A 57,671-nucleotide genomic window follows, 5' to 3' on the forward strand; every position below is an offset into this window, starting at 1 on the left:
AGAAATAATAATACCCAACGGAGCTTTATCTAACGGGAACATAATTAATTTTTCTTCGGAAGGAACTCGAAGAGTAGACTTAACTTTTGGAGTTTCTTATGACGCAGACATTAAACAAACCAAAGATGTTTTAATGAATGTTTTAACAGCACATCCTAAAGTTTTAAAAGATCCAACTCCAACAGTAAATGTTTCTGAATTGGCAGATAGTTCTGTAAACTTTGCCGTAAGACCTTGGTGTAAAACAGAAGACTATTGGACAGTTTATTTTGATGTTACTGAAAACACAAAAATAGCACTAGATAAGGCTGGAATAGAAATCCCTTACCCACATGCAGTGGAAATTCAAAAAGAAGGTTAGACTTTCTTCTTTTCTGGAATTGCAATAAAATCTTTTAAATAAAAAGGCTCAAAATAAGCGACATCTTCGATGTCGTTTTTTTTGTATTTAGTAAATGATAATTCAGCCATTTCTTTTGCTGAAGGAAATTTATCTTCAATAAAAAAAGCATTATTATGTGTAATTACTGTTTTACATTTTTCTGCTCCATCTCCTAAAAAATAAACTTTCCCTTTTGTTAATTCATCTTGAAAAGAATTCTCATCAATAATTTGTGCTTGTATTTCTCTAATTTTACTATAATTAGAATCATATACTGCAGAATATACTTCCATTCTTCTAGCATCAATCATTGGTACAATTAAACCATCTTCTATTTTGGTTGCATGTGCTAAAGAAGTTAATGTCTCTATAGAAATTAAAGGCTTATCAAAAGAAAAAGCCAATCCTTTAGCTGCAGAAACTCCAATTCTTAATCCGGTATAAGAACCTGGACCTTTACTTACTGCAACAGCATCAATTTTATCTGTAGAACTATTTACCTGTTCTAAAATTTCAACAATAAAAGGATGCAGCTTTTCTGCATGAGAATAATTTCCATTATTCATTTCCTTTATTGCAATAATTTCTCCGTCTTTTGCTAAGCTAACTGAGCAATTTTTGGTTGCTGTTTCTATGTTAAGTATAAGTGCCAAAATCTAAAAATTTGAGCAAAGATAGGTTTTAAAAACAAAAAACTCATCAACTTTTAAGCTGATGAGTTTTCAATATATATTAAAATAGTTTTTAGTCTTGTAGAATATTTTCTCCGTAGTAAAACTTTAAAACTTTGGTTGTAAACACATAGTTATATTTTGCTCTTATCATTGCTCCTTCAGCATTTACTAAACGATTTCTAACTTGATCAAAATCAAACAATGTCATAGCGCCATAATTATAACTTTCTTGAGCATTTTTAAATGCTTCTGTTTGTGCTGCTAAAGATATTTCTGCTGCTTCAAACGCTTTTGCTGCTGCTTTAGCATCTTGAAAAGCCTGCTCAATTGTTTGTTGTAATTGAAGTTTCTGATTTTCTAATCTAGTTTCTGTTATTAGTTTACTAATCTTAGAACGCTCTACACTTGCATCCGTTTTAAAACCATTAAAAATTGGTATGTTAACATTAAAACCTAAACCGTAACCTAAATTATTATCTAGTTGGTTAAAGAAATTTGTATTAGAAAAACCTGCTGGTAAGTCTAAATTATAACCATAGTTAGTACCAACACTTCCAGAAGCTGTAACTGAAGGCATGTAAGCAGACTTTGCAATTTCTATTGAAAGATCTGAGTTTTCTATGTTTAATTGCGCTCTTTTAATCTCTGGTCTATTCGTTAATGCTTTTTTATAAACTTCTTCTGAAGTACTATATAACATTGCTGCTGAAGGAGAATCCACTTCAATTTTGGCAACATCAAAACCTTCAAAAGGAACTTGTAGCATTTGAGAGATATTAAGTAATGCTAAATTTAATGCGTTTTCTTGAGAAACAACATTTTGTTTATCATTTGCTGCTGTAGATTGCACGTTTAACAAATCTCCTTTTGGAATTGTTCCTGCATCGAATTGCGCCTTAGCTCTATCAATTTGTTTTTCACTAATTTCTGCTTGAACTTTAGCTACGGTTAAATTTTCTTTAGCAAACAACGCATTTAAATAAGTGTTTACAACACGTAAAGCAATATCGTTTTCAATTACTTCTAAATCTAATTTACTTCCTTCTACACCAAGCTTTGCTTGATTATACGTATTTAAAACTCTATAACCATTAAATACTGTTATACCTGTAGAAACTCCAAAAGAACCTCCAAAGTTACTTGTAGAAACTCTATCATTTGTAACAGGATCAAAACCAGAACCAAATCTTAAATTACCTCCTGTTGATGCACTTAAAGATGGTAATTTATTTCCTTTAGCACTTTTAACATCAGATTCTGCGATGTCTATATTCAGTTTATTTTGCTTTATGGTAATATTATTTTCTAATGCATAATCTACACATTCTTTAAGCGTCCATTTTTTTTGGGAAAACGCTGAAATTGATACAATTACAGCAGCAAAAAATATAAGTTTAGTTTTCAACACGATATTTTTTAAGATTATTAAGTTGACTTTTTACTAATAGTTCTAATAAGACGTTTAAAAATAAAATTTGTTACACTAATTCTTATTTATTAAAGTGTTAAATTTTATCCTTCTGCTTATGCTTGTATAAAAAATAGAATAAAGCGCCGACTAATATGTATGGAAACACCATTAAATAGGTAATTCCATCATTTACGCCTTCACCCATAGATTCGTTACCATTTTCTACAACAGCTTTACACATTGCACATTGTGCCGAAGAAATTTCAACTATAAATAGCATTAAAATAATTAATACACTTTTTTTCATCTTTAAATATAATAAGGTGAAATCATTAAATACACTACAACACCAGTTATTGCAACATATAACCATAATGGAAATGTAATTTTCGCTATCTTTTTATGCTCTGGAAAATTACCCAATTTTGCTCTCATAAAGGTAATTAATACAAAAGGTATAATAATGATAGATAATAAAATATGTGTAAATAATATAAAGTAGTAAATATATTTAACAGCTCCATCTCCACCAAATTTTGTGGAATCAGAAGTCATATGATACGCAACGTATAAAACCAAAAACAATACAGAACATATAATTGCTGTTGTGTTTAATTGTTCATGCAACTTTTTATTTCCTTTTTTTATGGCTACAACTGCTGCAATTAATAAAACGGCAGTTAATGCATTTATTGATGCATAAATTGGCGGTAAAAAACGTAAAGGTTCTACATTAGGAATTTTAATAACAAATAATGCGGCAACAGCTAAAGGAATAGCAACTGATAAAATTGTTATTATTTTTTTATACTTCTTTTCTTGTAATTCGTTATTCATTTAACAACAGTTTAATGTCTTTTTTTAATTCTGAAATTTGATTGGGAAATGTTTGTTCTGGTAATGCTCTATAATACATTATTGGGTTTCCATGTTCATCATAACGAGAGCGAATATAACCGTCTTTATCTACCAAAGCGAATAAACCAGAGTGTTCAAATCCACCATGATCTTCTTCTCCTTTTCCTGCATATAATTTAAAACCATGATTAGATAATTTATACACATCTGCTTCTGGTTTACCTGTTAACAAGTGCCAGTTTTTATGTGTAATTCCCATTCTATCTGCATACTCTTTTAATACTTTAGGAGTATCTATTTCTGGTGTAATTGAAATTGATGCTATTCCAAATTCTGGATTGCCAAAAAATTCATTTTGTATAGTAAGCATTTGCTCATTCATAATTGGGCAAATAGTTGGACATGTAGAAAAGAAAAACTCAACAACGAATACTTTTCCTTGGTAATCTTTATTGGTTATGGTTTTTCCTTCTTGATTTGTAAACTCAAAAGCAGGCACTTTAGTAAAAGTATGCAAATCTGCCTTCTGAAAATGTTTTACAATTTTTGGAATTGAGTAAATTCCGAAGAGTAAAACAATAAATGAAATACCTATATATGAGTGTTTTTTATTCATTTCTTTAAGCTTTAAACTACATGCTTTAAGCGTAATGCTTAAAAACTCATAGCTTTTATATTTCTCTATCTGCGTTATTCTTCTTTAACGCTAATCTATATTCTGCAAGTACAACTTTTACATCGTCTTTCATCTTATTATTTAACTCTGCAACAGAATGCATATTGTACCCGTACAGTTTTCCGTCTACAGATTCTTTATCGTCTACTCTACCTCTTAACTTACCTTCTTTATCTATTATAAATGCTTTGTTTACATATAAACTAGTAAGAGAATCATTAGTAGAAAAACTTTCATAAACTGCTTCTATTTCTGCAGCTGAAGCTCCGATAAATTTCCATTTAACTAAATCAGTAAATTTTCCTATTTCTTGTTTTAATTTTAAAACATCTTCTTTTTTATCATTAGGATAAACAGCAACTAATTGAAAGTCTTTAAAACCGTAAAAAGGTTTGTATATTTTTTGATTCAAATTAAAGAAACCTCCTTTTACACTTTCTATATCTTCACCTAAAAAAACAACAATAGAAATATTTCTTTTAAAGGTTGTAGTTTTTGCGCTATCAATTTCTGAAACATCAATTACATTTTCTGAAAGAATTGGTAATCTTCCAAAGTTATTAACACCTGATGAGATAAATATATACAGCAATAATGGTAATAGGAATAATGCTGATAATACGAATGTTTTTTTTACTTTATTTGTCATAAAAATTAGTCATAAAAAAAGGTGGTTAAAACCACCTTTTTTTATTTTTTAAAAATTACCATTTTACAAGTGGAGCTAACGTGTCATACAGATAACCACCTTCTATTAATAATAGGGTAACTAAATACGCTATTAAAAAGACTGATGCCCAAACTACCGAGCGTCTTAACCATTTTTTCTCGCCGTCCATGTGCATAAATGCCCAGGTAATGTAGTAAGCTTTTACTAATGTTAAGATAATAAATATCCAGTTTAAAGGACTTGTTCCTAAAAAGCTAGTAAGATGAAAAGCATCTGGTTTTATAATTCCAAAAATTACTTCAACAATAGTTATAAGAGATAATAATCCAAAAACTATCCAGATTTTCTTTGTGTTTGATTCGTGTGCGTGTGCCATTTTTGTATGCTTTTATAATTAAACTAAGTAGAAGAAGGTAAATACAAATACCCAAACTAAATCTACAAAGTGCCAATATAATCCTACTTTTTCTACCATTTCATAATGTCCTCTTCGTTCGTAAGTTCCTAAGATTACATTAAAGAAAATGATGATATTTATCAATACTCCAGTAAATACGTGGAAACCGTGAAAACCTGTAATAAAGAAAAAGAAATCGGCAAAAATTGTATTACCATATTCATTTACTTTTAAGTTTGCTCCTTCTACCACTAATTTAGCTTTAGCAAGTTCTACTAAACCTTTTTCTCTTGATAAGATTATTTTTTGTTTTGTTGCTGGATCTATTAACTCTGAACGAATAGCTATATCTGGATTTGATGCAAATGCTTTTTGAACTTGAGCAACAGAATACTGAGACATAGTTCCTTCTCCTTCAAACCATAAACCGTTTGTAGGCGTTTGTTGGATACGTTCATCCATTCTATCTCCAGTTACAAAATCTGCAAGTGCAATTTGATGACCATCTTTTACAAATTGTAAAACTTTACCATCTGTAGTTTTAACAGCTCCATAAGAACCATTAATAAAGTTTTTCCACTCCCAAGCTTGTGAACCTAAGAATATAATTCCTCCAATAATAGTTAAAAACATATAGAAAGTAACTTTCTTTTTTTTCATTTGATGACCAGCATCTACGGCTAACACCATTGTTACCGAAGAAAATATTAAAATAAAGGTCATTAAAGCCACATAATACATTGGTGCGTGCACACCATGTAAAAATGGAAAGTGAGTAAACACTTCATCGGCAATTGGCCAAGAGTCAATAAATTTAAAACGAGTTAAACCGTAAGCGGCTAAAAAACCAGAAAAGGTTAATGCATCAGATACGATGAAAAACCACATCATCATTTTACCATAACTAGCTCCAAAAGGTTTTACTCCGCCTCCGCCCCAAGTTTCTTTGCTGTCAGAAGGTATAGCAACATTTGCTTCCATATATATTTCAGTTTGTTATTTTTTTCTTAATAGTTTGCCAAAATTAATCATTTTCTATCATCTAATAAAATAGAAAAAGAAAAATAGATAAATCCATAGTACATCTACAAAATGCCAAAAGATTGCACCTAGCTCAAAACCAAGTGTTTCCGTGGCATTATACTTGTTTTTAAAATGATTATAAATAACAACTAATAACACAATTACACCTGCAATTAGGTGTAAAACGTGCATTAAAGTTATTCCAATGATAAAAGAAGTAGACACTGTGCTTCCTGGACCGGTGAAATAAAGTCCAGAACTTTTTAGTTGATCAAAGCCTACATATTGATACCAAATAAATCCAATTCCTAAAATTAGTGTAATTATTAGAAATATTCTTGATGTTGGTACATTATCTTTTTTTAATAATTTTTGCGATATAAATAATGTTATACTGCTTAAAACAATTAATGCTGTACTTATATAAAATGCTTGAGGTAAATCAAAAGTTACCCAATCATCACGTTTCATGCTAATAACATATGCACTTGTTAAACCTGCAAAAAACATAACCATACTAATCATTGAAACCCATAACATAGGTTTTGCAGATTTTCTTCTAGCTACAGTTAATTCTTTATCTACTTGTTCTCTATTATTCATTTAATGTAAAAATTTATCTACAACATAAATTATTTGCACTAGTGTTATATATAAAACACTCGATAACATTAATTTACGTGCATCAATATTACTTTCAGATTTGTGTAACTTTATTCCAAAATACAACATAACTGCACCTAATAGCGCTATAATTATTGCTGTCATTGGATATATATAGAAGTTTCCTGACATTTTTAAAACTGGTGCAACGGAAACTAAAATCATTATAATTGTGTAAAAAATAATTTGCTTTACAGCACTTTTATCTTTTTTATTCATTGGTAACATACCAAATCCAGCTTTTTTATATTCTTCAAACTGTAACCATCCAATTGCCCAAAAGTGAGGGAATTGCCAAAAAAACTGAATCATAAAAAGCATTCCTGCTTCTATACCAAATTGATTTGTTGCTGCAACCCAACCTAACATAAAAGGAATTGCTCCTGGAATTGCTCCCACAAAAACAGTTAATGGTGTTACTGCTTTTAATGGCGTATAAGCACAAGCATATAAAAATATTGAAACAGCCCCAAATAAAGCCGTTTTAGGGTTTATGTAATATAAAATTGAAAGACCAACAATTGTAAACAGAATTGCTATTGTTAAAGCTGTATTTACACTCATTCTACCTGTTGGTAAAGGTCTGTCTTTAGTTCTTTGCATTAAAGCATCGGTATCTTTCTCTATTACTTGATTAAATGCATTTGAAGCACCAACCATTAAGAAACCACCAATTGTAAGTAAAATTAAGGTAGTATAATTTATAGTTTCTGCTGCCAATAAATAACCTGCAACCGAAGAAAAAACAACACTTAAAGACAAGCCTACTTTGGTAAGTTGTTTAAAGTCTGAAATGAGCGTTTTCACAGATGTTTTATTGTTTAAAATAATGGTAGAATTCATCGAAAATAATTCGAATGCAAAGATATTCTATAAATATGGATTTACCATAATTTTCATAGCTAATTATAGGAAAATAAGATTGCTTATCTAAAAATCAAAATACCAGTTAAACAAATCTGCACGTAAGCCAACTGTAAACCAAATATTGGTATCTGCTTTAAATGTTGCAGTTGGAGTTTCTGGAGAAAATTTTCTAAAAGATAAACCTGCAAATAAGCTTAATTTGTTTGATGGATTCAACAAATAATTACCCTGAGCATCAAACATAAAAATTGTGGCTGTGTTTCCTTGCCCTATTGAATTGTTTGTATCACTTACTCTAATATCATAAGATTGATAAATGTTACCACCATAACTAACAGTTCCATCTTTATCGAAACCTCTTTTTCCTAAAATAAGTTTTCCATAACCACTCCAACGATCTTTCTTATAACGAGCAATACCAATCATCTCCCAGAAATTTGCTCCCCATAAATGCCCAATTGGTTGGCTATAATGCCCATAATTTAACACTGGATTTTGATGTGCGAATGTATAAGGCCTTGCATAATTAAATTCTCCTTGTAGAAAAAGATTTTTCACATTTAATGCATCAAACCATTTTGCCCCAAGTTGTAATCCAAACTTATTTCTCCAATCACTTAAATTTGTTAAGTTTCCGAAAGAAAATTCATCTATTATCAATTGAGAATATCCCATAAACTTATCTGAAAATTTATATTTCGAAGTTATACCTATTAAAGCATTACCTACATCTTCACCTCTATTAAATTCCACAGAACGGTAAAACATTAACGGGTTAAAGAAAGACATATCTATTCCATTTTCTCCTGCAGAAACAGCTGCCTCAAAGAAACCTAAGTTAAATTTATCTGTTACATTAATACTTAAATAATGCATTGCAATGTATTTACGCAAATGTGCTCTACCATTTTCATTTGCAGCAAATTCCCTTACATCTTGCGCCCACATCCAAATGTTAGTATATTTAAATTTCCAAAAACTAACATCCATTTTTAAATAAGTAGCGGGTGATGATACGTCTGAAAGTAAAAAAGAACGGTAACCATCTCCAATAAAATTTTTCCCATGACCTAATTGAACATTAAGAAACTTATTAGGTGTATAAGACATGTAACCTTCTGCCACTGGATAATCATAACCAGTCCCAAATTCTTTAGCCTTACCACGTCCAGGAACTAATCCTTCTGAACTTACAGGCTTAAAGGTTTCTTTATCAGGATTGCTTGCAAACAAGTTTATATATTCCGCAAACCTTCCTTGACTTTCATATATTGTAGTAGAAAACGAAAACTTATCACCTAAGCCTCCATCTATTTTCATTAAACGTGTATTATTATACGTGTATTTTTGACTATCAGAATTATCTTTTCCTAATTGAACATCAACTAAAAAATCTAATGTTAACCAATAATCTTCCTTTTTTACTTGAAGTAAATGTTCATTCCAAAGTTTACGCCCAAACCAAGATTTTTTTTCTGGCTTTAAAAAAGGTGTTTTCTCTTTTTCAAAATCATAAACCTGGTTAATTTCATTATAAATATAAGGTTTTGAAGCAGTATGCATCCCTTTATTTTTATGTAACGCATATTCATAATCCACATAACTTTGATGCGTAAAAGGAATATTTAACTGACTATTATGTTCTAAAAAAGTGCTATCCGCTAGTTTTTGCTGAGCAACTACAACATTAATATCTAGTTTAGGTTCTTCATGTATTTTAATTTCTGAAGGATTATTTGAAAGCGGAAAAGTTATTGGTAGTACAAAGCGCATTTCTACAGTATGATTATTGTAGGTCGCTGCTTTAACTGAAGGCATTTTAGCAAAAACACGATTAACTTCCGTTTTTAATTCTTTATATGGCGAATTAACCAATAAACTATTAAACGCACCTTTTTCATCAACATAAAAAAGAACATTAATTGTTTTATTGAAGTTCTCTTTTTCTAATACCTCAGGGACTTTAAACTCTTTAAAGAAATATGTATTTGCTTGTTGATAAAAACATTTTTCTTGATTTTCAACAGATTCATTTTCGCATTCTTTAAACATTGGATAACGTTCAGAAGTCTGTGAAAAAATTAATGTTGGAATAGTAAGAAGTAAAACAAGTATAAATTTCTTCATTATATATTAAAGTTTCGTAACTCTTTTTTCTTTTAATTGATATTTTTCTAAACTCTCTGAGCAAGTTGCCAATCCGTTTTCATCAAAATTAAGACGATGACCATATTCACTAACCCAACCAATATGTTTTGAAGGATTACCAACAACTAAAGAATACGGCAACACTTCTTTTACAACAACTGCTCCAGCACCAATAAAAGCAAACTCACCAATATCATTTCCGCAAACTATTGTTGCATTTGCGCCGATACTAGCACCTTTTTTTACGGTAGTTTTTAGGTATTCGTTTTTGCGATTTACAGCACTTCTTGGGTTTATAACATTGGTAAAAACCATTGAGGGACCAAGAAAAACATCATCCTCACAAGTTACACCTGTATAAATTGAAACATTATTCTGAACTTTAACATTGTTACCCAAAATTACTTCTGGTGAAACCACTACATTTTGACCAATATTACAACCATCTCCAATTGTACAATTAGGCATTATATGACTAAAATGCCAAATTTTTGTGCCATTCCCAATTATACATCCGCTGTCTATTACAGCAGTTTCATGTGCAAAAAAATCATTCATAATTAATAGTTTGTTTCTGTTTTTAAATTTAAAATAATTTGTTTTGCTGAAGAAGTTCCAATTCTATCCACTCCAATAGAAATCATTTTTTTAGCTTGTTCAAAAGTTTTAAGACCTCCAGCAGCTTTTATTTTTAATGGTGAAGCATTTTCTACTATTAATTTCATAGCTTCAAAAGTTGCTCCACTTGGTTTATTATTTCCAGTTTGAAAGAATCCTGTTGATGATTTTACAAAAACATTCTCAAAACTTGATTCCTCAAAATTACTGATAACTGTATTTTTAATCAATTGTGAAAGTACAATTATTTCTTCATTTGATAATGCAGCAATTTCTATGATCCACTTTATAGCTTTATTATTTTCCAAACAAAGCTTAGTACAGCTTAGAATTTCAGATTTTATCAATGCTAGATTTCCTTTTTTAAATGCTTTGTAATTGACAACAAAATCGAGTTCGTCTGCGCCTAATGCAATTGCGCTTTTTGCGTCGGAAATCTTACATTCAACTGAAGAATTTCCTTCAGGAAAATCTATGACAGTTCCAATTAAAACCTCTGAGTTATTTTTAGCAATCAGTTCTTTAGCAATAGTAATATAGTTGCTACGAAGCATTACCAATTTCATCTTATATTGAATCGCATCTTCAATAAGCGCAATATTTTTTTGAGTAGTTTCATTAACAGAAATATTGGCCTGTTCAGCAGTTTTAAGATATGTGCTATCTAAATAATTATTAACTTTCATTAGTAGCAAAAATAAAAAAACTCAGCAATAAAGCTGAGTTTTAAAATTTTATTCTACATGAAATGTAATAGGTAAAGTATATTTTACTTTAACAGGTTTCCCTTGCTGTTTCCCTGGTGTAAATTGTGGAATTTTATCTACAATTCTTTGCACTTCTTTTTCTAATCGTTTATGAGGTGCTTTTATTTTTACCTGTGTAACATTTCCTATTTTATCTATTACAAACAATGCGTACATTTTCTTTTTACCTGAAGACAATCCTAAATCTTGACCTAAACCACTATTAAAATGTTTTTGTACATGCTTAGATATTTTTCTAACAAAACACTTTTTATTTTCTTCTTTAGGCAAACCTTCACAACCTCTATAAATTGGAACTTCTTCTAAAAAAACAAAACTTTTGGGATCATCATTATCGTCAATATGTTCTTCCTCTTTAATAACTGGAACTTTATTAAAATCGATAGGTTGTGTTTTATCTTCAGAAGGCAAATTAATTACTTTTGATACTGTTTCATCATTAGTTTTATTAATTACACTTAAAATAGTTGTTGTTTTTGGCTTAACTGGCTCATGAAATTTGGGCTTAGGTATATCTTTTATAAATGCCATTGGAGGAGTTTCATTAATTACATAGGTGTTTTCTCCTGGATCATAATCTTCAACTAAATTTTTCTTTTCTACTGTTTCAAACTCTAAAACTGCATAGACTGTAAATAAGGTTAATACCAAACCTAGTTGCATAAATACTGTTGAAAATTTTTCTAATTGTTTTCTTGGCTTTTTCTTTAAGTTGCTCATAATAAGATAGTTTTAATGTTAAGACTATGTTAAGACAAGAAACATGCCATTACAATGTTAATTAAAATTTTAACATTTAAAACAACAAAAAACGCAACTCAAATGAGTTGCGTTTTTTAAAATATAAAAATATTTTTATCTATTCTACATTAAAAGTAATTGGTAGTGTATAACCTACACGAACCGCTTTACCTCTTTGTCTACCTGGTTTCATTTTAGGTAACTTTTTTGCTATACGAATAGCTTCTTTCTTTAATCTTGGGTGTGGTGCTCTTGCATTAATAGCAGTAATACTTCCATCTTTATCAATTTTAAATTGAACATAGATTTTTTTCTTACCTGGCGCTAAACCTAACTCATTAGCTAACTCAGCATCAAAGTTTCTTTGTACGTGCTTACGCATCTTTTTATTTAAACAATCTTTCTTTTGTGCTTTTGTTCCTGTACAACCTGGAAAAACTGGTACTTCTTCAATAATTGAAAAAGGAACGTCTTCTACAACTTCTTCTTCCTCTTCTACCTCAACAATTTCCTCTACTTCTACAGCTTCAGTTTCATCTGTTTCTGTAGTTTCAATTACTGTTTCTTCCACCTCTTTATCATCTTCTACCACTTCAATCTTTTCTGGAGTTGGTGGTGGTGGAGTTTTTGGTGGTGGTGGTGGTGGCGTATTTTGAATAATAATTGTTTCTTCTTCAATTTCATTTGCCATGTTAGCATCTGCTAAAGAAGACACAGACTTATCATACGTCTTTTGCTCAATTGCTACATACGTTACAAATAACGCTAAAACCAAACCTAGTTGCATAAACAACTTGCTGTAATTCTCTAAATTTGATTTTGGATTTTTCTTAATTTCCATCCTAAATAGTTTTTAATAGTTCGCTAATTTACTTAATTTTTTATGACTTATACAAGCCTAAACGTTAAATAGCTCGTTTTTTTTCAATTTTCTTATTAAAAATTAACATTGCTATGATTGCTCCTAATGTGTTTGCAAGCATATCTAAATAACTTGCTTCCCGGTAATCGGTTATTGTTCCTTGTAAAACCTCAATAATTATGCCGTAAAGAATACAACCAATAACTACTGAGTATTTAATTTTATTTTTTGATAGAGTTGCTCTAACTGCAAACAACCAACTTAAAGTTAAAACTAAATAAGCAATTAAATGTTCAATTTTATCAATATTAGAAATTGCAACAACAGGCTGATTACCTAATTTTATTAAACTCAAAACAGCAATTACAACAGTTATTGCAATTGCTATAAAAAAAATATTATCCTTTAATAAGTTCTTGATATGCTTCAGCATTTAGTAAGTCTTTAATTTGACTTTCATCTTCAATTTTAAGCTTAATCATCCAACCTTCTCCATATGGATCTGAATTTACCAATTCTGGCTCATCTTCTAAAGCTTCATTAAATTCAATTACTTCGCCTTTTAAAGGCATAAATAAATCTGATACAGTTTTTACTGCTTCAACAGATCCAAAAACTTCGTCTTTTTCTACTGTTTCATCTAATGTATCTACATCTACATAAACGATGTCTCCAAGTTCTCCTTGTGCAAAATCGGTAATACCAATTGTTGCTGTATCACCATCAATTTTAATCCATTCATGGTCTTTTGTGTAACTTAAATCTGTAGGTATGTTCATTGTAATTTTATTTTATAGTTTATCGTGTTAAATTATATATTATGTTTATTCCGGCGTTTATAGCTTGTCTTGGGAATGTTGTTGATATTGCGTATTTATACGTTTGATGATTGTAATAAAAAGAAGCGGTAAGGTTTTTATTTAAATTATAATCTGCTATAAACTTAAAGCTAAATAATTTTTCTCCTCCAGTAATCTGATTATTTCCTTCATCAATTGCTCTAATTTGAGTTATGTTGTCTCTCATTGAAACATCTGCTCTTAGGTTTATGTCTCCTTTTAATACTTCTTTTTTACCTGCAAAACGTGTATTAAATTTCACATCTCTAATTCTGTACCCAAATCCAACCACATATTCAGTTCCCTTAATATCTGTTAATGTGTTATTATTAAAGTTAAGTGTTAATGCTCTATCCTTTCTTATTTCACCTTTAAATGAAAAAGAATTTCTCATTCTAAAATCTACTTTAATTAAGGGTGAAAACTCGTCTATTAATGTTGCTGAAGATATTAATAATTGAGATTGATAGTTTCCTGCAGAATTTTTTACTGGTAAATTTGAAGAACTAATTGGCTGATCAGCATTAACTCCTTCATATAATAAATTATTTGTGTATCCACCAATTGTATATGAAGAATTATAACCATGAGAAACCGAAAATGCAGCAAAGTTTTTCTTAAACCATTTGTACTTCATTAAACCATTATAACGCAAGGTCCAATTAGGAATTGGAATATTTTTAAAGATTCCTGTATCTACAGAATTAGGATCTTTCCCTGAATATGCTGCCATAAATGCTGGCAACAATACCTCTTGATTAGAATTTGTATAACCATCTACAGGAAAACCATTTTCAACAGAAAGTCTATTAGCAACATCTGTTCTAAAATCTAAGAAATTTTGAAACAACACATCTGCATCTGTAAAAGCAGTTCCTAACATAAAATAACTTGAACTAAAGTTACCTGTTTCAAAAGTTTTAAGTGCCGTATTTTGTTCGTATCCTCCATTTCCATCAGGAATTACATCTAATTGCTGATTTAAACTATTCGTTTTAATTCTATTCCCTCGAACATCAATAATAAGATCTCTAAATGGTTTTACAGAAACGGTATAATCTAACTTCTTTAAATTATTTCTTCCGTAGGTTTTGTTATAATATTCTTCGTTTGCTTCTCTTGTAACTAACCAATTATTTTCGATTGCTCTGTTTAATATTTCTGTTTGGCTTCCAAAAACAAATCCGAAAGTTGGTGCTAAACCTCCACCAACATTATCTCTTCCTAAAAACCCAACTGTTGGCGTATAACCTTGCAACATTGTTTGGTTTGTTTCAGAATAACTGATTTTTGCTTTTTTAACGGAAGTAATTACATCATAGAAACCTTTTAACACCTTTTGTCCTGTAGATGCATTTTTCTTTAAATTTCTTGTAGGTGTTGGTTTTGATAAATTACCTAGAGTAGGACCGCCTTTAGCTACTCTTTTAGATTGATTTTTATTCCCTTTTATAAATAATTTATCTAGTTTAATATTTTTATAAAAACGACTAAAATCAATGGTACTACTTATATTATGACTGTTGGCATTCTGTATCATATTACCAACCTTATCTACATAACTTTGTGATGCTGCTTGCCAATCAAAATCTGCTGTATAGCCATAATCTGCATTTATAAAGTTTAGAGCAGGTATTTTTTTCAACGGTATTTGATAGGTTGCGTTTAATTTTTGATGATAATGATCTGGACGACCTATTGCAAAGAATTTATCGAACACATCTAATTGCTCGTTTTGATTGTCGTAAATGTAATTATTAGTAGCATTAAAGTTTAACGCTAACGATTTTGTTAAATCGAAACCAATAGTATAATCCCAATTAAACAAAAACCTTCTTTGTGTTAATGTTGGTTGAGATGGTAAAGGATTTAACGGATCGTTTAATAAATTTCTTGACTGTTGTTCTGTGTAATTCCTGTTAATATTAGAATTTATTGCTAATGTTTTAGGAACTGGATTTATATTAATATCTCGAATAACTTGCCACCATTTCCCTTTTAAAAACTCAGATTTTTTAAACGGTTCTATAACCCAAGGTTGAAAGCCAAAATTATAATTTGCACCAGCAAGCACATTTTTATTTGTATAACTTTCTATGTTATAATCTTTATGAAACTCTTCGTTATAAGCATACGAAATTGAGAAATTTTCTGCATCGTAAAACTTAGGTTTCTTTTTACTTTCTGGATTTCTATTCTTTTTTACATTGATAAAACTAATACTCTTTCTTCTTGTATAATCTTGTGCATTTTTACTATTGGGATTTACTTCTAAAGCATCTGCAAGTTCTACATCCTGATACTGAGGATCGTATTTTGGATCACGAAATTCTTCACCATACGTATAACTCATTGGTATTTGCATGTTCCATTTTTTAGGCATCATTTTACCTACCTGAACGGTTGTTGCAACATCATATTGTTTTACTTCCTCTATACTACGTTGTTGTACTCTATCTTCTACATTACCAAAACCAATAGTACTCATTCTTCCCGCTAAAGAAACATCTGCAACATCTGCAAAATTTGCATCAGCATTAACAACAGCTGCCCAACCTCCTTTATTATCGAAACCAACTGCACGCAATTCATTAAACCAAACCTCTGCACTTTTCTCTGTAACAGAACTATTTTTAACCCCTAACATTACAGTTCTAACCTGTGCTAAAGTTGGATTACCTTTTACTCTAATTACCAAACCATCTTCATCTGCCACTGCTACAGCAGGATATAGTTCATTTATTGCTAAACCTGCTCCATCTCTTTCTACCTTTAACTTACCTAACCTATCTAAAGCTAAATCTAAATTATTTGCTTCTGGCCATGCTTCTAAAGCTGTAGGATTTGCTAAAACTGTTGATAGTTTTAAAGGCATTTCAATTTGATAAAAATTATCATTTAAATCAGTTCCTAAACGTATAACTGCAACAACATCATCATCTTCTGTTAAATTAGTAGATTTAGCGTCTTCTAAATGAATAAACATTTTAAGGTTTTCGTATCTACGTAAATCAATGCTAATGTTTTTATAAATAGCTCTAATCTTTTCTTGTTCTAAATTTTTCACTTTTAAAGAAACAGATTGCTCATTTTGACGCTGAATAGTATTTGTTCCTTGTAATTGTTCTCTTAATATTCCTGGAGGTAAAACGTAACGTTCTTCATTTTGTTCAATATTTACAACACCTACCTCAAAGTTGTTTAATTCTGGATTGGTAAGGTTTTGTTGTGGTAATGTAGCCGGATCTAACGTTTTAGTATATCGACGCCAATCTCCACGAACCAATTCTAATTCTCCCATACGTAAAACTACAGGCATCTTAAATTTTGTAAGATACATACGCATAAAACGAATGCTGTTAAAATCTGTAATTCCACCTATTTTTTGATCATCAGTTATATTACGTAATGGAATTCTAAATTGGTACCAGGTTGTACTTCTAGATGCTCCATTTGCTAAAGTAACGGTAGTTGTTTTTGTATCAACAATATTATTTTGCCCTAATTCTAAATCACTTTTATTTAATGAAACTCTATATTCAAAATAACTTTCTACAGAGTTCATTGTTTGATCCTTATTTATATCTTCTACATCTGGATATGTTGTAGATGATGTTGGATACGATTCTGTAGATTGATTTATCGTTGGCGAGTTTCCTTCAGTATTATTATATAACTTATAACGAGATAGAACAGAAGCATTTTGATTATCTAAATTACTTCCTCTAAAAAATTGGAAATTGTCTCCCGCAGGATCTTCTAAAGAAGAAAACGCTGGAAATTTAATTCGTTCTTCTTCATCTGACAAACCGTCTAAACCTAAATCTTGATTAACTCTTGCCGCTTCTTCTGCATCAAAAGAATATAATATAGATTGATTAAAAGGTACATCTCCCCAAGTTGTTGCAATTGTATTACTTGGTGTTTTTATTCCATCTGCTGGTAAACCATTTTCATATTGTTTACGATTATCTTTTAAAATATCTTCTGATATATTACCTAAGTTTACATATAAATCTCCAACTTGGTTTATAGGATTGGATGGATCAACTCCAACAGGCAAACCTTCTTCAGTAGTTATCGAATAATTATCATACGGGTCTTGTAACCAAAACTGAAGATATTCTACGTTTGATTGTTCAAAATTATTTGTGGTAGTTAAAGCTCGCATAATTCCTCCCCAACGATCTTCTGGGTCAGAAAATGTTCCATCTGCATTAACAGTAGAACTTGTGTCAAAATTATAAGTTCCTCTTTCACTTGGAAAGTATGCTAAATCTAAAGTTCTAACAAAGTTAAGCTGCGTTATATCTAAATCTGTATTTGGAAATAATTCCGAATAACGAATTTGACGTACTTCTTCTCTCGATAATTCTTCGTTATTAATATTATTTGGTCTGTTACCACTATCACTATAAAAAAGCTGATCTATAGTATACCAAGACATACGAGCTCTTTTATTATTATATTGTAAATCGTTACTTAAATCTCCTCTAAAAGCTGGAAATGTTGGTGTATTTGGTGTACTTGCTGTAAACCATTGTAAAGGAGAACTTAAATCTATTGGAATTTGAGAAGCTTCAAAGTCATCTACATAAGATGTTGCTTGCCCGTCAACGTCAATTCCACTTGGAGAACCAGGAAGTAAATATGCCATATCTGCTCTTACAGATAAGTTTGAAGGCACATCTGTATCTACAAAAGGTAACTTATTTGCTAATTTTGTAAACAATGGAACTTCCGTAGAATAATCTACATTAAACCCTAACATTATATTATCTATAGGTTCTGCTCCAAAATTTACTTTTGGTGTAATTGGAGATTCATTTACATTTAAAAATGTACCACCAATAACAAAATTTTCAGAAAAACGGTGTTCAACATCAACTCCAAAGAATGTTTTTCTTTGTTGATTAAAAAACTGCTGATTTTCTACTCGTGCAGTAATAGGAATACCTGATGCTTCTAAACCTGGATCTAAAATTTGCACACGTCCTAATTGATAATCTACTACATAATCGACTCCTTCAACTAATGCACGTCCACCAGCGGTAACTCTAACAGATCCACGTGGAATATTAAAAGCTCCTAATGAAATTCCTCTTGCTGTTTCTGACTTAAAATATCCTTTTAAAAAGAATTTATCTTTATTCTGATATTCGTTTTGCGCTTGTGCTTTGGTTGTTAAATAAAGCTCATTAAATGTATATCTATTTTGATCACTTACTAACGAAAGTCTCGCCTCTAGATCTTTCCCAAAAGGTTCTGGCTCTGGAAATATAACATATCCTCGCTGAGAGTTTATAGTAATTCCTTCTACAAAATCGAAAAAACCATCTCCATCTGGCACCGAAAACTGACTTTGATCTAATTTATCTAAATCTAAAAAGTTTAATAATGGTTTATTTTGTATTGCTGTATCATCAGCATTTTGTAAAGTATTTTGCAAAATTCCTGTTTCGTCATCTCTATACAGTAATTCAAATCTAAATCCGTCTTGTGTTAACGGAAATGCACCTAAAGCATAGACATTTTTCATCATTAACCTCCACGTAGGAAAAGCAACATCTGGCGATCCATTTGTTATGGTTCTTAAAATTTCGCTACGCAATAATTTTACTGCAATATTTGCTGGTGCCGCAACTCCATCATTAGAAAACTCTCCAACTCTAAAAACACTTTCTCCATTGGATGCTCCAACAACCGTATATTCAAAAGCAACACCTAATACTTCACCATCATTTAATCTTCTATTTAAAGAAATAAAACCTAATTGTGGATGCAATGTAAACTCATTAGGCTGTAATCTTCTTGCATTTTGTAAATAGGAATAATCTGTTCCTTGTTCTGCACTAGCAACTTCAGATCTAATAGCAGAATCTACTGTAGAAACATCTCTAATTCCACCTGTTTGCACTAATAAATTTGAAATATTATTTACTTCGTTATACGGTAAATTTACTCCCATTCCCCCAACATTTACAGTTGCTGGGGAATTTGGCGTAACGTTACTGTTAACCAAGTTTTCCGGGCTAGATTCACCAATATCTGCAAAACCAACTATACTTCTATAATCTTGTGTGTTTGCATTTCTATTAGTTACCCAAACCTCAACTCTTGTAATATTTACAGGACTAGTAATTAATGGATAATTAGATAATGCGTTTTTATAAGTATCTCTAAAGTATTGTGATAAAAAGAAGTGACGATCATTATCGTAATCTGTTGCTCTTAACTCAAAAGGCTCAATGGTTGCACCACCTTCTGCAACTACTGTTTTACTTTCTGAATTTTGCTGAGAAAACGCTGCAGTAACATATGTTTTACCGAATTGCAATTCAGTTTTTACACCAAATAAAGATTGTGCACCATTAATTAGAGAATTTTTAATTGGCATGCTAATATTACCAGCTTCAATATTTCTTATAATATCGTCATCAGTTGGTGTGTATTCTAATTTAATTTGGTCTTGAAAACCAAAAGTTGCTTGTGTATCGTAATTTGCAGTAACTTTTAAACGCTCTCCAACTTTTGCTAAAATACTTGCACTAATTTGTTGGTCAAAATCAAATGTAAAACTACTTTGATTATCTATAGAAACCTGTGGATTCTCGTTATTTTGATATATACCTCCAAGTTTCAGATTTATTTGTCCGCTTGGAATAACCTCAACTGTTGTTCCGCCGAATACACTTTCAAAAAACTTTGAATTTACATAATACTTAGGTAATAAATTCTTTTGCGCTTGTTGATTTCCTTTTCTTTTTGAATTTGTAGCAGCTACTTTTTCTTTAAAATAATCTTTCATATCGTTCTTTAAACGATATTTTTCATATTCTTCTGGTGTTAAAAATATTGGTGTGCTTACATAAAAATCACCAACTTTTTCTACAATAACAAACTTGTTTAATTTTGCATCGTAACTAACAATTGTTTCCGACGGATTGTTTAAAAACAAACCTCCGTTTTGGCTGTTATTAAAGTTATATTTTAATGGAGCAACACTATCTCTTGGCGTAGTTTGAGAAAACACAAAAACACTTACAAATATTGCAAGTGTCGTTAAAAGTATATCTAAAAATCTTTTTTTCAATTTCAATTATAAATTTTTTAATGCCTGTTTTATTAGTGTTTCTACACTTGCTGTTGGCATTTCTTTTAAAACGTTATTTACTACTTTATCGGCTTGTTTTTTATTAAACCCTAAAACCTCTAATGCAGATAACGCTTCTTCTTTGTTTGTATTGCTTTCTACTACTGAAACTTCATCAATAGCAAACGTTTTTAAAATTTTGTCTTTTAAATCTATAATTACACGTTGTGCTGTTTTTGCGCCAATTCCTTTTACAGATTGAATAACAGTAACGTTTTCACTAGCAATTGCATGCTGAACTTCTTCTGAAGTCATCGATGACAACATGGTTCTTGCAATACTTGCACCAACTCCAGAAACTGAGATTAACAACCTAAAAACCTCTCGTTCTGTTTTATTTACGAAACCAAAAAGCGTATGAGCATCTTCTCTAACCGCTAAATGTGTATAAAACAAAACAGCTTCTCCTTCAGGAATTGCAGAAAAAGTATTTAAAGAAATGTGCAACAAATACCCAACACCATTACAATCTACTACAACGTACGTTGGATTTTTCTCTACTAATTTTCCTTTTATTTGTGTAATCATTGAATGCTTTTTACAAGGCTTCTAAAGTAGGTAAATTATTTGTTTTGAAAAACTGATTTTTAGTTCTTTAATTTCGCCTTATTTTCTTTGTTTTGTGCGTCCACAACTGCTACTGCAGCCATGTTTACCATTTCATCTACACTTGCACCTAACTGTAAAACATGTACAGGTTTACTAAATCCTAAAATAATTGGCCCAATAGACTCTGCTTTATCAATTTGTTTTAACAATTTATAAGTAATATTTGCCGATTCTAAATTAGGAAAAATTAACACGTTTACTTTTTTACCATTTAATTTAGAAAAAGGAAACTCTTTTGCTAACATTTCTGGATTTAACGCAAAATCTGCTTGAATTTCCCCATCAACATTTACATGAGGAAAATGACGATGAATATACGAAACAGCTTCTCTAATCTTTCTAGAAGTCTCAGTATTTGAAGACCCAAAGTTTGAAAAAGATAACATAGCAACATTTGGTTTCATACCAAACATTTTTGCTAACTGAGAAGTCATTTGACAAATTTTAGCCAAATCTTTTGCTGTTGGATTTACATTAATAGTTGTATCAGCTAAAAACATTGGACCTTGTTTTGTTAGCATTAAATTGGTTGCTGCGATACGGCTAACGCCTTTATCCCTTTCAATCAACTCTAACATTGGTTTTACTACTGTTGGATAAGGTCTAGAATATCCAGTAACTAGAGCATCCGCTTCACCTTCATTTATCATCATTGCTGCAAAATAGTTACGCTCACGCATTAACTTTTTTGCTTCTGATAAAGTTCTTCCTTTACGCTGTCTTGTTTCCCAATATGCATTTCCGAAACGAGTTCTTCTCTCTTTTTCTTCATCCGTTTTTGGATCTATAATTGGCACATCCGCAGTAAAACCTATCTCTTCTTTTAGCTCTAAAATCAGCTCTTTTCTTCCTAATAAAATTGGTTTTCCTAATTTCTCTTCATGCACTCTTTGTGCAGCTTTTAACACATCTAGATGATCTGCTTCTGCAAAAACAATACTCTTAGGATTACTTTTAGCACGGTTGTGTAGTAATCTAATTTCTTTACTTCCACTTCCAGAACGCTCCATTAATTCTTCGCGATATTTATCCCAATCTAAAATTGGTTCTAAAGCTACTCCAGAATCCATTGCCGCTTTTGCAATTGCTGGTGGAATTTCATAAATTAAACGTGGATCAAAAGGTTTTGGAATTATATATTCTTTTCCGAAGGATAAACTCACTTCATCATACACAATATTTACTTGTTCTGGAACCGATTTTTTTGCTAAATCTGCCAAAGCATGTACAGCAGCCATTTTCATTTCTTCGTTAATTGCTGTTGCTCTAACATCTAATGCTCCACGGAAAATAAACGGAAATCCTAATACATTATTAACTTGGTTAGGATGATCTGATCTTCCTGTTGCCATAATAATATCGTCTCTTGTATCTATCGCTAAATCGTACCCAATTTCTGGATCTGGATTTGCCATTGCAAACACAATTGGATTCTTTGCCATAGCCAATAACATTTTTGGAGTTACTACATTCCCCATTGAAAGTCCAATAAAAACATCTGCATTATGCATTGCTTCTTCTAGAGTTTCTACATCTTTATCTGTAGCAAACTCTGCTTTCTGAGAAGTTAAATTATCTCTATCTTTTCTGATAACACCTTTGCTATCACACATGACAACATTTTCTCTTTTTACGCCAAGTTTCAGATACAAACGAGTACAAGAAATTGCTGCAGCTCCAGCTCCGTTTACCACAATTTGAACTTTAGAAATATCTTTCCCGTTAATTTCTAAAGCGTTTTTTAAAGCTGCCGCAGAAATAATTGCTGTACCATGCTGGTCATCATGCATTACAGGAATATCTAATTCCTCCTTTAATCTTCTTTCAATTTCAAAAGCTTCTGGTGCTTTAATATCTTCAAGGTTTATTCCACCAAAAGTTGGTGCAATAGCCTTCACTGTTTCTACAAACTTATCTACATCTGTTGCATCTACCTCTATATCAAATACATCTATATCTGCAAAAATCTTAAACAACAAACCTTTTCCTTCCATTACGGGCTTAGAAGCTTCTGGGCCTATATCACCCAAACCTAAAACCGCTGTTCCATTAGAAATTACAGCTACCAAATTTCCTTTGGCAGTATATTTATAAACATTGTTTTTATCTTTTTCAATCTCTAAACAAGGCTCTGCAACTCCTGGAGAATATGCCAAAGCTAAATCGTGCTGAGTTGCATACTTTTTAGTAGGTATAACCTCAATCTTTCCTGGCTTAGGTTTTGCATGGTATAATAAAGCTTCGTGTCTTTTTCTAGAATCACTCATAAGTTTGTTAATTTGAACTAACAAATATAATAGTTTAGCTCGAAGTTCTTATAATTAATAAACTTTTGTAACATCTTTAACATTTTTTAGTCGAATACCTAACTAATGATATTATATGTTTGTAAAACACAACCTAAATACTATGAAAAAAATTACTACACTACTTTTTGTTTTTATATCTATTAGTGTTTTTTCTCAAATTAGAGGAACTGTAACTGATACAAATAATAAAAAACTGTCTTTTGTTAGCGTTTATTTAGATGGAACGGTAACTGGAACTACTACAAATAATAACGGAGAATACATATTACCAATCACCAAAACAGGTAATCACACTTTAATTTTTCAGTTTTTAGGGTATAAAACATTAAAAAAAGCTATTAAGATTGATGCTTTTCCACATAATTTAAACGTAAAATTAACTGAAGAAGAATTTGTTTTAGATGAAGTTTTAATTTCTTCGGAAGAAGATCCTGCTAACAAAATAATTAGAAACGTAATTGCAAACAAGGAGAAAAACACCGATAAAATGGCTGCTTATACTGCCAAATTTTATTCTCGTGGTTTGTTTAAAATTAAAGATGCTCCAGAAAAAATATTGGGACAAACTTTGGGCGATTTTGGTGGCGGATTAGATTCTACCCGAAGTGGAATCATCTATCTTTCTGAAACTATTTCTAATATTTCATTTCAGAAAAAACCTCAAAAATTTAAAGAACACATTGTAGCCTCTAAAGTTAGCGGACGCGACAACGGAATTTCTTTCAATAGAGCTGAAGAAGCTAATTTCGATTTCTATCAAAATCAAGTTGTGGTTGCAGATGCTAATCTAGTTTCGCCAATTGCCAACAATGCGTTTGGTTTTTATAAATTTAAATTAGAAGGTATCTTTTATGATAAAAACGGAAAACTCATCAACAAAATAAAAATTACACCAAGAAGAGAAAACGACCGTGTTTTTACCGGCTTTATTTATGTAGCCGAAGACGATTGGATGTTATACGGAGTTGATGCAACTGTAACTGGAACACAAGTAAATATTACTGCGGTTGATAAATTGCATTTTAAACTGAATTATAATTTTTCTGAAGCCCAAAAAACCTGGGTTTTAATTTCTCAAACGGTAGATTTTAAAATAGGAATGTTTGGTTTTAATGTCAATGGTCGTTTTTCTGCAGCATATTCTGATTATAATTTCGTACCAAATTTTACAGATAAAACATTTACAAATCAAGTATTATCTTTTGAAGAACAAGCCACAAAAAAAGATTCTGTTTACTGGAATAAATTACGCCCAGTTCCTTTAACTGTTGAAGAAACTAAAGATTACACTATAAAAGACAGCATTAAAATTGTTAGAAAATCTAAAAAATATTTAGACTCTGTAGATGTAAAAAGAAACAAACTAAATTGGCTTTCTCCAATTACAGGTTACACGTACAGAAACTCTTATAAAGATTGGAGTGTACGATTTAATTCGCCATTAACAAGTATAAATTTTAATACTGTACAAGGATATAATGCTACCGTTGGATTAAGTTATTTTAAACGTTTAAATGATGAAGGAAAATGGTGGAATACTGGGGTAGATTTAAATTATGGTTTATCAGAAAAAAAACTGAGACCTGTTTTTTACTTCAATAAGAAATGGGATAATTTAAAGCGTCCAAGATTAAATATTTCTGGAGGAATAAGTACGCCGCAATTCAATAATAGAAATCCTATTTCTAAATTATACAATAGTTTTAATTCAATCTTCTGGGAACGTAATTACTTAAAAATATACGAAAAAACGTTTGCTAGAATTGGGTATTCTCAAGAAGCGGTAAACGGTATTTTAGTAAATGGTTCTTTGGAATACGCAAACAGAAAACCGCTGTTTAATACTACAGATTATTCTGCAATAAATAGAGATAATGTTAGCTATACCGTTAATAATCCACAATTGTTTAACGAACATAAAATTTGGTCTTTAAATGTTGGCGCAAACATTACTTTTGGGCAAAAATATTTACTGTATCCAAATCGAAAATTTAATATGGATAGCAATAAATATCCTTCTTTATATATTGGATATCGTAAAACATTTGGAGCAGATAATGAGCAGTTAAATTCCGATTTATTTACCGCAAGATTACATCAAAATATAACGGTTGGTAATTTAGGTAATTTTAGATACAACATCCGCTCTGGCATCTTTTTAGAAAAGAAAAATATAGCTTTAATGGATTACCTTCATGCAAACGGAAATCTACTAAAACTAACACCAAACAATAATCATACAAACCGATTTAACTTATTAGATTATTATGCCTTTAGCACTAATGATAAATATGCAGAAATGCATGCAGAGCATAATTTTAAAGGAGCAATTTTGGGTAAAATTCCGCTAATAGAAAAGCTGAATTTTCATTTAGTTGGTGGCGCAAAAGCATTATTTACAGCAGACAGAAAACCATACACAGAATACTCTGTTGGTATTGACAATATTGGTTGGGGAAAATGGCGTGTTTTACGTGTAGATTATGTACGTTCTAATTATAACGGACAAACAAATAACGGTTTTATTTTTGGCTTGAGTTTGTTTTAAGAGACCAGCAAAATTTAGTTTTTTTCTAAACTCATTTTTGGGTAACTTCGCTAACGTTGAATATAAGTCATTAAAACGACGCATATTCAGAAATACATTGTACTTAATTATGAAAAAAATACTAACCCTTTTTTTACCGATTTTATTTTTGAGTTGCGGAAGTCAAAAATTTGAAGCTATAGATTCAGAAAAGAAAATTAATGAACTATTTAAATTGAAGAAAGTTGTTGTAAATTATCCTGAAAGTTGGACATACAAACTAGACCATAATTCAATTGCTTACACGCCAAAGGATTTGAATGATTATTTGCATAAATGTAAAGTTCAGATCTTCAATTTTAATGGATCAATCTTGGAAATAGGTCCGATTAATCAATTAAACAAATCTAAAGAGGAATTAGAAAAAATTGGTTTACCTAAAAATATACAAACTAGGTTTGGAAATACAGATATTTATAAGGTAACCAACATTTATGAATTGAGGAATACCGAGGAATTAATTACTTATATTTTTCATTTTTCACACAAGAATAATTTTTACATATTGAGATATCAAGCAGACAAAAAATATTTTGATAAATACTTGAAAGATGTTGATTACTTTATTGAAAATTTAGATTTTAAGAATGATAAAAACTAAGCACAACACCGTATAAAATTTATGCTTAAATTTAAACAAAAATTGAAACAATATACATTTTAGCAAACCGATTTGTTCTGGCAGATAATCCTGCGGATTTTCAGTCGCACAAATCTTATACAAACACGTTAGCGAATCTTCAAAAAAACAATGAAAATTAAAATACTACTTTTCGGAATTACATCAGATTTACTAGAAACTTCATCTTTAGATTTTGAAGTTGACACTAATTCTTCTGTTGCAGATTTAAAGAGTGCCTTATTGGTTAAATATCCACAGTTAAAAAACATCAATAGCTATGCAATTGCTGTAAATGAAAGTTATGCAGACAGCACTTTAATACTTCAAGAAAATGATGTTATTGCAATTATTCCGCCTGTTTCTGGAGGATAAAAATACTTGTAGTCATTTCGAAATAAGCCTTTTTAGACGATTGAGAAATCTAAAAATGAGATTCTGAAACAAGTTCAGAATAACAAGATTGAATGAACTTACTTCAAATACTTTTTATCCATATAAAAAGTTCCGAATGGAATTACAGAACATAACAATACAATTCCTAGTGTTTTGTTGCTCCAATTCATTTCTTTTTTAATAACAATTGCCAAAACAATATATAGCATAAAAAGAATTCCGTGTGGCATTCCAAGCATTTTTACATAAGACGCATCTCCTTGCAAATACTTTATTGGTGTCGCTATAAAAAGCAATAATAAGTAGGAAACTCCTTCAAAAAAACTAACAATTCTAAATATGTTTTTCATAATAAATTAGATATTTATTTAAGTTGGCAAAGATACAAGTTTGTTTTGCTATTTTTGTTTGTAAATCGCTGAACTTGACTCAGCATCTCATAAAAATGGAAAAAACTTCAATAAAAGTTACATCTAAAAAACTCGATTTACAAGAATGTTACAATTTTGTAACAGACGATTCTTGTGGTGGAATTGCAGCGTTTGTTGGTACAGTTAGAAACGACACACAAGGAAAAGAAGTAATTCAACTAGATTTTTCTACCTACAAACCAATGGCAATTAAAGAAATGCAAAAAATTGCTGATTTAGCATTGGATAAATTTAAGATTGAAAAAATTGCCATTCATCATGCAGAAGGAATGCTGCAAATTGGTGAAATTCCTGTAATTATTACCGCTTCTGCAAAACATAGAAAAGCTGCTTTTGATGCTTGTCAATTTGCTATTGATACGTTAAAAGAAACAGTGCCTATTTGGAAAAAAGAGCATTTTTCTGATGGCGAAGTTTGGGTAAATGCACATCCTTAATCTTTAGACTTTAGACTTTAGACTTTAGACTTTAGACTTTAGACTTTAGACTTTAGACTTTAGACTTTAGACTTTAGACAAAACTAAACAATCTCCATTTTCTGTAACAAGAAAGAAGCATTCATATTTTTGCAAACTCCATTTTTTAATGTGTAATCGAAATGTAATTCGTCTTTAATAATTTCTGCATCAAAATAATAGTTTTTAACTTCAGAAAACTCATTTTCTAATTCGCACAAACTAACATCATGTGTTGCAATAATTCCGGTCGATTTAGATTTCGTCAATTTTTCAACAAACTTTTTAGAACCAATTGCTTTGTCTTTGCTGTTGGTTCCTTTTAAAATTTCATCTAAAATGATAAAATATTTTTCTTGTTTTATTTCATCAACAATAAATTTTAATCGCTTTAATTCTGAATAAAAATAAGATTCGTCTTCCGTTAAAGAATCAGTAGTTCTCATACTTGTAATCAGTTTTATTGGCGAATACAAAAACGATTCTGCACAAACTGGCAAACCACAATTTGCCATAACAATAGACAAAGAAACAGTTCTTAAAAACGTGCTTTTCCCTGCCATATTTGCTCCAGTTACAATAAAAAACTGCTCGTCATCAATTAAAAAATCATTATCAACTCTCTTTTTCGCATCTAATAAAGGATGTCCTAAATTACACGATTTTATAATTTCTTTTGCGGAAGAAATTTTAGGAAAAACAAACTTTGGGTGATTAAAATGAAAGTTAGACAACGAATTTTGAGCATCGAAAAAAGCAACAACATTAAACCAGTCTTTTACAGTATGTTTATAGTTGACAATCCATTTTTCTGCATTTACAGCATTTCTAATTTCTGATAAAAAAAGTCCGTTTCCAACAACAGAAATTAAGATATTATTTCGTTGATCAAACGCATCTAATATTCTTGAAAATTCTTTAAAAATAGCCGATGCTTTTTTGCTTTCTGAATTGATTATTTTCTGTTTTTCTGACAATATTTTTGAAGTAAACTCCTCGTTTTCAATTTCATTTAACAACACATGATATTGTTTAAATGTTTTTCTAACTTCATCAGTATCATTATATAATTTTTGCGTTCTTTTAAAGAAAACTCCTGTTATAGCAAGTCCAATAAAAAACCATAAAACCAATATTGAAAATGAAATAATACCAAAAGAAAGCAAACCAATTAATACTAAAGACACAATTGAGAAAGCAACTTGAATTATAGAAAGGAATTTTGGAAATACAGCAGTGTAATTCGTAAGCCAATTTACAATGTTTCTTGATGTGTTTTTTACTGAAACCAAACTTGCCAAAGCTGCAAAATGTTGGCGCCATTTTACTTTTTGAGACAACTCTTTTATAGTGTTTTGTTTCTGAACAATGTCATCAATGTTGTTTTCTGTAAATGTATTCGCAAGCAACTCTTTTCCATCATTAGTTGTAGTTCTATTTACAAATTGAAAAAAAGAACCTTTTCCAAACAAGTCTATATCATTACTATAAAAATGTGATGGATTAATAAATTTTCCTCCTGTTTCTAAATGATGAAAATCACGATTTATCGCTTTTATTTCGGTAGTATTTACAGCTATTTTAGCATCGATAATTGCTCTTTTTCTTTTTAAATCGATATGTTTTGTTACCAAGAAACTAAACAATAAAATACCTAAAAAAGCAATGATAAAAACATCTGGATATTTACCAAAAGTTAAATACACTAAAAATGCTGTTGTTAAAAAAACAGCAAACCTAAACACACTTAAATTAATTGATTTTCTTTTTAAAACAGCAGCTTGTTCTTCTAAGTCAGCTTTTAGATCTGTATAAAACTCTAATAGATTTTTCATTTAGTAATTTGTAATTCCTCCAACCAGACTTAACATAGTTGCTTCAGGAAATTTTTCTTTTAATAATTTTATTGCAGTATAACTTGAGTTTCCTTTTTGACAGACAAAAACATACTCTTTATTTTCCTTCGGAATAAAGCCAAAATTTGGCAATTGAGAAAGCGGAATATTCTCGTCAACTTTAAACGGATATTCTATTTCTTGATTTGCTATTACTGAAATAATTTCCACCTCATTAATCTTATTTTTTAGTTTGTCAGCAGATATTAACCAATCAGGATTTCTAATTTCACAACTTGCATCAAAATACGTTTCATTTTCAAAAATTTGTTCAATATGTTCTTTTGAAACTGTATTATTTAGCTTCATTTTTAATTGTGAATTTTGTAAAAAATTATAAACTAATAATTGTCTAATCAGTAATTTATCTAAATTTAAAATCCACTTTAAAACTTCATTAACTTGTTGCATTGCAATTACACCAACAATAGGATTTAAAGTTCCAGCTTCTTCACAATTTGGAACATCAGTTGCCATTTTTGGAAACGCATCTCGTAAATTAGAACTTCTTGTTCCATCTTTTTGTAAAACGTTAAAAGTAGCTACATAACCATCAAACTTATACAAAGAACCATAAACCAAAGGCTTATCTTTTAAAACACAAGCATCATTTATTAAGTATTTTGTTGGTAAAGAATCTGTTCCATCTACAATAATATCATACTCTGAAATTAACTCAAACACATTCTCTTTTGTAATTGGATAATCACTAAAACTAACTTCAGTAAATGGCGCTCTCTTTTTTATAAATTCTGATAAAACTGCTGCTTTTGATTGACCAACATCATCCAACGAAAAGAAAACTTGTCTATGTAAATTGGTAATATCAACAGTATCAAAATCTACTAAATGAATTTTACCAACGCCACTTGAAGCTAAATACACTGCAATTGGACTTCCTAAACCTCCACAACCAACCACTAAAACTTTTGCGTTTTGTAATTTTTGTCGCCCTTCTTCTCCAACTTCTACTAAAGTTGTTTGGCGTTTAAAAAGCTGTTCTTTTGTTGGTTTCATTTTATACTTTTTGTCATTTCGAAATGAGCTTTTTTAAGCGATTTAGAAATCTCATTTTTCAATAACTTAAGATCCCTCCTCATACTTCGTTCGGAATGACACTGTTTATTTTGCTATCTCCTTTTTAGCCATTTCTAAATCTTCTGGCGTATTTATATTTCTAATAAAAGCATCGTCAACTTCTACAATCTCAACATCAGAATTAATTAACATTTTTCGAGGGCAAGAATACCCTTGCGCTAAATATTGCAACAAAATAGGATACGCTTTTGGTTCGTAAATTGTAATTAATGGTTCAGGGAAATTTTTATCTTTTCCTTTAATTGCAGTTGCAGCTTTACTGGTGTTTCTTTTTTCTAATAATTGTCTAATCAGATTTTTATCTACAAATGGTAAATCTGTAGCTAAAACAATCCAAGCCGAATTTGGGTCTTTTTGAAAGGCTGAACAAATTCCACCAAAAGGACCTAAGTTTAAAAATGTATCGTGAATTTCATTTTGGTTTTCAGAGATACTTTCAACAGAATAAAAGGTTTCTATATTGTTACTTTCTAACAATTCTTTAGCAAATTCCTTTTGTGGTTTTCCGTAATACTCTAAAGTCGATTTATCAGCTCCCATTCTGGTACTTTTTCCGCCAACTAAAACCAAACCTTTTATTGGAGCAATTTTCTCTTGAATTAGATTATTTATATGATTTGCAATTTTATCGACCTCATCAATTGTGTAACAAATCAAGTTTTTTATGTGTGGATATTTTTCAACAAGAAAATCAAAAAACTCAGTTTCCTTTTTCAACTTCACCACAAACTGAATGCTATCTAGCTGTTCCAATCTTTTTAAAACTGAAGCTTCTTTTGCTTCATCTAAAATTAGAATTTGTTTTGCTCCTTGATAATGATTCCCGTTAATGAACACATAATCGAATTCCGCAAAATCTAAGCGTTGCTGGAATTTATTTATGTTTCCAGAAGTTGTTATTTGTAAATTTCCTTGATGATGAAAAACATATTCAGACAACGTATTTTTTTCGACATCTTTTGCGTGCGAAGCATCAAAATAAGCTAATTTATATTTCGCTAATTTTTGCGAAACTTCAGAAACTAAATCAGAAATAACACCACAATTTGCACCCAAAATAGCGATTTCATTTGGTGCAAAATTATAATTATTTCGTCTTTCTAAATTTGTATGTTTTTTGTGTTTAGCCATTTTTTATATCAGATTTTCCTCCTGTTTTCTCAAGTAACTTCACTTCTTTAATCACCATTTCTTGGCTGATGCTTTTACACATGTCATAAATAGTTAAACATGTAATATTTACACCTGTTAAAGCTTCCATTTCTACTCCGGTTTTACCTTCAATAGTAACTTTACAAAGCACTTCTATAGTTTCTGTATCGACAATATTAATATCAACATCTACTCCATTAATTAATAAAGGATGACACATTGGTATTAGCTCTGAAGTCTTTTTTACTGCTTGAATTCCAGCAATAATTGCAGTTTGAAAAACAGGTCCTTTTTTAGTAATTAATTCATCATTTGTAAAATGAGAAATTATTTCTGTTCCTAAAAACATGGTTGCTTTTGCAATTGCTGTTCTTTTGGTAATTTTCTTATCAGAAACATTTACCATTTTAGGACTTCCTTTTTTATTGATATGACTAAATTCCATTATTTATTTTTTTATAAACGAAAATTGAATAATTAATCTTTAAAAACCCATAAAAGCCGACTAAAGCTAATAAAAGTAATCTTAAAACTTCTTCTAAGTCAATAGGATTTATTGGATATACAAAAAGAACAAAAAGAGAAAATCCTAGGAATAAAAAGCCTACTGTTAAATTAGTTACAACTGATAAAATGTCAAATTTAAATCTCTTTAAATCATTCATTTCTTTTGTTTTACGATGGAAATATAAAACTGATAAAAACAAATAAATCCATAAAATATTAAATATCAATTGAAAAGAATCAAAGAGAGTTTTTCCTGTAACATATTCTCTAATACTTAATCCAAATCCAACAATAAAAAACAATAATATTAAATATGATAATATTCTATATAATTTCAAAAGTGCTTTCATTTTTTGTCTTTTATCTATATCTTATTATTGGGTAATTTTCACCGATTTTAAACTCCGTTTTATCATGTGGCAACTGAATAAAAGCATCTGCGTTTACTAAACTTGCCAAATCTCCAGAGCCGTTTCCAGTAATTGGTGTTGCAATTGTATGTCCAAATCTATAACTTAATTTTACTTGTAAAAAATAGGTTAAACTCGGTTTAAAAGTTACATCTGCATTTAAAATAGCTGTTTCTTCTTCTATTTTAATTCCAACTGATTTATAATACCAAGGATAAAAATATGCTAAACAATTTACAAAAGTCGAAATAGGATTTCCAGGAAATCCAAATACGTTACTATTATTTGTTTTTCCGTAGAAAAATGGTTTTCCAGGTCTTTGTGCTACTTTATGAAATAGTTTTTCAACGCCTAATTCGTTAAAAACCTCTGGTAAAAAATCGAACTTCCCTTTGCTTACTGCGCCACTAAAAAGCAGAACATCAAACTCTTCTAAACAGATTTTAATTTTATTTTTTAAAATCTGTTTATTGTCAGTTATGTGTATTGTTTCAGATGGAATATGTAATCGTTCTAACAAAGAAACCAAGGTAAAAACATTGCTTCTTCTTATTTGATGTTCAAGTGGTATTTCATCGACTCCAACCAATTCATCTCCAGTAGAAACAATTAATACTTTAGGTTCCTTTGCTACTTTAACAAATGATTTTCCAACGGTTGCAAAAACGCCAATTTCAGCAGCAGAAATCAATTTGTTTTCCGCAATTAAAACGTCATTTTTGGTTTTATCTTTTCCTTTTACGTGAATATTTTGTTTGTCTTTTATTTCATTGACAGTTATGGTTGCAATTCCGTTTTCTATCGTTACATCTTCATATCTGATTACAGTATCGCAATTGTTTGGTAAAACTGCTCCAGTCATTACTTCAATACAATTTTCTGAATTTTGCATTGTTAATTGTTCACTTCCTGCAGCTTGGATTCCTTCAACTTTAAAACTTCGTTGTCCGTTTTTGAAATAAGTATAATTAATTGCAATTCCGTCCATAGAAACTCTATTAAATGGCGGAAAATCTCTATCTGCAACAATTTCTTCTTTTAAAATTCTACCAACAGATTTTATAAACGGAATTTCTTCAACACCAAAGTCTTGGGTTGAGTTTAAAATTATATTTTTCGCTTCTTTTACTGAAATCATATTTTACCCTCCAATTGTACTCATGCTTTCGGAAACATTTCCTTTTGTTCGGTTTGCTTCTGCTATAAAACCATTTTCTGGCTTTTCTTTTATCAAACTTAAAAAAAGCTCTTTTAAATCGTCATTTGAAGCACCATTTCTAATAAAATCTCGTAAATTAAAAACGCCATCATCAAACAAACAATTTTTAAAAGTTCCTGTTGAAGTGATTCTAATTCGGTTACAATCGTTACAAATTGTTCTTGTAAATGCAGGAATTATTCCAACAGAACCTACGTAATTTTCAATTGAAAAATTACGTGAAGTTGATGATTTTTCAGACTGAATTTCTTCAACCGAAAACTCCTTTTTTATTTCGTTTAAAATCTTTTTAAATGTCCAATTTTCTTGCATTTCTCGCTGCCCTTTTCCATTAAAAGGCATTTCTTCAATAAAACGAACAGCAATATTTTTATCTTTTGTTAATCGAACAAAATCGTTGATTTCATCAGTGTTAATTCCTGATTGTACAACAACATTCAGTTTTAAATTCATGTTGCTTTTTTCTAAAGCTTCCATGGTTTTATAAACCTCATCAAACACGTTTCTACGTGTAATTTCGTTGAACCTATCGGCTTTTAAACTATCAATACTCAAATTGATATTCTTTACTTTTTTTAACTTTTCTAAGGTTTCAATATGATTGTAAATCAACGCGCCATTTGTGGTAATATTTATGTCTTCTAATAAATCATTAAAAGACAACATTTCTAAAAAACCAACAAAATCTTTACGCACAAAAGGTTCTCCGCCAGTTAAACGAATTTTATTTACACCCAATTCTGTTAAAACACGAATTAAACGATACATTTCCTTAAAAGTTAACAGCTCTTTTCTTGGCACAATATCAATTCCGTGCGCTGGCATACAATATTGGCAACGCAAATTACAGCGATCTGTAACCGCCAACCTAACGTAGTTTATTTGACGCCCAAAATTGTCTATTAATTTACTCATATCGTAAAGGTAGTAATTCTACATTTTTCAGCATATAGAATTAATAAAAATTGTATTTTCGTTTAATGCCAACTCCGTTAGAACTTCAACTAAAAACGCTACCAAATTCGCCTGGTGTTTATCAATATTTTGATAAAGACGATGGAATTTTATACGTTGGTAAAGCTAAAAACTTAAAAAAACGCGTTACTTCTTATTTCACCAAGAATCATGAAAATGGTAAAACACGTGTTTTAGTAAAGAAAATTGTCAGCATAAAACATATTGTTGTTAATACTGAAACTGACGCTTTATTGCTAGAAAACAGCTTGATTAAAAAGCACAAACCGCGTTACAATATTCTTTTAAAGGATGATAAAACCTATCCGTGGATTTGCATTAAAAAAGAACGCTTTCCAAGAATTTTCCTAACAAGAAATGTAATAAAAGATGGTTCTGAATATTTTGGGCCTTATACTTCAGTAAGAACCGTTAGAGCTTTGTTAGATTTGATAAAAGAGATTTATCCATTAAGAACTTGTGCTTTCGATTTACATCCTGAAAAAATTAGTACAGGTAAATATAAAGTTTGTTTAGAATACCATTTAGGAAACTGTAAAGGTGCTTGCGAAGGCTTGCAAACTGAAGGAAATTATCTGCAAGAAATAACAGCAATTAGAAGTATTATTAAAGGGAATTTTAAAGAAACTCTGGCGAAATTTAAGCAAATGATGTTTGATTTTGCTGAGAAAATGGAATTTGAAGAGGCTCAAAAAATTAAAGAAAAACTAGATTTATTGGCTAATTACCAAGCAAAATCTACAGTTGTAAACCCAACTATAAATAATGTAGATGTTTTTTCTGTTATTTCTGATGAAACGCACGGTTATGTTAACTTTTTTAAGATTGCAAACGGTTCTATAATTCAGTCTTATACTACGGAAATTAAGAAAAAATTAGACGAATCGGACAAAGAGTTATTAGAGCTTTTTATTATTGAAACGCGCCAACGATTCAATTCTCAGTCTAAAGAAATTTATGTTCCTTTTAAAGTTGATGTTGGCGAAAACACAAAAGTAACCGTTCCAAAATTAGGTGATAAGAGACGTATTGTTGAGTTATCGGAAAGAAACGCAAAGTATTATCGCATGGAACAGTTTAAGCAGATAAAAATTGTAGATCCTGATCGTCATGTAAAAAGAATTATGGCGCAAATGAAAAAGGATTTACGTCTTTCTATTGAGCCAAGACATATTGAATGTTTTGATAATTCAAACATTCAAGGAACTAATCCTACTTCTGCTTGCGTAGTCTTTAAGAACGGAAAACCAAGTAAGAAAGATTACAGACATTACAACATAAAAACGGTTGAAGGTCCAGATGATTTTGCTTCCATGGAAGAAGTAGTTTACAGACGTTATAAGCGTTTACTTGCAGAAGACGAACCATTGCCGCAGTTAATAATTATTGACGGTGGAAAAGGACAACTTTCTTCAGCTTTAAAGAGTTTAGATGTTTTAGGTTTACGAGGAAAAATTGCCATTATTGGAATTGCAAAAAGATTGGAAGAAATTTATTATCCTGGAGATTCAGTTCCGTTGTATTTAGATAAAAAATCAGAATCGCTTAAAATTATACAGTATTTACGTAATGAAGCACATCGATTTAGTTTAACATTACATAGAAATAAAAGGAGTAAAAGTGCTATTCAATCTGAATTAGAACAAATTCCTAATGTTGGTAAACAAACTATTACAACTTTATTACGTAAATTTAAATCGGCAAAACGTGTTAAGACTGCAACTTTAGATGAACTTTCTTCAGAAATTGGTAACGCAAGAGCCATAAAAGTGTACGAATACTTTAATCCTAAAAAGTAAATGAAACATTATTTTTTAATCATATTAATTATAATTCCATCACTTCTCTTTTCACAAGAAAGCCAACCCAAAGTTGGTTTAGTTTTAAGTGGCGGTGGCGCAAAAGGATTTGCACATATTGGCGTTTTACAAGAATTAGAAAAAGCTGGAGTTCAAATAGATTATATTGGAGGTACAAGCATGGGTTCTATAATTGGCGGATTATATGCAAGCGGTTATTCTGCCGAACAGATACTTAAAATTGTAGGTAAAACATCTTTTATGCCTTTACTTCGTGATGAAATTCCACGAAGAGAAAAACCTTATTTCGAAAAAGCACATAGCGAAAAACATGCAATTGCTTTACCCATAAGAAATAATACAATTGGTCTTCCATTAGGCCTATCAAAAGGGCAAAATGTACTTAATTTTTTAACTGAATTGTTAGCGCCTGTTGATGGAATTACTGATTTTAAAAAACTTCCCATTCCATTTTTTTGTATTGGAACCGATTTAGAAACTGGTGACGAAGTACTCATGGAAAAAGGTTCTCTACCTTTAGCGTTAAGAGCTAGCGCATCATTTCCTTCTTTATTAAATCCTGTTGAAGTTGATGGTAAACTAATTATTGACGGCGGAGTTGTAAATAACTTTCCAGTAGATATTATGCAAAAAAAAGGCGTAGATATTATTATTGGCGTAAACGTTCAAGGTAATTTATACAATAGAGACGAGTTATCTTCGGTTGCATCAATATTAGGGCAAATAATTAATTTTCAGATGTATAAAAAAGCAGATGATCAAATTAAATTAGTAAATATTTATTTGCGCCCAGACATTGTTGAGTACAATGTTATATCTTTTGAAAATACAGAAGCTATTATTAATGAAGGAATAAAAGTAGCCAAGCCATATAAAGTTGTTTTTGACAGTATTGCAAAACTTCAAATCAAAAAAAGAACAAAAGCAAAAATCAACATAAATAAAGATCCTTTTTTATTAGATAGAATTATAATTGAAGGAAATAAAAACTACTCTAAAAACTATATACTTGGTAAATTACTGATTAAAGAAGGAGACAGTATCTCTTACAAACAATTATCAAAAAAGATAAATACTCTTGCAGCTACCAAAAATTTTGAACGTATCGATTATCATTTCGAAAAATCCTTTAGTGGAAAAAAACTGGTACTTAAAGTAAAAGAAGATAAAACCAAATCTTTTTTAAAATTAGGTGTGCATTACGATTTACTTTATAGATCTGGAGTTTTATTAAATTATAATCATAAAAAATTATTGTTTAAAAATGATGAATTATCAGTTGATGTTGTTGTTGGAGATAGAATTCGCTATAATCTAGAATACTTTGTAGATAATGGATTGCCGTTGAGTTATGGATTTTCATCAAGATATAATACATTTAAATCCAATGTCTTATTTAACACAAATAATATTAATAAAATAGATATTAGGTATAGAGATTTTACAAATGCTTTTTACCTACAAACAACATTAGATAAAAAATTTGCATTTGGTTTTGGAGTAGAGCACAAAAATATTGAAGTGTCTTCAGAGACTTTCTTAACCAATAACCAAGAAACTTTTTTTGATGACAGCAACTACATAAATACATTTGGATTTTTAAGGCTAGATACTTTTAATAAAGATCAATTCCCTACGAGAGGCTTCTATGCCAACTTTGGTTTTAAATGGTATATGTGGTCCGATAGAAATGAAACGCTACATAATTTAGACGCATCTGCAAACGATTTTAATCAATTTTCTCAGATAGATGGAACCGTTAGTTTTGCAACTACTTTTTGGGACAAACTAACCTTACAATACACATCTGAAGCCGGTTTTACACTAGGTGAAGAAGATTCTGAGGTTTTTGACTATAGACTTGGCGGTTATAATAAAAACTTTATTAATACATTTTATCCAATGTATGGTTATGATATAAGTGAATTAACAAACCAAAGTTTTTTACGTTCAGAGCTTGAACTTCGATATCGTTTGTTTGATAAACACTATGTTACAGGGTTAGCAAACTTTGCACGTGTAGAAAAAAATGTTTTTCTAGATGGAGAATTATTTAAAGATATTAAATCTGGTTATGCAGTTGGTTATGGCTTAGAAACAATAGTTGGTCCTGTAGAATTAAAATACAGTTGGTCTCCAGATCATAGCGAACATTATTGGCTATTTAATCTTGGATTTTGGTTTTAAAACAAAAAAGTCCCGCAACTTTACGTTGCGGGACTTTTTATATGATAAATGTTTGCCTCTTATTTACGTTTAATTTTAAACTTGTAATGTAAATAAGTATAAGCATCACGAGGTATAATAGTAATCCACTTTTTGTGTTGTAAAAACCATCTAAATCTAATAGAATTAATTCCTTTAGTTAAATAAGCTGCAATAAAAGGGTGTACATTTAATGCAACCTTTTTATTTTTAGGATTAGAAAGTACTTTTTCTAATTCTGATTCAATCTTATCCAATAAAACAATTGGGGCTTCTACTTGGCCATTTTTATTTGGATTGGCTTCGGTAGTTTTAATGCTCAACTCTGGTCTTACTCGTTGACGCGTTATTTGTACCAAACCAAATTTTGTTGGCGGTAATATTTTATGCTTTGTTCTGTCAAAAGACATTTGTTCTTTTAAATGCTGAAATAATTTGTTTCTATTTTCAGCCTTATGCATATCAATAAAATCAACAACTATAATTCCACCCATATCACGCAATTGTAATTGTCGTGCAACTTCTGTGGCAGAAATCATGTTAACTTCTAATGCTGTGTCTTCTTGAGAACCTGCTTTGTTAGAACGGTTTCCGCTATTAACATCAATAACGTGTAGTGCTTCGGTATGCTCTATTACTAAATAGGCACCTTTGCTCATAGAAACTGTTTTTCCAAACGATGTTTTAATTTGACGTTCTATCCCATATTTCTCAAATATCGGAGTCTCAGAACGATGTAGTTTTACAATGTTTTCCTTTTCTGGATAAATTTCTTGTAAATACTCTTTAATTTCTTGTTTCAAATCTTTATCGTTGGTTACAATATTTGTAAAAGATTCATTCATTACATCTCTTAAGATAGAAGATGCTCTGTTAAGTTCACTCAATATTTTTGTTGGTGTGTTTGTGTTTGCAATACGCTTACACATAGTTTTCCAACGTTCTAATGAGTTTTGTAAATCTTTGTCAAGTTCTGCTACTTTTTTTCCTTCTGCAACAGTTCTTAAAATAACACCAAACCCTTTAGGTCTAATGCTTTTTGCTAATCTTTTTAAACGTTCTTTTTCTTTTGGATCTTCTATCTTTTGAGATACAGATACTCGGTTAGAAAAAGGAACTAAAACTAAAAATCTACCAGCTATAGAAAGCTCTGAGCTTAATCTTGGGCCTTTTGTAGAAATAGGTTCTTTTACAATTTGTACTAATAAGTTTTGACCAGATTTTAGTACGTCGTTAATGCTACCGTCTTTGTTAATGTCTTTCTGAAATTGAAAGTTCTTTAAAGTGAATTCTTTATACTTACCTGTGCTTACTTTCTTAATAAAACTATTTAAAGATTGTACTTGTGGCCCTAAATCATGGTAATGTAAAAAACCATCTTTTGGGTAACCAACATTTACAAAACTGGCGTTTAAACCCGATAACACTTTTCCTATTTTGGCAAGAAAAATATCGCCAACAGAGAATTTATTATCACTTGTTTCTTTATTTAATTCAATAAGTTTTCCATCTTTTAATAAGGCAAAATCAATATCAGATGCATTTGAACGAATTATTAATTCAGTTTTCATAATCTGAAAAATTTTAACACTACACTTAATTGTGTAGATGGTTTTATTGTAAGGTATGTATATACCGTGCGAGATTGATTTATGACAATCTCAATGTCAATGAACTTGTTTTGTGTCTCGTAATTAAACGAAAAAGTAAGCTAAAGCTTACTTTTTCTTCTTGTGTCTATTTGCACGAGCTCTTTTCTTACGTTTGTGTGTAGAGATCTTTGCTCTCTTTCTTTTTTTACCGCTTGGCATAATGTTTAATGTTTTAAAACCCTTTTAAAGGTCGGTTGTTATTATTTAACTAATACTTTGCTTTTTACTCCTTCTGTAAATGTTTTAGCAGGCTTAAAAGCTGGAATATTGTGTGCTGGAATCTTTATAGTTGTATTCTTCGAAATGTTTCTTCCTGTTTTTTCTGCTCTTGTTTTGATGATAAAACTACCAAAACCTCTTAAATAAACATTGTCTCCATTTTCTAAAGCACCCTTAACTTCAGTCATAAAAGCTTCAACAGTTGCTAATACATCTGCCTTTTCAATTCCTGATTTATCTGAAATTTTAGATACGATATCTGCTTTCGTCATAATATTATATTTTTGTATTTGTTTTCTTAAAATGCGGGTGCAAATATATGATAATTAATCTATTCCGAAAATGTTTAACATTAAAAAAAACTTAATTTTAAAACGTAATATTGCAACTTTAATTTTTAATCATGGCTTTTTCTAACACTTTAATTTTCTGGTACTTACAAAATAACAGGGAATTGCCTTGGCGAAAAACCCAAAACCCATACTTTGTTTGGCTTAGCGAAATTATGCTGCAACAAACAAGAGTTGCTCAAGGTTTACCTTATTTTTTAAAGTTTACAGAAGCATTTCCCACCGTTTTTGACCTCGCTAAAGCTGATGAAAATACGGTATTAAAATTATGGCAAGGTTTAGGATATTATTCAAGAGCACGTAATTTACATTTTACAGCAAAATATATTGCAAATGAATTAAATGGAGAATTTCCAGATAACTATAAAGACCTATTACAATTAAAAGGAATTGGAGATTACACAGCGTCTGCAATAGCTTCTATATGTTTTAACCAACCAAACGCTGTTGTAGACGGAAACGTTTATAGAGTACTTTCTAGATACTTCGGAATTAAAACACCTATTAATTCTTCCGCAGGAATAAAAGAGTTTAAAGCGTTAGCCCAAACTTTAATCGACACAAAACAGCCAGGAACTTACAACCAAGCAATTATGGATTTTGGTGCACTACATTGCAAACCTCAAAACCCGTTGTGTGAAAGCTGCCCGTTAGCAAATAGTTGTGTTGCGCTTGAGAAGAAACTAACAAAAGAACTTCCAATAAAGGAAAAGAAGATTAAAATAAAACATCGATACTTTAATTTCTTAGTTACTATAACTGATAAAAATGAAACAATAATAGAAGAAAGAAAAGGCAAAGGTATTTGGCAAAATCTGTATCAATTTCCGCTGCTTGAAACTTCAAATAATATTGATGAAAAAGAAGTGGTTTCATCCGAAGAATTTGAAAACTTATTTCCTTTCGAAAGCACTATTTCCCTCTTTAACACAAAGGAAATTGTTCATAAACTATCACATCAACATTTACACACTCGCTTTTGGATTGTTAAAACTTCTGAGGTTAAAACTAAAACCCTCACTTGGAACCAAGTAAAAAAACAACCTGTTCCTGTGTTAATTTCAAAGTTTTTAGACAGCTATTTATCAACTGAATAACGAAAATTACTTATCTTTGATATACGCTAAAAATTTTAAGCTATGGCAGGGACAATAAACAAAGTAATATTGATTGGTAATTTAGGAGATGAAGTAAAAATGCATTATTTTGATGAACAAAATTGTGTTGGCCGTTTTCCAATAGCTACTTCAGAAAGTTATACCAACAAACAAACAGGAGAAAAAGTTACTACAACCGATTGGCATAATATTGTTGTTAGAAATGGTTTGGCTAAAGTTTGCGAAAAATATTTAACAAAAGGAGATAAGGTTTATGTGGAAGGAAAACTAAAAAACCGTCAATGGGAACAAGATGGCATAAAACGTTATTCAACCGAAGTTCAGGTTACAGAAATGACCATGTTATCACCTAAAAAAGAAAACAGAAACACAAATATTCCGCCAGTAACAAATCAACCAGTGGCTAAAAAACCAACAGAAAAAACGGTTACTCCAGAAGAAAACGACGATTTACCATTTTAATTAAACTAAAAATCACATAATTGGACCCAGATTCCGGACTTTTATTTATAGCTTTTTCCGCCATTAACACAATGGTAAGCATTAACATTGTAATAGTAATTATATTATTAATTTGCTCTGCATTAATTTCTGGAACAGAAGTTGCCTTTTTTTCACTTTCTCAACAACAACTTAACAAACTATCTGACCAAACCAAAGGGGAAAACAGTGTTGTAAAACTCTTAGAACATCCTAAAAAACTACTAGGAACTATTTTAATAACGAACAATTTTATCAATATTTTAATTGTTTTATTATTTGCTTCTTTAGGCGAAGTGTTTTTCAGTAATTTAACTCCAGCTATAAAGTTTTTGATAGAAGTTGTGTTGGTTACCTTTCTAATTTTATTATTCGGAGAAGTTTTACCTAAAGTATATGCCACAAGAAAAGCTATGAAGTTTTCTAGTTTTATGGCAAAACCAATTAGTATTTTAAACACTTTATTAACTCCACTAAGTTTACCTTTAATTAGCCTAACAAGTATTGTTGAAAACAGATTAGGAAGCAAAAACAACAACTTATCTGTTGAACGATTATCGCAAGCCTTAGAACTAACATCAGAAGGCGCAACTACTAAAGATGAACAGAAAATATTGCAAGGAATTGTAAGCTTCGGAAATACTGAAACGGTTCAAATAATGAAACCAAGAACCGATGTTTTTGCAATTTCAGATGAAGAACCTTATGAAGCTGTTTTACAGAAAATTTTAGAAAAAGGCTTTTCTAGAAATCCTGTTTACAATGAAAATATTGATAATATTATTGGTGTTTTATACGCCAAAGACTTATTAGCACATCTAAACAAAAAATCTTTTAAATGGCAACAATTATTACGTGAACCCTTTTTTGTGCCTGAAAACAAAAAACTAGACGATTTATTAGGTGATTTTAGAGAAAAGAAAAATCATTTAGCCATTGTTGTTGATGAATATGGTGGAACAAGCGGAATTGTAACTTTAGAAGACGTAATTGAAGAAATTGTTGGAGACATTAATGATGAGTTTGATGAAGACGACTTAAGCTACTCTAAACTAGATGAAAACAATTATGTTTTTGAAGGAAAAACAACAATTAAAGATTTTTGCAGGGTTTTAGATGACGATGATGAAGAGAAATTTGAAGATGAAAAAGGAGAAAGTGAAACTTTAGCCGGATTTATTTTAGAAGTATCAGGAAAATTTCCAAAGAAAGGCGAGAAAACAAACTTTGCCAATTACACGTTTACCATAGAAGCGTTAGACAGAAGACGCATTAAACAAGTTAAAGTTACCCGAAATGCGTAGTATTATTTTATTAATTTTTAGTGTAGTATTAATTTCTTGCGGAAGCGAAACTTTACCCAAACCTAAGGGTTTTTTAAGTTTGCAATACCCAGAAAATAGTTACAAAAAACTAACATTAAAAAGACCTTATACTTTTGATGTTTCTAAACAAGCAACTGTAAAAGACTTGCCGAAAAACTGGCTAAAAATTACCTATCCAAAATTAAAAGCTTCCATAGATATAACATACAGACCTATAAAAAACAACTTAAGAGAACTTTTGGTTGAATCTGAAAAATTGGTTTTTGAACATGCAATTAAAGCGGATCAAATTTCTGCTCCAAGAGAATATATTAATGATGATAAGAAAGTCTTTGGAAGTATTTATCAAATTGAAGGAAATGCAGCTTCTCAAGTACAGTTTCATGCAACAGATAGCACAAAACACTTTTTAAAAGCATCTTTATTTTTCTACACAAAACCTAATTACGATTCCATTTTACCCGCAATAAATTATATTAAAAAAGATATGATTAAAATGATGGAGAGTTTGGAGTGGAACAATTAATTAATGTAAATATGTAATAATTAATATTATTAACTGAACAAAAAAACTAAAAGAATAAACAAGATAATATAAAAAACTAAACCATAATTTCTTACTTCTTTTGATTCCTCTAATTTCTTTTTAAATCCAAATTTCTCAAATCTTTTAATTTCTGTTTTGTTGAAAGTAAAAGTGTCATTAAAACTTGAATTACTTTTGAAAGGAAGAATGAAAAACCCTAACCATTCCATAGTAGTTAAAGAAATGTTCTTTCTCTTCTCTTTGTTAATTTCTTCTTCTTTCATAATATTTATTTGCTTTCCTACTCTGCAACCACAAGTAAAACTGCAATCCAAACAAGATAGAGCCCGCCAACAAATGTATTGCCTGTGTTCCTATTGGGAATTCTGCGTAGTACATTAAAATACCAGTTATAGTTTCTAAAAAGAGAAGAAAAACAATCCAATTTACAAGTTTGTAACCTAAGTTTTTCATCTGATTAATGTAAAACAAACCAAAGTTTACCAAAACAATTGCTATTGTAAATGAACGATGGAAATAAAACTTAAAATTAGGTTCTAATAAACTATAGTGTTTGTTTTCAAATCCAAATTGTTTTACTTGCTCATCAATAAATTGTCTTACTTGTGTTCCCATTGCAATTTGTATTAACGAGAAAATTACCGAAACAATTACTAATTTACTAAAGAGCGAATTGTATTTATTTTTAGGTGTCTCCTTGATCGCAGTCGAAAGGTTTTTATCGTTGGAAGAAATAAAATACAAATACAATAAAATTGCAACTATAACCAAACCAGCAACCATGTGAATGGTAATTACTGTTGGTTTTAAATTAGTATCTACAACAGTTTTTCCTAACCATGCTTCAAACAAAAACAATATTAAAACACTTATTGAAAGTAAGGTAAATATCTTTTTCTCTTTCCAAAAGAAAACAGAAAAAACTACCATTAGCAACAACGGAATTCCTGCTAAAGCAGAAGACAACCTGTTAATATATTCTGTCCAGGTATGAAATTTATTAAATTTTGCATAATCGTGCTTTGTGTATTTCTCCCAGTTTTTGGTATTGAATTCAGATGAAGTTTGCACATCGTGTTCTGCAACAAAAAGGGTTTCATTTTTAATGATAATCATACCCTTTTTAAACTGAGCATTTGGTTTCCAAGTAATTTGTTCTTCCGCAGTTGGCGGAATATAATAACCAAAACATTTTGGCCAATCTGGACACCCCATTCCAGAACCGGTCATTCTAACAATAGAACCGGCTAAAAAGATTAAATAGACAGCACAAATGGTAATTTTTACAAGTGTTGGGAAGTTTTTTTTCATCAATACTGAATTTATTTCAGACTCTTAAAAGTTTACACAAAGATACAAAAAAGCACAAAAAAAGGCTTCTGAAACCAGAAGCCTTTTTTAATATATTCAAAAGAAATTATGCTTTTTTATCTGCGCAACATTCTTTTTTACAATCTTCAGCACAAGCTTTTTTGTCTCCATCTTTTTTAGCACAACATTCTTTTTTGCAATCTTCATCACAAATTTTAGTTGGTGCTTTTTCAGTAGCTTTATATAAATCTCCTCCTGCAATTCCATCAACAAAAGCAATTAAGTCTGTTTTGCTTGTTTTGTTTGCATCAAATTTAATTTTTGCAATACTATCTGTAAAAACAACCTGAGCATCTATTACTCCATCTTTTTTAGATAATTTAGACTGAATGGTTTTTGCACAACCAATCTCACATGTCATTCCAGAAATATTAATAGCTAATTTTTCAACCTTTGCATCTTTAGCAACAACAGGTATTTCTTTTTTAGCTTCAGTTTTACAAGAAGTTAAAACTAAGCAAGCTACAACTATAGCGAATATAAATTTTTGAATTTTCATTTTAAATAATTATTTGTTTATCAAGCAAATTTATTAATAATTAGATTCAAATCAATAGAATTGTTGGACTTTTGTACTACCTAACAAACTAGTCAAATGAAAAACGAACAAAAAAAGTGGATTTACTTAATAATACTTTCTTTAGTTTGGGGAAGTTCTTTTATTTTAATGAAAAAAGCTTTAATAAGCTTATCACCAATACAAGTAGCTGCTTTACGCACTATAATTGCTGCTGTGTTTGTAATAATTGTTGGGCATAAAAATTTAAAAAAAATAAAAAAAAGACATTGGAAGTATATTGTTTTTAGCGCTTTAGTTGGAACTTTTATTCCTGCTTTTTTGTTTGCCTTTGCAATTAAAGGAATTGATAGTTCAATTGCATCAATATTAAATTCCTTGACTCCTTTTAACACATTTATTATTGGAGCTTTGGTCTTTGGATTTGCATTCAAAAAAAATCAATTAATAGGAATTTTAGTTGGTTTGATTGGTACAGTTATTCTAATTTTAAAAGGAGCAGACTTAAATCCAGATCAAAATTATTGGTATGCTTTATTGCCAATAGCTGCATCTATTGGTTACGCGTTTAATGTAAATATTGTGAAAAAACATTTATATGATTTAAATGCACTAACTATAACAACTGGACACTTTATATTAGTAATAGTTCCTGCATTAGTAGTATTAAGTTTTACAGGTTTTTTTACTGAATTTGAATTGAATTCTGAAACAAAACCAGCATTGTTCTATATTATTATTTTAGCATTCTTTGGAACAGCAATTGCTAAAGTAATGTTTAATGAAATGGTGCATATTTCTACTCCTATTTTCGCTTCATCTGTAACTTATTTAATTCCAATTATAGCTGTTATTTGGGGAATTATAGATGGTGAAAAATTAAGCCTAATTCAATTAATTGCTGGTGTAATTATCTTATTTGGTGTTTGGTTGGTAAATCGGAAAAAGTAGGCAGTATTCAAAAAAAAAGAGCCAAGAACTAAATCTTGACTCTTTTATCTTTATACTAATTTCTTAAGAGATTATTTAAAATCTGCATCAGAAACACCTTCATTAACTTTTACTTCTTTAAGATCAAAAGATAAGTCCATTGGCCCCATTTTTTGTCCCATTTTGTGTGGAAACTTAATTCCATTTACTTCTTTATAATCAGAGAAAGTTGTTGGTAGTTTCATTTCACCTTGTGGTCCTTTTACCGTTCTTACTTCTTGTGCTTTTAAACCTGTTTTAACATTATAGAAAATCTCCATTTTATTATGCTTAATAACATAGAAGTTTTCACCATCAATAGGCTCAATTCTATCTAGTTTTCCTTTCTTGTATTCTGCATCTGCAAAAGGAGCACTTGTAGTTTTAGCAGCCTCTAATTCTTCGTCTGCATAATCCTTTCTTCTTCCTTGCGCTTCTTGATATCCTTTAGTTCCATCAAAAACTTGCTTACTTAATGTTTGTCCCATACCTGTCATAACAACAGCCATTTTATTTGGTGCAGCTTGTTTTTGTGTCATTGTTAAATCAATTCCTTGCACTTTTCCAGTAGAAATCATCATTACAGAATTTATTGCTGCAACTTTATCTTTACCTCCAATAGCATCAAAATATGTATCTACAACTGTTGCTGCTGTTACTCCTGCAGGAATTGGCAATGTCATTTCTGGTTTTACAGTTGGGTTTCCTTCTTTATCAAAATAATTGATCTTATAATCTCCTTTTTCAAGGTTTTTAAGAACATCAATTCCTTTTCCTGTAATTACAATTCTTGCTTTATCTCCTCTAAAATACTTAATTGCTGCATTCTGAACATCGTCTAAAGTAACCGCATTAATATTAGCTAAGTAATTCTCGTAGTAATTTGTAGGTAAATTGTTTTGTAAAATATTTAAAGCATAATTAGCTACTGTACTTGGTCTTTCTACAGCCTTTACAAAATTTCCTAAATACTTAGCTTTTGCAATATCTAACTCTTTTTGTGTTGCTTTTTGATAACGAATTTTGTTAATTTCCTTCATTGTCTCAACAACAGCACTGTCTGTTACCATATTTCTAACAGATGCAGACATTTTAAATCTAGAAGCGTATCTACTTGCTCCAACTCCTGAGTAAGCTCCATAAGTATATGCCTTATCTTCACGTAGGTTTTTATATAATCTACCTGTTCCGCCTCCACCAAGAATTTGGTTTGCTAATAACGCTGCATAATAGTCTTTATCATTCATTTTTAAATCAACAGCATTAATAATTGCTAATTCCGACTGAACTGCGTTTGGCATGTTAATAAAATTGATTTCAGTAGTTTCTGGGTTTGTAACTTTCGGTAAAGCCTGCGGAATCATTACTCCTTTTTCCCATCCGCTAAACAACTTAGTAACTTGACTTTTAACTGCGTTAAAATCTACATCTCCTATAATAACTAAATAGGCATTATTAGGTTTAAATGTTTTTGCATACAAGTCTTTTACATCCTGTAACTCAATATTCTTTACCGTTTTTTCGGTAGTCATTTCACCAAAAGGGTGATTTTTACCATACGTAAGAGCTCTATCAACCTGACTCGCTATAGCAGCTACACTTTTTTCATTTGATTTAATACCATCTAAAGTTTGCTTCATTTGTTTATCAAACTCTTCTTGAGAAAAAACAGGATTAAAAGCAGCATCTGCCATTAATTCTAAAACTCTAGGAAAATATTTAGATAGAGAACTTGCAAAAGCTCCTTCAGATTGAAAAGAAATTCTAGCTCCTAAATAATCTACTTCTTGGTCAAATTTTTCTTTTGAGATTGTTGTTGTTCCGGTACCTAACATACCACCAACAAATCCTTCAACTCCAGATTTAGCTCCATAAGCCATAGGTGGATTATCTATATCTAAATTAACTGAAACTCTAGGTAATTTATGATTTTCTACAACTAAAACTTGTAAACCGTTTTTTAGAGTGAATTTTTGTGGCGTTCCTAAATTAATTTTTGGAGCTGGTCCAGATTTTGGCATCTTAGTTCTATCAACTTGAGCAGAAATACTCATTGATAAGAATAAAAATGTAATTATTGAAAATATTTTAGTTTTCATTGTTCTTATTTTTATGTGATTATTTCTTTTTTGATGCTGGTAAATAGTCTATTACAACACGTCTGTTTTTGTCTAAATATTTTTTAGCAACTTCTCTTATTTCTTCTTTTGTAATAGAATTAATAATTTCTAATTCTGTATTAATTTTCTTAGTATCTCCCATTAACATATAGTTACTAACTAGAGAAGAAGCAATACCTTGTACACTCGAATTAGAAGAAACAAAACTATTTTCGAATTTATTTCTTACTTTTTGTAAATCTTCATCAGAAATTAATTCTGTCTGTAGTTTTACAATTTCTTCGTCCATTTCTTTAATTAAATCATCTAAAGATGTTTCTCCTAAAGGAATTGCTCCAATTGTATAAACACCATAATCTACCATTGATCTACCAAAAGAGAAAACTGCTAAAGCTTTCTTTTTCTTTTCAACTAATTTTTTCTGAAGTCTAGAACTTTTACCATCACTTAAAATTGTAGAGATTACATCTAAAATTTTTGCCTCTCTATCTCTCATAGAAGGTGCTTTGTGTAATAAAACAATAGCTGGTAATTGAATATTAGAATCGTATTCCGTTACTCTTTTTTGTTGTGTTCTTTCTGGCTCAATATTTTCTATTCTATTTGGTAAAGTTCCAGAAGGTATTGTTCCAAAATAATCTTCAATTAAAGATTTAGTTTCGGCTTTCTGAAAATCTCCAGCAACAACTAAAACAGCATTATTAGGCATATACCACTTTTTATAAAAAGCTTTAAACTCATCTAACTTTGCATTGTCTAAATCTTTAATAAAACCAATTAATGGTCTACCGTAATTGTGTTTATCAAAAAGATGTTTATAAACCATACCGTATTGGATTTTACCATAAGGAGCATTATCCATACGTTGTCTTTTCTCTTCTTTAACAACCTCATTTTGAGTATCAACCGCTTGTTGATCAACAATTGGATGCAATAATCTTTCAGATTCCATCCATAAACCTAGTTTTAACTCGTTAGAAGGAAAAGTTCCATAGTAATAAGTTCTATCGAAGTTAGTATTGGCGTTTCCACTTCCTCCTCTTGCAGCTTGAATTTCACTCCATTTACCACGTTCAATATTTTTTGTTCCTGTAAAAAGTAGGTGCTCATAAAAATGTGCCATACCTGTTTTACCTTCTTCCTCGTCAACAGATCCTACATCATACATTACACCAACGGTAACTACTGGCGCAGAATTATCTTGGTGTAAAATAACGTGCATCCCGTTACTTAAATCGTACTCTTCAAATTCAACTTTTTGTGCATTTCCTGAGAATGCAAGCAAAAACACTGAAGCAAGAGATAAAATACTTTTTTTCATTGATCTTATTATTTAATTAGTGATTTAGTTTAAAGTTTGACGCTCATTTTTTTTGTTTGTTACAAGTAATTGAGAAAAAATAAAAACAAGCATTCAAAAATAACATTAAAAGTTAAAAATTAGAGAGTTATAAAGTTTATTTAAATATAATAATTTTGTTAATAACTTATTGTGAGTAACAAAAAATATGTATATTTGCATCCGCATTTTCAGTTAGAAAGTGTAGTAATAAATACAAAAAACAAATAGTATGTACGCAATCGTAGAGATAGCAGGGCAGCAATTTAAAGTAGCGAAAGACCAAAAGGTTTACGTTCACCGTTTACAAGAAGCAGAAGGATCAAAAGTAACTTTTGATAATGTAATGCTTATTGAAGATAAAGGTGGAGTAACTATTGGCGCCCCAGCTATAGAAGGAGCCGCAGTAACGGCAAAAATTCTAGGTCACTTAAAAGGTGATAAAGTAATCGTTTTCAAAAAGAAAAGAAGAAAAGGTTACAAGAAGAAAAATGGACACAGACAGTATTTAAGTGAGATTCAAATTGAATCTATCGCTGCTTCTGGTGCTAAAAAAGCAACTGCTAAGAAAGCTGCTCCTAAAAAGGAAACAGTAAAAGCAGAAGCTCCAAAGGCTGCTCCTAAAAAATCTTCTAAAGCAGATGATTTAAAGAAAATTGAAGGTATTGGACCTAAAATTGCAGAAACTTTAGTTGCTGCAGGTTTAGCAACTTTTGCAGATTTAGCAAAAGCAAAACCAGCTGCAATTTCTGAAATTATTGCAGGTGTTCGTGGAAACCACGTTACAGATACTTGGCCAAAACAAGCTAAATTAGCTGCAGATGGTAAGTGGGATGAATTAAAAGATTTACAAGATATATTAGACGGAGGAGTTGAAAAATAACTCACTAATATAACTTTAACCTATAAAAACTCAAGAAAATGGCACATAAAAAAGGTGTAGGTAGTTCGAAGAATGGTAGAGAATCAGAATCGAAACGACTAGGAGTAAAGATTTTTGGAGGACAAGCTGCAATTGCAGGTAATATTCTTGTTCGTCAAAGAGGTACAACTCACAATCCAGGTGAAAATGTATATATGGGAAAAGACCATACATTACATGCTAAGGTTGATGGTGTTGTAGATTTCAAAAAGAAAAGAGACAACAAATCTTACGTTTCTATTATTCCTTTCGAGGCTTAAGAAATAAAGATTATAATATTAAAAACGCGCAAACTATGTTTGCGCGTTTTTTTATACCTCTTATTTATACTGAATTTGTATTTTTACATTAATGAATTTCCTATACAATATATTAGTTTTTATTGCATCCCTCTTATTACCATTTATAGCTTTATTCAATAAAAAAATAAAGTTATTTGCTAATGGAAGAAAAGAAACATTTACAAAACTATCTTCTATTAAGAAAACCGATAAAGTAATTTGGTTTCATGCGGCTTCTTTAGGCGAATTTGAACAAGCAATACCTATTATAGAAGAACTTAAAAACAAATACAGTAATTATAAAATTATTGTAACCTTCTTCTCTCCTTCTGGTTATGAAATAAGAAAAAAATACGCTTTAGCAGATGTTGTTTGCTATCTTGCTTTAGACTCTAAAAGTAAGATGAAGAAATTTTTAGAAATCGTTCATCCTACAATTGCCATAATTATAAAATACGAGTTTTGGCCAAACCTTTTAAATGAGCTAAAACGAAAAGAAATTCCGACAATATTAGTCTCCGGAATTTTAAGAGAAGGTCAATCCTTCTTTAAATGGTATGGCGGATTTATGAGAGAAAAACTAAATACTTTCAATCACTTTTTTGTTCAAAATGAAGAATCAAAAAAACTTTTAAACTCAATTAATTTAAACAACGTAACAATTGCTGGAGACACTCGTTTTGATAGAGTTTCAACAATCTTAAACCAAGATAATTCTTTAAACTTTATAACTGAATTTAAAGACAATAAATATACTGTTGTTGCCGGAAGCACCTGGCAAGAAGATGAAGAGTTCTTGGTAAACTACATCAATAATGGAGCTTCGGAAGGTGAAAAATTTATAATTGCTCCGCACAATATCAATCAAAAAAACATTGAACTCTTAAAAAATTCAATCACAAAAAAAACAGTTTTATTCTCCGATAAAGCAGATAAAAATTTAGCTGATTATCAGGTTTTTATTATTGATACTATTGGAATATTAACAAAGATATACGCTTCTGCAGATACTGCATATGTTGGAGGTGGTTTAAAAACTGGCTTGCACAATATATTGGAACCTGCTACTTTTGGAGTTCCTATTGTTATAGGAAATAAATACTCGAAATTTAAAGAAGCTGTAGATTTAGTAAACCTAAAAGGTTGTCTTACAATTAAGAATCAAGAAGAATTTTCAACTGTTTTTTCAAAATTAAAAAATGATGAAAGCTTTAGAAAATCAACTGGAGAAATCAATAAAAAATACATTCAAGAAAATCTTGGTGCAACAGAATTAATTATGAATTATTTAAAAAATCAATTATAAAATGGATTTCATTCTACAACCTTGGCCTTGGTATATTGGAGGTCCATTAATAGCAATTTCGTTGTTTTTATATTTTTACTTCGGTAAAAATTTTGGAGTTTCTACCAATTTAGAAACCCTTTGTACAATGGCTGGTGCTGGTAAAGTTTCAGATTATTTTAAAAAAGACTGGAAAGAACGTGATTTTGCACTATTATTTGTAGTTGGATTAATAATTGGTGGTTTTATTTCTTCAATATATTTAATTCCAAATAAGGCAATAGATTTAAACACCACAACAATTAAAGAACTAACAGATTTAGGTTTTTCTAATGTTGGAAATCAATATTTTCCTGATGAAATTTTTAGCAAAGAAGTATATTCATCCATAAAAGGATTTTTAATTCTTTTAGTTTCAGGAATCTTTGTAGGTTTTGGAACTCGTTATGCAGGTGGTTGTACTTCTGGACATGCTATAACAGGTTTAAGTAGTTTACAATTACCTTCTTTATTAGCAGTAATTGGATTTTTTATTGGTGGTATTATTGCTACTTGGTTTATAATCCCTTTAATTTTTTAGCCATGAAAAATATCAAATTTTTACTTTTAGGAGTCTTTTTCGCAATCGTTTTAAGTAAAACACAAGCAATTTCTTGGTATCGTTTTTACGAAATGTTTAAGTTTCAATCGTTTCATATGTACGGAATTATTGGAGGCGCAGTTGTTATTTCAGCAATTATAATGCAGCTATTTAAAAGCGGAAAAATAAAAGATATTAACGGGAATAAAATAACTCCAAAACCTAAGAAAAAAGGAACCGTTAGAACACTTGTTGGCGGAACATTTTTTGGTTTAGGTTGGGGAATATCTGGCGCTTGTGCCGCACCAATTTTTGTAATTCTAGGATTTAAATTAGTTCCGGCTTTAATTCTTTTAGCCGGTGCACTTTTAGGTGCTTTTATATATGGTTTGTTGAGTAAAAAACTACCACATTAATCTTTTATTTTCTGAAAACCATCTAACAAATTAGCATTTGTATTATCTACAACTTGCCAACCGTAAACAGAAGAAAGCTGATAGATTTTAGAAAGCTCTTTAAATAATCGGTTTTTAGCGTCGGTTTTTAATGAAGATACTTTTGCAGTTTCTTTAATCTTATCAATACTTTTTTGATTGATTTTATTCAACTCAGTTTTAGTAAAAGCATTAAAGCTACTTTGCTGTAAATCGAAATACTTAATATCTGGAGAAACATTAATTTCTTCAGAAGGAATTTTATTAATAAGAATCTTCTTCGCTATAGAATCAATTTGAATATCCATTTTAGACAAATCGTATCCAACCTCAACTTTAGCGTTTACAGAGATAATTGCCTTTTTATCAAAAGATAAATAATCGTAGAAATATTTTTTAGAATCTGTATAGTTGTAGATTTCAGAGAAATTTCCTTCAGAAACAACCAATTTACTTAAGTTTTTAATTGAATTAACTACAACTTGAATTTCTTCTTGCTTATGAATTTTCACTTCCTTTTTATACCAAAATCTGGCAATTAAAAAACCTAATAAAAAGACGGCTACATATTTAAGAAAACGCATTTGTAAAGTATTTTTATAAAGATAGTCAAAAGAATGATGAGATACTGAAACAAGTTCAGCATAACATATAATATTATTCCTCCTTAGGAAAAGCTTGCTTGTTAAAGATAAAAAGCAAAACAGTTCCTATAAATATCCATGAATCTGCTCCGTTAAAGATCGCGTTAAAAAACGTAAAATATTTTCCTCCAAAGAAAGGCAACCATTCTGGTAAAGTTCCTTCCCACATCGGAAAATACAACATATCTACTACCTTTCCGTAGAACATTTCTCCGTAAGGTTTTTCTGTAAATAAGGTTGCAACTCCATTATAAGGTGTATCAAAAATAACTCCGTAAAAAACAGAGTCAATAATATTACCAACTGCACCTGCAAAAATTAAAGAAATTGCTATTATAACAGCAGTATGAGTGTTTCTTTTTATTGTTTTTGTTAACCAATACATAATACCGGTAACGGCTACTAATCTAAACAAAGTTAAAAATAGCTTACCTGTTTTACCACCAAATTCGAAACCCCAAGCCATTCCGTTATTCTCTGTAAAATGAATAACAAACCAGTCTGAAAATACGGTAACTTCTTCTCCTAAAACAAAATGTGTTTTAATATATATTTTACTAACTTGATCTATTAATAACGCAAGAAAAATTGTAAGAAAGGCAATGTTTTTTTTAGACATGTGTAATTTTTAACAGCAACAAAAATAAGAAAACTATTGTGTTTATTTACTCGTTAACACAATATTAGCTTTCTTTGATTTTATTGTAAGATTTCTTAAGGAATTTGTAAGTGTTTTTTGATATGGATTTGATTCTAAAACGTTATTTACATTAATGCTTCCATTTGCAGAATCGATATTTATTTTTCCTTCTGAAGTAGTTAAAAACACATTTCCAGAATATAAATGAAGTTGTAAATTTCCTTTTAAGGTATTAAAAGACAATGAGCCTTTATCAATAAAAACGGAAAGATTTCCTTGATAACTTTTAGAAATAACATCAACCTCATCACCTAAAAAAGTAAGATTTTTATTCTTTGGAATTTTAATTTTCACTGATGCTCTATGTAACCGTTCTGTTATAAATTTTCTAAAAACAGGTTCTTTTTGATTTATTTCTGGTTGAAAATCAATACTTAATATTCCATTTTTTTCAGAAGTAATAATATGATGTGCAAAAGAATTTTCTTCATCTAAGAAAATAGAAACAAAATCATCTTCAGAAGTTTCTAAAACAATTTCATCCAAGCCTTCAGTATTAATTTCTATGTTATTAGTTAAAACAGTAAATTTCTTAGAGCTTAATTGCTGACTAAAACTTAACGTTTGACTTATTAAAAAGAGAAGTAAAAATATGTTTCTCATAAAAGAAAAAAGCTTCCTAAAAAGGAAGCTTTTGAATTATTGTTTACGTTTTGCTTCAATGCTTAACGTAGCATGAGGCACGAGTTTTAATCGTTCTTTTTGAATTAATTTACCTGTAACTCTACAAACTCCGTAGGTTCCGTTTTCTATACGTAACAAGGCATTTTTTAAGTCGCGAATAAACTTTTCTTGTCTTATTGCTAACTGTACGTTTGCCTCTTTACTCATTACATCTGCTCCATCATCAAACGATCTAAATTGTGGCGATGTATCATCTGTACCATTATCAGATCCATTTTTATATGAACTTTGTAACAATGCTAAATCCTCTTCAGCACGTGTAACCTTTTTTAAGATAATCTCTTTAAACTCTTTTAAATCTTCTTCAGAATATTTAGCTATACTATCTGCCATAATTCTATATTTTTTGTATTAATATTTTACTTTTAATAGTATCGAACTCAATTTCCGTACCATTTTCTAACGCATCCACAAAAACTAATTCATTTGTTAGCGTTTCGCTCATTATGTAATCTCTATTTATAGATACAGATTCTTCTAAGTCTTCAAAATTTAAAACGGTTAATTTTATTTTATCTGTTACTTCTAAACCAGCATCTTTACGTGCATTTTGAATTCTATTTACTAGCTCTCTAGCAATACCTTCTTTACGTAAATCATCAGAAATTGTAACATCTAAAGCTACTGTAATACCGTCTGAATTTGCAACTAACCAACCTTCTATATCTTTAGAAGTAATAACTACATCAGAGAGTTCT

At 30.3% G+C, this 57,671-nt stretch carries 57 protein-coding genes (2 of these 57 only partly in view); 17 read left to right on the forward strand and 40 right to left on the reverse strand.

Features of this window, described 5'->3' with window-relative positions; all coding sequences use genetic code 11:
• Positions 1–361 carry the final stretch of a mechanosensitive ion channel family protein gene (locus tag L1S33_RS01650; protein ID WP_240560930.1) on the forward strand. Its footprint begins 446 nt before the window's first position, so 361 of the gene's 807 nt are visible here — the last part of the coding sequence; its start codon lies beyond the left edge, outside the window; its stop codon occupies positions 359–361.
• Here L1S33_RS01650 and tsaB read toward each other — a convergent pair.
• The 20 genes from tsaB to L1S33_RS01750 form a co-directional block, all read right to left on the reverse strand.
• Positions 358–1,035 (reverse strand): tRNA (adenosine(37)-N6)-threonylcarbamoyltransferase complex dimerization subunit type 1 TsaB, encoded by a 678-nt coding sequence (tsaB, locus tag L1S33_RS01655; RefSeq protein ID WP_240560931.1) that lies wholly within the window; start codon positions 1,033–1,035, stop codon positions 358–360. The genes L1S33_RS01650 and tsaB overlap by 4 nt on opposite strands.
• 91 nt (positions 1,036–1,126) lie before the next feature.
• A complete protein-coding gene (locus L1S33_RS01660; RefSeq protein WP_317208722.1) occupies positions 1,127–2,464 on the reverse strand; it encodes a TolC family protein in 1,338 nt (445 codons plus the stop codon).
• Positions 2,465–2,561: 97 nt separating this feature from the next.
• Positions 2,562–2,774 carry a hypothetical protein gene (locus L1S33_RS01665; protein WP_240560933.1) on the reverse strand — a complete coding sequence of 71 codons (213 nt, stop codon included), beginning with the start codon at positions 2,772–2,774 and terminating at the stop codon, positions 2,562–2,564.
• 2 nt (positions 2,775–2,776) lie between these two features.
• Complete coding sequence (locus tag L1S33_RS01670; RefSeq protein WP_240560934.1) at positions 2,777–3,304, reverse strand: DUF420 domain-containing protein; 528 nt, start codon at positions 3,302–3,304, stop codon at positions 2,777–2,779.
• Positions 3,297–3,941, reverse strand: a complete 645-nt coding sequence (locus L1S33_RS01675) for an SCO family protein (RefSeq protein ID WP_240560935.1) — start codon at positions 3,939–3,941, stop codon at positions 3,297–3,299. The genes L1S33_RS01670 and L1S33_RS01675 overlap by 8 nt, the downstream gene beginning before the upstream one ends.
• Positions 3,942–3,996: 55 nt before the next feature.
• Complete coding sequence (locus L1S33_RS01680; RefSeq protein WP_240560936.1) at positions 3,997–4,650, reverse strand: hypothetical protein; 654 nt, start codon at positions 4,648–4,650, stop codon at positions 3,997–3,999.
• Positions 4,651–4,705: 55 nt separating this feature from the next.
• On the reverse strand, positions 4,706–5,047 hold the full coding sequence (locus L1S33_RS01685; protein ID WP_240551275.1) for a cytochrome C oxidase subunit IV family protein: 342 nt from the start codon (positions 5,045–5,047) through the stop codon (positions 4,706–4,708).
• An 18-nt stretch (positions 5,048–5,065) separates the two neighbouring features.
• On the reverse strand, positions 5,066–6,049 hold the full coding sequence (locus L1S33_RS01690; RefSeq protein WP_240560937.1) for a cytochrome c oxidase subunit 3: 984 nt from the start codon (positions 6,047–6,049) through the stop codon (positions 5,066–5,068).
• A gap of 57 nt (positions 6,050–6,106) precedes the next feature.
• Positions 6,107–6,694, reverse strand: a complete 588-nt coding sequence (locus L1S33_RS01695) for a cytochrome c oxidase subunit 3 (RefSeq protein WP_072556076.1) — start codon at positions 6,692–6,694, stop codon at positions 6,107–6,109.
• On the reverse strand, positions 6,695–7,597 hold the full coding sequence (cyoE, locus tag L1S33_RS01700) for a heme o synthase (protein WP_240560938.1): 903 nt from the start codon (positions 7,595–7,597) through the stop codon (positions 6,695–6,697).
• An 87-nt stretch (positions 7,598–7,684) separates the two neighbouring features.
• Positions 7,685–9,748 (reverse strand): gliding motility protein RemB, encoded by a 2,064-nt coding sequence (locus tag L1S33_RS01705; protein ID WP_240560939.1) that lies wholly within the window; start codon positions 9,746–9,748, stop codon positions 7,685–7,687.
• A gap of 6 nt (positions 9,749–9,754) precedes the next feature.
• Positions 9,755–10,327 carry an acyltransferase gene (locus tag L1S33_RS01710; RefSeq protein WP_240560940.1) on the reverse strand — a complete coding sequence of 191 codons (573 nt, stop codon included), beginning with the start codon at positions 10,325–10,327 and terminating at the stop codon, positions 9,755–9,757.
• Between the two features lie 2 nt (positions 10,328–10,329).
• Positions 10,330–11,073 (reverse strand): deoxyribose-phosphate aldolase, encoded by a 744-nt coding sequence (deoC, locus tag L1S33_RS01715; protein WP_240560941.1) that lies wholly within the window; start codon positions 11,071–11,073, stop codon positions 10,330–10,332.
• Between the two features lie 48 nt (positions 11,074–11,121).
• Positions 11,122–11,874 (reverse strand): energy transducer TonB, encoded by a 753-nt coding sequence (locus L1S33_RS01720; protein WP_240560942.1) that lies wholly within the window; start codon positions 11,872–11,874, stop codon positions 11,122–11,124.
• Between the two features lie 139 nt (positions 11,875–12,013).
• A complete protein-coding gene (locus L1S33_RS01725) occupies positions 12,014–12,736 on the reverse strand; it encodes an energy transducer TonB (protein WP_240551268.1) in 723 nt (240 codons plus the stop codon).
• A gap of 64 nt (positions 12,737–12,800) precedes the next feature.
• Positions 12,801–13,190, reverse strand: a complete 390-nt coding sequence (locus L1S33_RS01730) for a VanZ family protein (protein ID WP_240560943.1) — start codon at positions 13,188–13,190, stop codon at positions 12,801–12,803.
• On the reverse strand, positions 13,156–13,536 hold the full coding sequence (gene gcvH, locus L1S33_RS01735; RefSeq protein ID WP_240551266.1) for a glycine cleavage system protein GcvH: 381 nt from the start codon (positions 13,534–13,536) through the stop codon (positions 13,156–13,158). Before gcvH ends, L1S33_RS01730 begins: the two co-directional genes overlap by 35 nt.
• A gap of 19 nt (positions 13,537–13,555) precedes the next feature.
• Positions 13,556–20,695: a T9SS outer membrane translocon Sov/SprA gene (gene sov / locus L1S33_RS01740; protein ID WP_240560944.1), complete on the reverse strand. Its 7,140-nt coding sequence runs from the start codon at positions 20,693–20,695 to the stop codon at positions 13,556–13,558.
• Positions 20,696–21,277 carry a Holliday junction branch migration protein RuvA gene (gene ruvA, locus L1S33_RS01745; RefSeq protein ID WP_240560945.1) on the reverse strand — a complete coding sequence of 194 codons (582 nt, stop codon included), beginning with the start codon at positions 21,275–21,277 and terminating at the stop codon, positions 20,696–20,698. It abuts the gene before it with no gap.
• A 59-nt stretch (positions 21,278–21,336) separates the two neighbouring features.
• A complete protein-coding gene (locus L1S33_RS01750) occupies positions 21,337–23,625 on the reverse strand; it encodes an NADP-dependent malic enzyme (protein ID WP_240560946.1) in 2,289 nt (762 codons plus the stop codon).
• A gap of 142 nt (positions 23,626–23,767) precedes the next feature.
• On the opposite strand from L1S33_RS01750, the gene L1S33_RS01755 reads away from it, so the two are divergent.
• The 3 genes from L1S33_RS01755 (at position 23,768) to L1S33_RS01765 (ending at position 27,248) form a co-directional block, all read left to right on the forward strand.
• Positions 23,768–26,215 (forward strand): DUF5686 family protein, encoded by a 2,448-nt coding sequence (locus L1S33_RS01755; RefSeq protein WP_240560947.1) that lies wholly within the window; start codon positions 23,768–23,770, stop codon positions 26,213–26,215.
• A gap of 109 nt (positions 26,216–26,324) precedes the next feature.
• Entirely contained in the window at positions 26,325–26,855 is a 531-nt protein-coding gene (locus tag L1S33_RS01760; RefSeq protein WP_240560948.1) for a hypothetical protein, read from the forward strand.
• Positions 26,856–27,005: 150 nt separating this feature from the next.
• Positions 27,006–27,248 (forward strand): MoaD/ThiS family protein, encoded by a 243-nt coding sequence (locus tag L1S33_RS01765; protein WP_240551261.1) that lies wholly within the window; start codon positions 27,006–27,008, stop codon positions 27,246–27,248.
• A 98-nt stretch (positions 27,249–27,346) separates the two neighbouring features.
• Here the strand turns inward: L1S33_RS01765 and L1S33_RS01770 are convergent, their stop codons facing one another.
• A complete protein-coding gene (locus tag L1S33_RS01770; RefSeq protein ID WP_240560949.1) occupies positions 27,347–27,619 on the reverse strand; it encodes a DUF3817 domain-containing protein in 273 nt (90 codons plus the stop codon).
• 95 nt (positions 27,620–27,714) lie between these two features.
• Between L1S33_RS01770 and L1S33_RS01775 the strand changes: the two genes are divergently transcribed.
• Entirely contained in the window at positions 27,715–28,137 is a 423-nt protein-coding gene (locus L1S33_RS01775; RefSeq protein ID WP_240560950.1) for a molybdenum cofactor biosynthesis protein MoaE, read from the forward strand.
• 83 nt (positions 28,138–28,220) lie between these two features.
• Here L1S33_RS01775 and L1S33_RS01780 read toward each other — a convergent pair whose 3' ends face one another.
• The 7 genes from L1S33_RS01780 to moaA form a co-directional block, all read right to left on the reverse strand.
• Positions 28,221–29,990, reverse strand: coding sequence for a MutS-related protein (locus tag L1S33_RS01780; protein ID WP_240560951.1), 1,770 nt, complete (start codon positions 29,988–29,990; stop codon positions 28,221–28,223).
• Positions 29,991–31,067, reverse strand: coding sequence for a HesA/MoeB/ThiF family protein (locus L1S33_RS01785; protein WP_240560952.1), 1,077 nt, complete (start codon positions 31,065–31,067; stop codon positions 29,991–29,993).
• Positions 31,068–31,172: 105 nt separating this feature from the next.
• Entirely contained in the window at positions 31,173–32,279 is a 1,107-nt protein-coding gene (locus tag L1S33_RS01790; protein WP_240560953.1) for an NTP transferase domain-containing protein, read from the reverse strand.
• Positions 32,272–32,748, reverse strand: coding sequence for a cyclic pyranopterin monophosphate synthase MoaC (moaC, locus tag L1S33_RS01795; protein WP_240561630.1), 477 nt, complete (start codon positions 32,746–32,748; stop codon positions 32,272–32,274). The genes L1S33_RS01790 and moaC overlap by 8 nt, the downstream gene beginning before the upstream one ends.
• Complete coding sequence (locus L1S33_RS01800; RefSeq protein ID WP_240560954.1) at positions 32,735–33,157, reverse strand: hypothetical protein; 423 nt, start codon at positions 33,155–33,157, stop codon at positions 32,735–32,737. The genes moaC and L1S33_RS01800 overlap by 14 nt, the downstream gene beginning before the upstream one ends.
• Positions 33,158–33,167: 10 nt before the next feature.
• Positions 33,168–34,355 (reverse strand): molybdopterin molybdotransferase MoeA, encoded by a 1,188-nt coding sequence (locus tag L1S33_RS01805; protein WP_240560955.1) that lies wholly within the window; start codon positions 34,353–34,355, stop codon positions 33,168–33,170.
• A gap of 3 nt (positions 34,356–34,358) precedes the next feature.
• On the reverse strand, positions 34,359–35,351 hold the full coding sequence (gene moaA / locus L1S33_RS01810; RefSeq protein ID WP_240560956.1) for a GTP 3',8-cyclase MoaA: 993 nt from the start codon (positions 35,349–35,351) through the stop codon (positions 34,359–34,361).
• 65 nt (positions 35,352–35,416) lie between these two features.
• Here moaA and uvrC point away from each other — a divergent pair, with 65 nt between their 5' ends.
• Both uvrC and L1S33_RS01820 read left to right on the forward strand, forming a co-directional pair.
• Positions 35,417–37,210, forward strand: coding sequence for an excinuclease ABC subunit UvrC (gene uvrC / locus L1S33_RS01815; RefSeq protein ID WP_240560957.1), 1,794 nt, complete (start codon positions 35,417–35,419; stop codon positions 37,208–37,210).
• Positions 37,211–39,418, forward strand: coding sequence for a patatin-like phospholipase family protein (locus L1S33_RS01820; RefSeq protein ID WP_240560958.1), 2,208 nt, complete (start codon positions 37,211–37,213; stop codon positions 39,416–39,418). It abuts the gene before it with no gap.
• Positions 39,419–39,477: 59 nt separating this feature from the next.
• Here the strand turns inward: L1S33_RS01820 and L1S33_RS01825 are convergent, their stop codons facing one another.
• Both L1S33_RS01825 and L1S33_RS01830 read right to left on the reverse strand, forming a co-directional pair.
• On the reverse strand, positions 39,478–41,007 hold the full coding sequence (locus L1S33_RS01825; RefSeq protein WP_240560959.1) for an Rne/Rng family ribonuclease: 1,530 nt from the start codon (positions 41,005–41,007) through the stop codon (positions 39,478–39,480).
• Between the two features lie 281 nt (positions 41,008–41,288).
• Positions 41,289–41,597: an HU family DNA-binding protein gene (locus L1S33_RS01830; RefSeq protein ID WP_303435322.1), complete on the reverse strand. Its 309-nt coding sequence runs from the start codon at positions 41,595–41,597 to the stop codon at positions 41,289–41,291.
• A gap of 113 nt (positions 41,598–41,710) precedes the next feature.
• Here L1S33_RS01830 and mutY point away from each other — a divergent pair, with 113 nt between their 5' ends.
• Genes mutY through gldD form a run of 4 tightly spaced genes read left to right on the forward strand, consistent with a single transcriptional unit; the run spans position 41,711 to position 45,106 of the window.
• Complete coding sequence (mutY, locus tag L1S33_RS01835; protein WP_240560960.1) at positions 41,711–42,754, forward strand: A/G-specific adenine glycosylase; 1,044 nt, start codon at positions 41,711–41,713, stop codon at positions 42,752–42,754.
• Positions 42,755–42,796: 42 nt separating this feature from the next.
• Positions 42,797–43,237 (forward strand): single-stranded DNA-binding protein, encoded by a 441-nt coding sequence (locus L1S33_RS01840; protein WP_240551249.1) that lies wholly within the window; start codon positions 42,797–42,799, stop codon positions 43,235–43,237.
• Positions 43,238–43,257: 20 nt separating this feature from the next.
• The gene (gene gldE, locus L1S33_RS01845; RefSeq protein WP_240560961.1) at positions 43,258–44,559 is read left to right on the forward strand and encodes a gliding motility-associated protein GldE; all 1,302 of its coding nucleotides are present in this window, start codon (positions 43,258–43,260) and stop codon (positions 44,557–44,559) included.
• The gene (gene gldD / locus L1S33_RS01850; protein ID WP_240560963.1) at positions 44,552–45,106 is read left to right on the forward strand and encodes a gliding motility lipoprotein GldD; all 555 of its coding nucleotides are present in this window, start codon (positions 44,552–44,554) and stop codon (positions 45,104–45,106) included. Before gldE ends, gldD begins: the two co-directional genes overlap by 8 nt.
• A gap of 29 nt (positions 45,107–45,135) precedes the next feature.
• Here gldD and L1S33_RS01855 read toward each other — a convergent pair whose 3' ends face one another.
• The 3 genes from L1S33_RS01855 to L1S33_RS01865 all read right to left on the reverse strand — a co-directional run bounded on the left by L1S33_RS01855 (position 45,136) and on the right by L1S33_RS01865 (position 46,997).
• Positions 45,136–45,390, reverse strand: a complete 255-nt coding sequence (locus tag L1S33_RS01855; RefSeq protein ID WP_240560965.1) for a hypothetical protein — start codon at positions 45,388–45,390, stop codon at positions 45,136–45,138.
• Positions 45,371–46,438, reverse strand: a complete 1,068-nt coding sequence (locus L1S33_RS01860; protein WP_240560966.1) for a COX15/CtaA family protein — start codon at positions 46,436–46,438, stop codon at positions 45,371–45,373. Before L1S33_RS01860 ends, L1S33_RS01855 begins: the two co-directional genes overlap by 20 nt.
• A 106-nt stretch (positions 46,439–46,544) precedes the next feature.
• Complete coding sequence (locus tag L1S33_RS01865; RefSeq protein WP_240551244.1) at positions 46,545–46,997, reverse strand: cation transporter; 453 nt, start codon at positions 46,995–46,997, stop codon at positions 46,545–46,547.
• Positions 46,998–47,093: 96 nt separating this feature from the next.
• Here L1S33_RS01865 and L1S33_RS01870 point away from each other — a divergent pair, with 96 nt between their 5' ends.
• Positions 47,094–47,966 carry a DMT family transporter gene (locus tag L1S33_RS01870; protein WP_240551243.1) on the forward strand — a complete coding sequence of 291 codons (873 nt, stop codon included), beginning with the start codon at positions 47,094–47,096 and terminating at the stop codon, positions 47,964–47,966.
• Between the two features lie 71 nt (positions 47,967–48,037).
• Here L1S33_RS01870 and L1S33_RS01875 read toward each other — a convergent pair whose 3' ends face one another.
• The gene (locus L1S33_RS01875) at positions 48,038–50,083 is read right to left on the reverse strand and encodes a M16 family metallopeptidase (RefSeq protein WP_240560967.1); all 2,046 of its coding nucleotides are present in this window, start codon (positions 50,081–50,083) and stop codon (positions 48,038–48,040) included.
• Positions 50,084–50,102: 19 nt separating this feature from the next.
• Positions 50,103–51,425, reverse strand: coding sequence for a M16 family metallopeptidase (locus tag L1S33_RS01880; RefSeq protein ID WP_240560968.1), 1,323 nt, complete (start codon positions 51,423–51,425; stop codon positions 50,103–50,105).
• A gap of 250 nt (positions 51,426–51,675) precedes the next feature.
• On the opposite strand from L1S33_RS01880, the gene rplU reads away from it, so the two are divergent.
• From rplU to L1S33_RS01905, 5 genes are all read left to right on the forward strand, one after another.
• Positions 51,676–52,326: a 50S ribosomal protein L21 gene (gene rplU / locus L1S33_RS01885; RefSeq protein WP_240551240.1), complete on the forward strand. Its 651-nt coding sequence runs from the start codon at positions 51,676–51,678 to the stop codon at positions 52,324–52,326.
• A 38-nt stretch (positions 52,327–52,364) separates the two neighbouring features.
• Positions 52,365–52,625 (forward strand): 50S ribosomal protein L27, encoded by a 261-nt coding sequence (gene rpmA / locus L1S33_RS01890; RefSeq protein WP_072556118.1) that lies wholly within the window; start codon positions 52,365–52,367, stop codon positions 52,623–52,625.
• Between the two features lie 91 nt (positions 52,626–52,716).
• A complete protein-coding gene (locus tag L1S33_RS01895) occupies positions 52,717–53,952 on the forward strand; it encodes a 3-deoxy-D-manno-octulosonic acid transferase (RefSeq protein WP_240560969.1) in 1,236 nt (411 codons plus the stop codon).
• Position 53,953: 1 nt separating this feature from the next.
• The gene (locus L1S33_RS01900; RefSeq protein ID WP_240560971.1) at positions 53,954–54,511 is read left to right on the forward strand and encodes a YeeE/YedE family protein; all 558 of its coding nucleotides are present in this window, start codon (positions 53,954–53,956) and stop codon (positions 54,509–54,511) included.
• Positions 54,512–54,513: 2 nt separating this feature from the next.
• Positions 54,514–54,927, forward strand: coding sequence for a DUF6691 family protein (locus tag L1S33_RS01905; protein ID WP_240560977.1), 414 nt, complete (start codon positions 54,514–54,516; stop codon positions 54,925–54,927).
• Here L1S33_RS01905 and L1S33_RS01910 read toward each other — a convergent pair.
• The 5 genes from L1S33_RS01910 to ileS form a co-directional block, all read right to left on the reverse strand.
• On the reverse strand, positions 54,924–55,529 hold the full coding sequence (locus L1S33_RS01910) for a DUF4230 domain-containing protein (RefSeq protein WP_240560978.1): 606 nt from the start codon (positions 55,527–55,529) through the stop codon (positions 54,924–54,926). The two genes, L1S33_RS01905 and L1S33_RS01910, sit on opposite strands and share 4 nt — an antisense overlap.
• Before the next feature lie 73 nt (positions 55,530–55,602).
• Complete coding sequence (locus tag L1S33_RS01915; RefSeq protein WP_240560980.1) at positions 55,603–56,208, reverse strand: lipoprotein signal peptidase; 606 nt, start codon at positions 56,206–56,208, stop codon at positions 55,603–55,605.
• Between the two features lie 42 nt (positions 56,209–56,250).
• Positions 56,251–56,892, reverse strand: a complete 642-nt coding sequence (locus L1S33_RS01920; RefSeq protein WP_240551235.1) for a hypothetical protein — start codon at positions 56,890–56,892, stop codon at positions 56,251–56,253.
• Positions 56,893–56,928: 36 nt separating this feature from the next.
• Positions 56,929–57,306: a TraR/DksA family transcriptional regulator gene (locus tag L1S33_RS01925; RefSeq protein WP_240551234.1), complete on the reverse strand. Its 378-nt coding sequence runs from the start codon at positions 57,304–57,306 to the stop codon at positions 56,929–56,931.
• Between the two features lie 4 nt (positions 57,307–57,310).
• Positions 57,311–57,671 carry the 3' end of an isoleucine--tRNA ligase gene (gene ileS, locus L1S33_RS01930; protein WP_240560986.1) on the reverse strand. It continues 3,044 nt past the right edge of the window, so only the last 361 of its 3,405 coding nucleotides appear in the window; its start codon lies beyond the right edge, outside the window; its stop codon occupies positions 57,311–57,313.

It is taken from the genome of Tenacibaculum aquimarinum (assembly GCF_022478115.1).
GTDB classification, from domain to species: Bacteria; Bacteroidota; Bacteroidia; order Flavobacteriales; family Flavobacteriaceae; genus Polaribacter; species Polaribacter aquimarinum_A.

Bases quoted from the DNA above. Each gene is read 5' to 3' on its own strand.
- L1S33_RS01665 (WP_240560933.1), bottom strand. From the start codon at position 2,774: ATGAAAAAAAGTGTATTAATTATTTTAATGCTATTTATAGTTGAAATT.
- L1S33_RS01670 (WP_240560934.1), bottom strand. From the start codon at position 3,304: ATGAATAACGAATTACAAGAAAAGAAGTATAAAAAAATAATAACAATT.
- L1S33_RS01675 (WP_240560935.1), bottom strand. From the start codon at position 3,941: ATGAATAAAAAACACTCATATATAGGTATTTCATTTATTGTTTTACTC.
- L1S33_RS01680 (WP_240560936.1), bottom strand. From the start codon at position 4,650: ATGACAAATAAAGTAAAAAAAACATTCGTATTATCAGCATTATTCCTA.
- L1S33_RS01685 (WP_240551275.1), bottom strand. From the start codon at position 5,047: ATGGCACACGCACACGAATCAAACACAAAGAAAATCTGGATAGTTTTT.
- L1S33_RS01690 (WP_240560937.1), bottom strand. From the start codon at position 6,049: ATGGAAGCAAATGTTGCTATACCTTCTGACAGCAAAGAAACTTGGGGC.
- L1S33_RS01695 (WP_072556076.1), bottom strand. From the start codon at position 6,694: ATGAATAATAGAGAACAAGTAGATAAAGAATTAACTGTAGCTAGAAGA.
- cyoE (WP_240560938.1), bottom strand. From the start codon at position 7,597: ATGAATTCTACCATTATTTTAAACAATAAAACATCTGTGAAAACGCTC.
- L1S33_RS01705 (WP_240560939.1), bottom strand. From the start codon at position 9,748: ATGAAGAAATTTATACTTGTTTTACTTCTTACTATTCCAACATTAATT.
- L1S33_RS01710 (WP_240560940.1), bottom strand. From the start codon at position 10,327: ATGAATGATTTTTTTGCACATGAAACTGCTGTAATAGACAGCGGATGT.
- deoC (WP_240560941.1), bottom strand. From the start codon at position 11,073: ATGAAAGTTAATAATTATTTAGATAGCACATATCTTAAAACTGCTGAA.
- L1S33_RS01720 (WP_240560942.1), bottom strand. From the start codon at position 11,874: ATGAGCAACTTAAAGAAAAAGCCAAGAAAACAATTAGAAAAATTTTCA.
- L1S33_RS01725 (WP_240551268.1), bottom strand. From the start codon at position 12,736: ATGGAAATTAAGAAAAATCCAAAATCAAATTTAGAGAATTACAGCAAG.
- L1S33_RS01730 (WP_240560943.1), bottom strand. From the start codon at position 13,190: ATGCTGAAGCATATCAAGAACTTATTAAAGGATAATATTTTTTTTATA.
- gcvH (WP_240551266.1), bottom strand. From the start codon at position 13,536: ATGAACATACCTACAGATTTAAGTTACACAAAAGACCATGAATGGATT.
- ruvA (WP_240560945.1), bottom strand. From the start codon at position 21,277: ATGATTACACAAATAAAAGGAAAATTAGTAGAGAAAAATCCAACGTAC.
- L1S33_RS01750 (WP_240560946.1), bottom strand. From the start codon at position 23,625: ATGAGTGATTCTAGAAAAAGACACGAAGCTTTATTATACCATGCAAAA.
- L1S33_RS01755 (WP_240560947.1), top strand. From the start codon at position 23,768: ATGAAAAAAATTACTACACTACTTTTTGTTTTTATATCTATTAGTGTT.
- L1S33_RS01760 (WP_240560948.1), top strand. From the start codon at position 26,325: ATGAAAAAAATACTAACCCTTTTTTTACCGATTTTATTTTTGAGTTGC.
- L1S33_RS01765 (WP_240551261.1), top strand. From the start codon at position 27,006: ATGAAAATTAAAATACTACTTTTCGGAATTACATCAGATTTACTAGAA.
- L1S33_RS01770 (WP_240560949.1), bottom strand. From the start codon at position 27,619: ATGAAAAACATATTTAGAATTGTTAGTTTTTTTGAAGGAGTTTCCTAC.
- L1S33_RS01775 (WP_240560950.1), top strand. From the start codon at position 27,715: ATGGAAAAAACTTCAATAAAAGTTACATCTAAAAAACTCGATTTACAA.
- L1S33_RS01780 (WP_240560951.1), bottom strand. From the start codon at position 29,990: ATGAAAAATCTATTAGAGTTTTATACAGATCTAAAAGCTGACTTAGAA.
- L1S33_RS01785 (WP_240560952.1), bottom strand. From the start codon at position 31,067: ATGAAACCAACAAAAGAACAGCTTTTTAAACGCCAAACAACTTTAGTA.
- L1S33_RS01790 (WP_240560953.1), bottom strand. From the start codon at position 32,279: ATGGCTAAACACAAAAAACATACAAATTTAGAAAGACGAAATAATTAT.
- L1S33_RS01800 (WP_240560954.1), bottom strand. From the start codon at position 33,157: ATGAAAGCACTTTTGAAATTATATAGAATATTATCATATTTAATATTA.
- L1S33_RS01805 (WP_240560955.1), bottom strand. From the start codon at position 34,355: ATGATTTCAGTAAAAGAAGCGAAAAATATAATTTTAAACTCAACCCAA.
- moaA (WP_240560956.1), bottom strand. From the start codon at position 35,351: ATGAGTAAATTAATAGACAATTTTGGGCGTCAAATAAACTACGTTAGG.
- uvrC (WP_240560957.1), top strand. From the start codon at position 35,417: ATGCCAACTCCGTTAGAACTTCAACTAAAAACGCTACCAAATTCGCCT.
- L1S33_RS01820 (WP_240560958.1), top strand. From the start codon at position 37,211: ATGAAACATTATTTTTTAATCATATTAATTATAATTCCATCACTTCTC.
- L1S33_RS01825 (WP_240560959.1), bottom strand. From the start codon at position 41,007: ATGAAAACTGAATTAATAATTCGTTCAAATGCATCTGATATTGATTTT.
- mutY (WP_240560960.1), top strand. From the start codon at position 41,711: ATGGCTTTTTCTAACACTTTAATTTTCTGGTACTTACAAAATAACAGG.
- L1S33_RS01840 (WP_240551249.1), top strand. From the start codon at position 42,797: ATGGCAGGGACAATAAACAAAGTAATATTGATTGGTAATTTAGGAGAT.
- gldD (WP_240560963.1), top strand. From the start codon at position 44,552: ATGCGTAGTATTATTTTATTAATTTTTAGTGTAGTATTAATTTCTTGC.
- L1S33_RS01855 (WP_240560965.1), bottom strand. From the start codon at position 45,390: ATGAAAGAAGAAGAAATTAACAAAGAGAAGAGAAAGAACATTTCTTTA.
- L1S33_RS01860 (WP_240560966.1), bottom strand. From the start codon at position 46,438: ATGAAAAAAAACTTCCCAACACTTGTAAAAATTACCATTTGTGCTGTC.
- L1S33_RS01865 (WP_240551244.1), bottom strand. From the start codon at position 46,997: ATGAAAATTCAAAAATTTATATTCGCTATAGTTGTAGCTTGCTTAGTT.
- L1S33_RS01870 (WP_240551243.1), top strand. From the start codon at position 47,094: ATGAAAAACGAACAAAAAAAGTGGATTTACTTAATAATACTTTCTTTA.
- L1S33_RS01875 (WP_240560967.1), bottom strand. From the start codon at position 50,083: ATGAAAACTAAAATATTTTCAATAATTACATTTTTATTCTTATCAATG.
- L1S33_RS01880 (WP_240560968.1), bottom strand. From the start codon at position 51,425: ATGAAAAAAAGTATTTTATCTCTTGCTTCAGTGTTTTTGCTTGCATTC.
- rplU (WP_240551240.1), top strand. From the start codon at position 51,676: ATGTACGCAATCGTAGAGATAGCAGGGCAGCAATTTAAAGTAGCGAAA.
- rpmA (WP_072556118.1), top strand. From the start codon at position 52,365: ATGGCACATAAAAAAGGTGTAGGTAGTTCGAAGAATGGTAGAGAATCA.
- L1S33_RS01895 (WP_240560969.1), top strand. From the start codon at position 52,717: ATGAATTTCCTATACAATATATTAGTTTTTATTGCATCCCTCTTATTA.
- L1S33_RS01900 (WP_240560971.1), top strand. From the start codon at position 53,954: ATGGATTTCATTCTACAACCTTGGCCTTGGTATATTGGAGGTCCATTA.
- L1S33_RS01905 (WP_240560977.1), top strand. From the start codon at position 54,514: ATGAAAAATATCAAATTTTTACTTTTAGGAGTCTTTTTCGCAATCGTT.
- L1S33_RS01910 (WP_240560978.1), bottom strand. From the start codon at position 55,529: ATGCGTTTTCTTAAATATGTAGCCGTCTTTTTATTAGGTTTTTTAATT.
- L1S33_RS01915 (WP_240560980.1), bottom strand. From the start codon at position 56,208: ATGTCTAAAAAAAACATTGCCTTTCTTACAATTTTTCTTGCGTTATTA.
- L1S33_RS01920 (WP_240551235.1), bottom strand. From the start codon at position 56,892: ATGAGAAACATATTTTTACTTCTCTTTTTAATAAGTCAAACGTTAAGT.
- L1S33_RS01925 (WP_240551234.1), bottom strand. From the start codon at position 57,306: ATGGCAGATAGTATAGCTAAATATTCTGAAGAAGATTTAAAAGAGTTT.